This is a genomic window from Burkholderia sp. Bp9142, from assembly GCF_003853415.1.
GTDB lineage: Bacteria > Pseudomonadota > Gammaproteobacteria > Burkholderiales > Burkholderiaceae > Burkholderia.
Genome location: NZ_QTPP01000019.1, coordinates 1 through 55608, shown reverse-complemented (window position 1 = coordinate 55608; position 55608 = coordinate 1). Strand labels below are relative to the sequence as shown.

Annotated in this window: 54 protein-coding genes and 2 pseudogenes (1 of these 56 only partly in view); 23 read left to right on the top strand and 33 right to left on the bottom strand. The window is 68.4% G+C overall.

Features of this window, described 5'->3' with window-relative positions; translation table 11 throughout:
- Positions 1-1361, bottom strand: the 5' portion of a protein-coding gene (locus tag DIE22_RS21115; protein WP_124497248.1) for a serine hydrolase. The gene continues 43 nt to the left of window position 1, outside the view; the window shows 1361 of its 1404 coding nt (coding positions 1-1361); it begins with the start codon at positions 1359-1361; its stop codon lies off the left edge, out of view.
- 194 nt (positions 1362-1555) lie between these two features.
- Positions 1556-2734, bottom strand: a complete 1179-nt coding sequence (locus DIE22_RS21110) for a hypothetical protein (RefSeq protein ID WP_185640661.1) — start codon at positions 2732-2734, stop codon at positions 1556-1558.
- A gap of 288 nt (positions 2735-3022) precedes the next feature.
- Between DIE22_RS21110 and DIE22_RS21105 the strand changes: the two genes are divergently transcribed.
- From DIE22_RS21105 to DIE22_RS21085, 5 genes are all read left to right on the top strand, one after another.
- A complete protein-coding gene (locus DIE22_RS21105) occupies positions 3023-3442 on the top strand; it encodes an HIT family protein (RefSeq protein WP_124497247.1) in 420 nt (139 codons plus the stop codon).
- 255 nt (positions 3443-3697) lie between these two features.
- Complete coding sequence (locus DIE22_RS38290; protein WP_014900893.1) at positions 3698-3862, top strand: hypothetical protein; 165 nt, start codon at positions 3698-3700, stop codon at positions 3860-3862.
- A 163-nt stretch (positions 3863-4025) separates the two neighbouring features.
- Entirely contained in the window at positions 4026-4685 is a 660-nt protein-coding gene (locus DIE22_RS21100) for a methyltransferase family protein (RefSeq protein ID WP_124497246.1), read from the top strand.
- Positions 4686-5063: 378 nt separating this feature from the next.
- On the top strand, positions 5064-5504 hold the full coding sequence (locus DIE22_RS21095) for a hypothetical protein (RefSeq protein ID WP_124497245.1): 441 nt from the start codon (positions 5064-5066) through the stop codon (positions 5502-5504).
- A 741-nt stretch (positions 5505-6245) separates the two neighbouring features.
- Positions 6246-7082: a bifunctional allantoicase/(S)-ureidoglycine aminohydrolase gene (locus DIE22_RS21085; protein ID WP_124497243.1), complete on the top strand. Its 837-nt coding sequence runs from the start codon at positions 6246-6248 to the stop codon at positions 7080-7082.
- A 97-nt stretch (positions 7083-7179) separates the two neighbouring features.
- Here DIE22_RS21085 and DIE22_RS21080 read toward each other — a convergent pair whose 3' ends face one another.
- A complete protein-coding gene (locus DIE22_RS21080) occupies positions 7180-7974 on the bottom strand; it encodes an aminoglycoside phosphotransferase family protein (RefSeq protein WP_124606033.1) in 795 nt (264 codons plus the stop codon).
- Positions 7975-8211: 237 nt separating this feature from the next.
- On the opposite strand from DIE22_RS21080, the gene DIE22_RS21075 reads away from it, so the two are divergent.
- A complete protein-coding gene (locus DIE22_RS21075) occupies positions 8212-10326 on the top strand; it encodes a penicillin-binding protein 1A (protein WP_124606032.1) in 2115 nt (704 codons plus the stop codon).
- Between the two features lie 8 nt (positions 10327-10334).
- Positions 10335-10946, top strand: a complete 612-nt coding sequence (locus DIE22_RS21070; protein WP_124497240.1) for a trimeric intracellular cation channel family protein — start codon at positions 10335-10337, stop codon at positions 10944-10946.
- Positions 10947-11083: 137 nt separating this feature from the next.
- Here the strand turns inward: DIE22_RS21070 and DIE22_RS21065 are convergent, their stop codons facing one another.
- The 9 genes from DIE22_RS21065 to DIE22_RS21025 all read right to left on the bottom strand — a co-directional run bounded on the left by DIE22_RS21065 (position 11084) and on the right by DIE22_RS21025 (position 20025).
- Complete coding sequence (locus DIE22_RS21065; protein ID WP_124606031.1) at positions 11084-11914, bottom strand: heme ABC transporter ATP-binding protein; 831 nt, start codon at positions 11912-11914, stop codon at positions 11084-11086.
- Positions 11915-11932: 18 nt separating this feature from the next.
- The gene (locus DIE22_RS21060; protein WP_124606030.1) at positions 11933-13021 is read right to left on the bottom strand and encodes an iron ABC transporter permease; all 1089 of its coding nucleotides are present in this window, start codon (positions 13019-13021) and stop codon (positions 11933-11935) included.
- Between the two features lie 15 nt (positions 13022-13036).
- Positions 13037-13945 (bottom strand): hemin ABC transporter substrate-binding protein, encoded by a 909-nt coding sequence (locus DIE22_RS21055; protein ID WP_124606029.1) that lies wholly within the window; start codon positions 13943-13945, stop codon positions 13037-13039.
- On the bottom strand, positions 13942-15033 hold the full coding sequence (locus DIE22_RS21050; RefSeq protein ID WP_124606028.1) for a hemin-degrading factor: 1092 nt from the start codon (positions 15031-15033) through the stop codon (positions 13942-13944). Before DIE22_RS21050 ends, DIE22_RS21055 begins: the two co-directional genes overlap by 4 nt.
- Before the next feature lie 49 nt (positions 15034-15082).
- Positions 15083-17362: a TonB-dependent hemoglobin/transferrin/lactoferrin family receptor gene (locus tag DIE22_RS21045; RefSeq protein ID WP_124606027.1), complete on the bottom strand. Its 2280-nt coding sequence runs from the start codon at positions 17360-17362 to the stop codon at positions 15083-15085.
- 239 nt (positions 17363-17601) lie between these two features.
- Positions 17602-17829 (bottom strand): hypothetical protein, encoded by a 228-nt coding sequence (locus DIE22_RS21040; RefSeq protein ID WP_124497234.1) that lies wholly within the window; start codon positions 17827-17829, stop codon positions 17602-17604.
- Positions 17830-17900: 71 nt separating this feature from the next.
- Complete coding sequence (locus tag DIE22_RS21035) at positions 17901-18284, bottom strand: DUF6232 family protein (protein ID WP_124606026.1); 384 nt, start codon at positions 18282-18284, stop codon at positions 17901-17903.
- Between the two features lie 111 nt (positions 18285-18395).
- Positions 18396-18656, bottom strand: coding sequence for a DUF2866 domain-containing protein (locus DIE22_RS21030; protein ID WP_124497232.1), 261 nt, complete (start codon positions 18654-18656; stop codon positions 18396-18398).
- Between the two features lie 208 nt (positions 18657-18864).
- Entirely contained in the window at positions 18865-20025 is a 1161-nt protein-coding gene (locus DIE22_RS21025) for a porin (protein WP_124497231.1), read from the bottom strand.
- Between the two features lie 307 nt (positions 20026-20332).
- Between DIE22_RS21025 and DIE22_RS21020 the strand changes: the two genes are divergently transcribed.
- Positions 20333-21139, top strand: coding sequence for a MetQ/NlpA family ABC transporter substrate-binding protein (locus DIE22_RS21020; protein ID WP_124606025.1), 807 nt, complete (start codon positions 20333-20335; stop codon positions 21137-21139).
- Between the two features lie 132 nt (positions 21140-21271).
- Here the strand turns inward: DIE22_RS21020 and DIE22_RS21015 are convergent, their stop codons facing one another.
- The 4 genes from DIE22_RS21015 to DIE22_RS21000 form a co-directional block, all read right to left on the bottom strand.
- Positions 21272-22387 (bottom strand): succinylglutamate desuccinylase/aspartoacylase family protein, encoded by a 1116-nt coding sequence (locus DIE22_RS21015; protein ID WP_124497229.1) that lies wholly within the window; start codon positions 22385-22387, stop codon positions 21272-21274.
- 258 nt (positions 22388-22645) lie between these two features.
- Positions 22646-23428: an ABC transporter substrate-binding protein gene (locus DIE22_RS21010; RefSeq protein WP_124497228.1), complete on the bottom strand. Its 783-nt coding sequence runs from the start codon at positions 23426-23428 to the stop codon at positions 22646-22648.
- A 227-nt stretch (positions 23429-23655) separates the two neighbouring features.
- On the bottom strand, positions 23656-24576 hold the full coding sequence (locus DIE22_RS21005; protein WP_185640660.1) for a LysR family transcriptional regulator: 921 nt from the start codon (positions 24574-24576) through the stop codon (positions 23656-23658).
- A gap of 142 nt (positions 24577-24718) precedes the next feature.
- A complete protein-coding gene (locus tag DIE22_RS21000; RefSeq protein ID WP_124606024.1) occupies positions 24719-25666 on the bottom strand; it encodes a GlxA family transcriptional regulator in 948 nt (315 codons plus the stop codon).
- Positions 25667-25773: 107 nt separating this feature from the next.
- On the opposite strand from DIE22_RS21000, the gene DIE22_RS20995 reads away from it, so the two are divergent.
- Positions 25774-26082 (top strand): DUF3817 domain-containing protein, encoded by a 309-nt coding sequence (locus DIE22_RS20995; protein ID WP_124606023.1) that lies wholly within the window; start codon positions 25774-25776, stop codon positions 26080-26082.
- Positions 26079-26480 carry a CopD family protein gene (locus DIE22_RS20990; RefSeq protein WP_124606022.1) on the top strand — a complete coding sequence of 134 codons (402 nt, stop codon included), beginning with the start codon at positions 26079-26081 and terminating at the stop codon, positions 26478-26480. The genes DIE22_RS20995 and DIE22_RS20990 overlap by 4 nt, the downstream gene beginning before the upstream one ends.
- A gap of 30 nt (positions 26481-26510) precedes the next feature.
- Here the strand turns inward: DIE22_RS20990 and DIE22_RS20985 are convergent, their stop codons facing one another.
- The 3 genes from DIE22_RS20985 to DIE22_RS20975 form a co-directional block, all read right to left on the bottom strand.
- On the bottom strand, positions 26511-27104 hold the full coding sequence (locus DIE22_RS20985) for a hypothetical protein (protein ID WP_124497224.1): 594 nt from the start codon (positions 27102-27104) through the stop codon (positions 26511-26513).
- A gap of 248 nt (positions 27105-27352) precedes the next feature.
- A complete protein-coding gene (locus DIE22_RS20980) occupies positions 27353-28741 on the bottom strand; it encodes an NCS2 family permease (protein WP_124606021.1) in 1389 nt (462 codons plus the stop codon).
- Positions 28742-29280: 539 nt separating this feature from the next.
- Entirely contained in the window at positions 29281-29913 is a 633-nt protein-coding gene (locus DIE22_RS20975; protein ID WP_260426735.1) for a TetR family transcriptional regulator, read from the bottom strand.
- Between the two features lie 93 nt (positions 29914-30006).
- Here DIE22_RS20975 and DIE22_RS20970 point away from each other — a divergent pair, with 93 nt between their 5' ends.
- A complete protein-coding gene (locus DIE22_RS20970) occupies positions 30007-30672 on the top strand; it encodes an O-methyltransferase (RefSeq protein ID WP_124606019.1) in 666 nt (221 codons plus the stop codon).
- 106 nt (positions 30673-30778) lie between these two features.
- Here DIE22_RS20970 and DIE22_RS20965 read toward each other — a convergent pair whose 3' ends face one another.
- The 7 genes from DIE22_RS20965 to DIE22_RS20935 all read right to left on the bottom strand — a co-directional run bounded on the left by DIE22_RS20965 (position 30779) and on the right by DIE22_RS20935 (position 37186).
- Positions 30779-31315, bottom strand: coding sequence for a DUF3455 domain-containing protein (locus DIE22_RS20965; RefSeq protein WP_124606018.1), 537 nt, complete (start codon positions 31313-31315; stop codon positions 30779-30781).
- 185 nt (positions 31316-31500) lie between these two features.
- Complete coding sequence (locus tag DIE22_RS20960) at positions 31501-32505, bottom strand: aldo/keto reductase (RefSeq protein ID WP_124606017.1); 1005 nt, start codon at positions 32503-32505, stop codon at positions 31501-31503.
- 29 nt (positions 32506-32534) lie between these two features.
- Positions 32535-33650 (bottom strand): alkene reductase, encoded by a 1116-nt coding sequence (locus tag DIE22_RS20955; RefSeq protein WP_124606016.1) that lies wholly within the window; start codon positions 33648-33650, stop codon positions 32535-32537.
- Positions 33651-33715: 65 nt separating this feature from the next.
- Positions 33716-34522, bottom strand: coding sequence for a 2,5-didehydrogluconate reductase DkgB (gene dkgB, locus DIE22_RS20950; protein ID WP_124606015.1), 807 nt, complete (start codon positions 34520-34522; stop codon positions 33716-33718).
- 147 nt (positions 34523-34669) lie between these two features.
- Positions 34670-35614 carry a TIGR03571 family LLM class oxidoreductase gene (locus tag DIE22_RS20945; protein ID WP_124606014.1) on the bottom strand — a complete coding sequence of 315 codons (945 nt, stop codon included), beginning with the start codon at positions 35612-35614 and terminating at the stop codon, positions 34670-34672.
- A 16-nt stretch (positions 35615-35630) separates the two neighbouring features.
- Positions 35631-35954 carry a MoaF-related domain-containing protein gene (locus tag DIE22_RS20940; protein ID WP_124606013.1) on the bottom strand — a complete coding sequence of 108 codons (324 nt, stop codon included), beginning with the start codon at positions 35952-35954 and terminating at the stop codon, positions 35631-35633.
- A 29-nt stretch (positions 35955-35983) separates the two neighbouring features.
- Positions 35984-37186, bottom strand: a complete 1203-nt coding sequence (locus DIE22_RS20935) for an MFS transporter (RefSeq protein ID WP_124497214.1) — start codon at positions 37184-37186, stop codon at positions 35984-35986.
- Between the two features lie 109 nt (positions 37187-37295).
- On the opposite strand from DIE22_RS20935, the gene DIE22_RS20930 reads away from it, so the two are divergent.
- Positions 37296-38231, top strand: coding sequence for a LysR family transcriptional regulator (locus tag DIE22_RS20930; RefSeq protein WP_124497213.1), 936 nt, complete (start codon positions 37296-37298; stop codon positions 38229-38231).
- 100 nt (positions 38232-38331) lie between these two features.
- Here the strand turns inward: DIE22_RS20930 and zwf are convergent, their stop codons facing one another.
- Positions 38332-39807, bottom strand: a complete 1476-nt coding sequence (gene zwf / locus DIE22_RS20925) for a glucose-6-phosphate dehydrogenase (RefSeq protein ID WP_124497212.1) — start codon at positions 39805-39807, stop codon at positions 38332-38334.
- Between the two features lie 202 nt (positions 39808-40009).
- Between zwf and DIE22_RS20920 the strand changes: the two genes are divergently transcribed.
- A complete protein-coding gene (locus DIE22_RS20920) occupies positions 40010-40588 on the top strand; it encodes a TetR/AcrR family transcriptional regulator (protein ID WP_124497211.1) in 579 nt (192 codons plus the stop codon).
- Positions 40589-40774: 186 nt separating this feature from the next.
- Positions 40775-41644, top strand: coding sequence for an SDR family NAD(P)-dependent oxidoreductase (locus tag DIE22_RS20915; protein ID WP_124497210.1), 870 nt, complete (start codon positions 40775-40777; stop codon positions 41642-41644).
- A 120-nt stretch (positions 41645-41764) separates the two neighbouring features.
- Here DIE22_RS20915 and DIE22_RS20910 read toward each other — a convergent pair whose 3' ends face one another.
- A complete protein-coding gene (locus tag DIE22_RS20910) occupies positions 41765-42385 on the bottom strand; it encodes an FMN-dependent NADH-azoreductase (protein ID WP_124497209.1) in 621 nt (206 codons plus the stop codon).
- Positions 42386-42530: 145 nt separating this feature from the next.
- Between DIE22_RS20910 and DIE22_RS20905 the strand changes: the two genes are divergently transcribed.
- Positions 42531-42932, top strand: a complete 402-nt coding sequence (locus DIE22_RS20905) for a helix-turn-helix domain-containing protein (RefSeq protein ID WP_221622365.1) — start codon at positions 42531-42533, stop codon at positions 42930-42932.
- Positions 42933-42966: 34 nt separating this feature from the next.
- Here DIE22_RS20905 and DIE22_RS20900 read toward each other — a convergent pair whose 3' ends face one another.
- The 3 genes from DIE22_RS20900 to DIE22_RS20890 all read right to left on the bottom strand — a co-directional run bounded on the left by DIE22_RS20900 (position 42967) and on the right by DIE22_RS20890 (position 45298).
- Complete coding sequence (locus tag DIE22_RS20900) at positions 42967-43545, bottom strand: peroxidase-related enzyme (RefSeq protein WP_124497208.1); 579 nt, start codon at positions 43543-43545, stop codon at positions 42967-42969.
- Between the two features lie 85 nt (positions 43546-43630).
- Positions 43631-44614, bottom strand: coding sequence for an MDR family oxidoreductase (locus tag DIE22_RS20895; protein WP_124497207.1), 984 nt, complete (start codon positions 44612-44614; stop codon positions 43631-43633).
- 45 nt (positions 44615-44659) lie between these two features.
- Positions 44660-45298 carry a TetR/AcrR family transcriptional regulator gene (locus tag DIE22_RS20890; RefSeq protein ID WP_124497206.1) on the bottom strand — a complete coding sequence of 213 codons (639 nt, stop codon included), beginning with the start codon at positions 45296-45298 and terminating at the stop codon, positions 44660-44662.
- A 229-nt stretch (positions 45299-45527) separates the two neighbouring features.
- Between DIE22_RS20890 and DIE22_RS20885 the strand changes: the two genes are divergently transcribed.
- The 4 genes and pseudogenes from DIE22_RS20885 to DIE22_RS20870 all read left to right on the top strand — a co-directional run bounded on the left by DIE22_RS20885 (position 45528) and on the right by DIE22_RS20870 (position 49480).
- Entirely contained in the window at positions 45528-46718 is a 1191-nt protein-coding gene (locus tag DIE22_RS20885; protein ID WP_124606012.1) for a M20 aminoacylase family protein, read from the top strand.
- Between the two features lie 53 nt (positions 46719-46771).
- Positions 46772-48103 carry an MFS transporter gene (locus DIE22_RS20880; RefSeq protein ID WP_124606011.1) on the top strand — a complete coding sequence of 444 codons (1332 nt, stop codon included), beginning with the start codon at positions 46772-46774 and terminating at the stop codon, positions 48101-48103.
- A gap of 125 nt (positions 48104-48228) precedes the next feature.
- Positions 48229-48324: pseudogene (locus tag DIE22_RS39230) on the top strand (ABC transporter substrate-binding protein); the annotation flags it as partial.
- A gap of 40 nt (positions 48325-48364) precedes the next feature.
- Positions 48365-49480 (top strand): succinylglutamate desuccinylase/aspartoacylase family protein, encoded by a 1116-nt coding sequence (locus DIE22_RS20870; protein WP_124606010.1) that lies wholly within the window; start codon positions 48365-48367, stop codon positions 49478-49480.
- 277 nt (positions 49481-49757) lie between these two features.
- On the opposite strand, the gene DIE22_RS20865 is transcribed toward DIE22_RS20870, so the two are convergent.
- Complete coding sequence (locus tag DIE22_RS20865) at positions 49758-50546, bottom strand: IclR family transcriptional regulator (RefSeq protein WP_185640659.1); 789 nt, start codon at positions 50544-50546, stop codon at positions 49758-49760.
- A 227-nt stretch (positions 50547-50773) separates the two neighbouring features.
- On the opposite strand from DIE22_RS20865, the gene pcaF reads away from it, so the two are divergent.
- Positions 50774-51976, top strand: coding sequence for a 3-oxoadipyl-CoA thiolase (gene pcaF / locus DIE22_RS20860; protein ID WP_124606008.1), 1203 nt, complete (start codon positions 50774-50776; stop codon positions 51974-51976).
- 100 nt (positions 51977-52076) lie between these two features.
- On the opposite strand, the pseudogene DIE22_RS20855 reads toward pcaF, so the two are convergent.
- Positions 52077-52295, bottom strand: a pseudogene (locus DIE22_RS20855) (DUF523 domain-containing protein); the annotation flags it as partial.
- Positions 52296-52555: 260 nt separating this feature from the next.
- Here DIE22_RS20855 and DIE22_RS20850 point away from each other — a divergent pair.
- From DIE22_RS20850 to DIE22_RS20840, 3 genes are all read left to right on the top strand, one after another.
- Entirely contained in the window at positions 52556-52795 is a 240-nt protein-coding gene (locus DIE22_RS20850; protein ID WP_124497200.1) for a hypothetical protein, read from the top strand.
- A 75-nt stretch (positions 52796-52870) separates the two neighbouring features.
- Complete coding sequence (locus DIE22_RS20845; protein ID WP_124606007.1) at positions 52871-54415, top strand: PAS domain-containing methyl-accepting chemotaxis protein; 1545 nt, start codon at positions 52871-52873, stop codon at positions 54413-54415.
- Between the two features lie 399 nt (positions 54416-54814).
- A partial coding sequence (locus DIE22_RS20840; RefSeq protein WP_124606006.1) for a PAS domain-containing protein occupies positions 54815-55608 on the top strand: 794 nt, incomplete at its 3' end.

Below are 55608 nucleotides of genomic sequence, written 5' to 3'. Positions count from 1 at the left end.
AACGCCTCGTGATTCCACGCGGATTCCGGCCGCGACAACCCGAGCCGCACGACCACCAGTTCGCGGCTCGGCACCACGCTCACGAACTGGCCTTCATGGCCGACCGCGTGAAACGCGTCGGCCGGCATCGCGCTCGCGTGCGCATCGCGATCGTTGAACGGCTCCGGCACCTTGACCCACAGATGCGCGCCGAATTCCTGGCGCGTCGACAGCGGCGTCGCGCGCGTCAGGTAGCGCACCCAGCCTTCCGGCAGCAGCCGCTGTCCGTCCCACACCCCGTCCTGCAGCAGAAGCTGCCCGAAGCGCGCCCAGTCGCGCGCGCTCGCATACATGAACGACGCGCTGCCGAGCGTGCCGGCCGCATCGGGCTCGAACACCGCGCCGCGCATTCCGAGCGGCGCGAACAGCGCGCGGCGCGGAAACGCAAGGTAGTCGTCCTCGGTGCCGCCCATCGCGTCGCGCATCACGCGTGCGACGATCGCGCTCGTGCCGCTCGAGTAGTACCACTGCGTGCCGGGCTTTGCGGCGAGCGGCTTGGCCGACGCGAAGCGCGCGGTGTCGGGCTGTGTGAACAGCATCACGGCGACGTCGGACAGCGGGTCGTCGTAGTCTTCGTTGAATTGCAGGCCGCTCGTCATCCGCAGCAGCTCGTCGAGCGTGATCGGCGCGCGCGGGTCGCCGCGGTCGCGCCATTCGGGCAGCAGCGCCGACGCCTCCGGCGACAGCTTGTGCCGCGCGACGAGCACGCCGACCAGCGCGGCCGTCACGGTCTTCGTCATCGACCAGCCGGGCAGCGGCGTGTCGGCCGTGAAGCCGGGCGCGTAGCGTTCGGCGATCACCTGCCCGCGCCACATCACGACGACCGCACGGGTGCGCCGCGGCCGTGCCGGATCGGGTTCGTCGAACGCGCGGTCGAGCGCGGCCTGCAGCTTGCGGGAGTCGATGCCGGCGGGCGCGACGGCCGGCGCCGCTTCTTTCGCGGGCGGCGGGTCGGCGACGGGCGGCAGCGCGGCCGGCAGCACGCCGGGCGACGGCCCGAGCGCGAGCGTGCAGCCGAGCCCGGGACGGAAGTCCGCCTCGCGTCGCGCGAAGCCGGCGAAGGTCGCGACGGCGCGATGATGCTCGGGATCGATCGACGGGCGCACCAGTTTCAGCAGCGGATGCACGCCGGCCATGATGTCGACGTCGATCACCGACGCGGCCGGACGGCCCGATACGAACACGCCGGAACACAGCGCCTTCGCGGCATAGCCCGTCGCGATCGGCGCGAGCCGCGACAGCATGTAGCCGGTGTAGCCGAGCGCGGCGACGAGCGCGACCGCGGCACCGCGCAGGATCAGCGATTTGAAGGGAATCGTCATGCGCGAGCGTCCTCGGAGGCGTGCCGGCCGGCAACGATCCGGCAGTGTCGCAGGTTCGGGCAAGCGGTGGCAATCGCGGGGGCGGGCGACGCCGGGCGGCGTCGGTCAGGCGGTATCGTGCCCGGCGTGTGCGAATCGCATGTGTCGCTCGCGCAGGTTCGAACGGGCCGCATGCGGCCCGTTCATGTGGTGCGTCATGGTGCGTTGTTGCCGTCCACGCGCAGTGTCCAGACCGTCGCGGTATTCGTGTTGTCGTCGACGGCCGCGAACTGCGGCTGGCCTCTGCTGCCGTGCCCGAACGCGAGGCCGAATGCCGCGCCCGGCACGGTATCGACCTGCATCTGCGCGACGAAGCGCCCGTCCACCGTGAATTCGACGATCTCGCTCGGTTGCAGCGGGTCGGCGTTGACCGCGTCGCCGTTCGCGGTCACGAGATGGCCGTTCGGCGCGAGCGCCAGGGCGAGCGGGCCGTGCAGGTGCGCCGCGTCGAAGTAGATCATCCGTCCGACGCCACCGTTGCGATTCGTCGACGCGGCGTTCTGGATCGCGAACACCGCGTTGTCGCCGGTGGAGGCGACGTACAGGACGTCGACTTTCGGGTCGTACGCGAGGCCGGTCGGGCCGACGACGAGGGCGTTGGGATCGGTCCGGTTCACGTAGCCTGACGCGATGATGCGCGAGCCTGGCAGCATCGTGACGCCGTCGGTGCCGATCGCCAGTTCGATCCGTGCGACCGTTCCGTTCAGCACGTTCGACACGAACGCGGTCACGCGCGGACCGTGATCGATCACGGTCATGTCCCAGGGCCCGTCGAGCAGCGTGTTGCTGACCAGTTGCGTGACCAGATTGCCTTGCGGCCCGATGACGAGCAGCGAGCCCGGGGCGACCACGGTCTTGCCGTCAGGCGCGGGGACGTTGCCGACCAGCACGAAGCCGCTGCGCAGCACCGTGAGCGCGGTCGTCAGGCCGAGATTGCTGCCCTGGAAGAACGTTGCCGGCGTTTTGCCGGGCGACAGCTTCACGATTGTCGTGCCGGTGCCTTGCGCGTTCGACGCCGAGTTGAAGTTGGACACGACGACGTCGCCCGGTTTCAGCGTGCTCCAGTTCGGCACGCCGCGCGGCACGAACGCGATGCCGTACGGGTTGAGGTCGCCGTTGGCGGGCACGGTCGACGCGGTGACCGACGAGACGACCGGCAGGATGATGTCGCTGCCGCCGGCCCACGCGAAAGCCGACGACAACGCAACCAGCCCGGCACCGCAAGCCGCGCGGCATAGCGTGCGCGCCATCGTGCGACGGGCGTGGGCAAAGAGCGGCAGGTGAGTGGCAAGGACGGGCGGGGCGGGTGAACGACAGGAAGGGAGAGGGTCCATGGCATGACTCCGGTTGATGATCACGAGCAGTCATCCCGGCTGCCGGCCTGCGCAGCCGACGGGTGTCCGGCGCGAGTTCGCGTTCTTGCGGCCCGAACCTGCGCCCGGAGTAAACGCGTCGTGATGGCCGGATATTCCATTCGTCGACGGACATCGCACGCGAGCCGGCGTGCATTGTTCACCGCCATGGCGACACGGCCTGACAAGTTGAAATCCGAACCGCCGTCGGCCGATAATCGTCGGGCATCGTTCCCAGTCAAACCGCAATCGGAAAAATCGGAAAACGCCATGTCCTACGACAACAACAACCCGTTCGCCAGGATCCTGCGCGGCGAACTGCCGTGCGTGAAGGTCGCCGAAGACGACGCGACCCTCGCGATCATGGATCTCATGCCGCAGGCCGACGGTCACGTGCTCGTGATCACGAAGGAGCCGGCCGCGCAGATCTTCGAGCTGTCCGGCGATGCGGCCGCGGCCGGCATCCGCATGACGCAGCGCGTCGCGGCGGCCGTGCGCGCGGCGCTCGGGCCGGACGGCGTGTTCATCGGCCAGTTCAACGGCGCGGCGGCGGGCCAGACGGTCCCGCACGTGCATTTCCACGTGATCCCGCGCTGGGAAGGCGTCGAGTTGCGGATGCATGCGCGCGACATCGCCGACGCGGGCACGCTCGAATCGGTCGCGCAGCGCATCCGCGCACATTTCGTGTAACGCGTGCGCGGCGCGTGGTTCGGTCGGTGCCAGCGGGCGCGCACCGCGACGCCGTTCGCATCTGTTTCAGCGGTCACGCTCGGTAACACGTGTAACCGCGCGCGAAACTCGTCCCGGCTGCCCCGGCGCTAGACTCCGCGCATTGCTTCATCGAGCGACAGGAAGGGCGCGTCCCCCTTTCGTGCCGGCCGTCGCAAGTCGCGACGGCCCGGCGTTCGCAAGGTGTCATGTGTCCTCTTCGCCGGGAATCGAGCCATGTACAAAGTTCTCATCACGTTTGCGCTGATCGCCGGCCTGTCCGGCTGCTACGTCGCACCGCCTTACGGCTACGCACCCGCACCGGCCTACTACGGCTATGCGCCCGCGTATTACGCACCGCCCGTCAGTGTCGGGATCGGCGGCAACTTCCGCATCCGCTGACCACGCGGCGGGCGCGGGCGCCGCCCGCACGTCGATCGACCACGTCGTTCGACGCGCCGCCGCTTCTCGCAAGGACGATTCGCGCGCCGCATGACGGCGCGCCTGCGCATCGCTCGCCCGGGCTCCTATACTTCACAGGAAAGCCCACCCCGGCGAGGCAGCCATGGCCGTGACGCGCAAGGTCGCAATCGTGTCGGGCGTTTCCACGCTCGTCTATCTCGGGCTCGCCGTGCTCGGCATCGGCGGGTTCGCTGCCTTTTTCTCACATCCGCAACTGACCGCCATTGCCGTCGCGACGCTCGCGCTGGCCGTTGCCGCGTTGTTCACCGAAGGCAACCTGAGCGCCGGCGAACGCGAGAACCGCGACAACCGCTGGGTGCTCGCGGCCTTCGCGGTGAGCGGGTTCCTGCTCGCCTATCTGCCCGCGCTGACCGACCGGCTCGACGTGTGGACCTTCGGCGGCGACACGGTGCGCTGGATCGGCGTCGTGCTGTATGCCGCCGGCGGCGTGCTGCGCATCTGGCCCGTGTTCGTGCTCGGCAAGCGCTTCAGCGGGCTCGTCGCGATCCAGCCGGGCCACACGCTGGTGACGAGCGGCATCTATCACCGCATACGCAACCCGAGCTATCTCGGCCTGCTCGTCAATGCGATCGGCTGGGCGTTCGCGTTCCGCTCGGGCGTCGGGCTGCTGCTCGTCGCGCTGACGATGATCCCGCTCGTCGCGCGCATCCGCTCCGAGGAAGCGCTGCTGCGCGCGCAATTCGGCGCCGAATACGACGCGTACTGCGCGCACACCTGGCGGCTGGTTCCGGGCGTGTATTGACCCTCGTTCCCGTTCGGACGGGCGGGGCGGGCTGGTTCCCGCCCCACGACGCGAGCGGATGTGTTGCCACCTGTGTCCGAACCCGCGATGCCGACGCTTCCGGCCGGGTCATCCCGGCCGGTCGATCCTCGCCGGCGCCTTTGCCGGCGGGCTTCGCACGATGTTTCGGCAAGCCTTTCCGAGTCCGCTTCCGGTAAACAACTTGTTACCAGAATGGCGACGGCAAGGGGGCACGACCGGTGCTATTCTTCGCCGCAAGCTCATTGAAATGAATTGGTCCGGGATTCGGCACAATGCCGGCATCGACGCCGATCGGTTCAGATCGACGTATCGAGCGGACCTTCGATAACCAGATTGCGAACAAGGAAGAATACGGGAATGTGGAAGAAAATTGCCCCCACTCTCGTCGTCGCCGTGCTGACCGGCGCGACCGCATTGCCGGCGATGGCCGGTGACATGAACAACGCGCTTGGCGGCGCGCTCGGCGGGGTCGCCGGCGCAGCGGTCGGCGGCGCGGTCGGCGGCAGCACGGGCTCCGTGATCGGCGGCGCGATCGGCGGCGGCGCGGGCGGCGCGGTGACGGCGAACCGTCACGAGCGCACCGGCGCGATCATCGGTGGCGCACTCGGCGGCGGCGCGGGTACCGCGGCCGGCAACGCGATGGGCGGCCGCACGGGCGGCCTGCTGGGCGCGGCAGTCGGCGGTGGCGCCGGCGCGGCGCTCGGCGGCAACCTGTCGCGCAACTCGTACGACGGCGGCTATCGTGGCGATCGCGGCTATCGTCACCGCAAGCATCGCCATCACCGCGACTGGGACTGATCGCCGCGGGCGCGGCACGGTGCGCGGTATGCGCACCGGCGCGCCCGACGCGTCGGCACCCGATCCGACAGCCGGCCCGGCGGCCTCAGCCGGGCCGCCATCGCCGGCAGGACCGGCGGCCTTCATCTCCCTTCATCCCCTTCGGCAGTTCATGCCCAGCCCCGCTCGACGGGTTGGCACGCTCCCTCCCGCTTGACCTTTCCCGCTGGTAGACCACATCGCCCGTTGCACCGACACGCAGCTGGGCAGGTTTGGCAGACACCATTCGATATCGCTGATCGATGCGCACCGGGCGCGCCACCGTTCCCGCGCCCCTGAATGCCGTCCGGCCATCAGGATTTCCCTGATGCGCCGATCGTCCGCGGCACGCGTGCACCGGGCATCGCGGACGCCGGCGGGTAGTGCGAAATCGAATGGATGTCATCGCAACATTTAATTGGTCGATCAGGATCGACTTCGCTATCGTCAACGCTGCCCGCGTACGGAATCGAACCGTGCGGTCCCCCGTGCCCCGCCGCATGACCCCGAGTGTCCGCGGCCCGGCCGCCGGACCCGCAAGCATGGGTCGCCCCGCCCGCTGAACCGGACGGACCCGTCGCGAAGCCTGGCCGACCGAATGAAGGCGCCCGCGCCTTCAAGCCACCCCGGCAACGATGTCCCGCCGCCGCATGCGTGCCCCACGCGCGTGCCGCGCCTGCCGTTGCGACCCGGGGCCGGACCAACCCATTGCCTGGATGCCTTATGTCTAAGACAACGTATTACGCGCCGCATGGCGGCCACCCGCCGCAGACCGATCTGCTGACCGATCGCGCGATGTTCACCGAGGCGTACGCGGTCATTCCGAAGGGCGTGATGCGCGACATCGTCACGAGCTGGCTGCCGTTCTGGACCAGCACGCGCCTGTGGGTGATCGCGCGTCCGCTGTCGGGTTTCGCCGAAACCTTCTCGCAGTACATCGTCGAAGTGAGCCCGGGTGGCGGCAGCGACAAGCCCGAGCAGGACAAGAACGCGGAAGCCGTGCTGTTCGTCGTCGAAGGCGAGGCCGAGCTGACGCTGCAGGGCAAGACGCATGCGCTGAAGCCGGGCGGTTACGCGTTCATTCCGCCGGGCGCCGACTGGACGCTGCACAACGTCAGCGATGCCGCCGTGCGTTTCCACTGGATCCGCAAGCACTATCAGGCCGTCGACGGCATTCCGCTGCCGGAAGCGTTCGTGACCAACGAGCAGGACGTCGAGCCGATCCCGATGCCGGGCACCAACGGCGCATGGGTCACGACGCGCTTCGTCGACATGAGCGACATGCGTCACGACATGCACGTGAACATCGTGACGTTCGAGCCGGGCGGCGTGATTCCGTTCGCCGAGACGCACGTGATGGAGCACGGCCTGTACGTGCTCGAAGGCAAGGCCGTCTATCGCCTGAACCAGGATTGGGTCGAGGTGGAAGCGGGCGACTTCATGTGGCTGCGCGCGTTCTGCCCGCAGGCATGCTATTCGGGCGGCCCTGGCCGCTTCCGCTACCTGCTGTACAAGGATGTGAACCGTCACATGAACCTGACGCTGAATCCCGCGCGCTGAGCGTCGAGGAAGCAGTCGGATGTGAAAGCCCGCCGGTGCAAGCCGGCGGGTTTTTTGTTGGAGATGCGGTTCGATGCGGCCGGCGTGAGCGCGTGTGCTATTCGCCGAGTGCGGCTGCGGCGAGTGCCGCAACCTGCAGCCGCGTATCGGGCGGCAGCTCGGCTTCCATCAGCCAGACCGCGGACAAGCCTGCCCACGCGTGTATCCATTGCAGCAACCGATGCCGGTCGAGCTGCGCCGCCTCGGCGACGAGCATGACGCGACGCTCGAAGCGCGCCGGGTCGACCGCGATGTCGTGCGCGGGATTGCAGAACAGGTTCGCGTAGTCGAACGCACGCTCGCCGCGCAGCCCTTTCGGGTCGATCGCGCGCCAGCCGCGATCGCCGAAATGGAGAATGTTGTCGTGATGGATGTCGCCGTGCAGGACGACTTCGTCGACGGGCGGCACGGCCAGCAGTTGGTGGGCGCGCGTTGCCGAGCGGCGCAGCACGTCGTCGCCCGTGTCGAGCGACAGCAGCGCGTAGAACCAGTCGTGCAAAGGCACGGTTGCGGGCGGCGCCGGTGCGCGATGCGCGTGCAGCCGCGCGACGACGTCGCACGCGATGCGTATCGCATCGTCGTCGTGGCCCGATGCCGAAAAGCCGGCGAGCGTCGGCGCGGGCTGCGCACGTTCGAGCAGGATCGCGTCGCCGTCGTGCAGCCAGACCTGTGCGGCGCCATGCCCGTTCCACCAGGTCATCAGCGCATTGCCGCGCCGCTCTTCGTCGCAGGTGGCGACCTTCAGCATTGCCGGTCGCGCGTGCCAGACGACAGGCAGCAGGCCGCCGCTCGCGGTCAGGATCGGGCCGCCGTCGGGAACGAGGCCCCACAGGCCGAGGTATCGATCGAACATCAGGCGATGGTACAGGCGAAGCGCGTTGCGCGCAGTGCGCCTCGACCGGTCGCGCATCGCGAGCCCGCGCGCGGCGCGTGAACGGCGCCGGCGCGCTTTCCTTAATAAAATTCAGCCAGCCAAACTTTGGCTAAAGAATGTTCCGGTTTCGCGTCATCCCTTCGACAATGCGCGCCTTCCGTGACCGACGGGCGCCGCTCGAGCGCCCGCTGTCGCCGCATCGAAGAAGGAGCCCGCATGACCGACCACACCGCCAACCCGCCACCGTCACCAGCGCCACCTCCCGCATCACCGCGCCGCCGTGGATGGCGCACGCTCGCGGGCGCTGTGCTCGGCCTGACGCTCGCATGCGCGGGCATCGGCGCATGGACGATCGATCGCATCTGGACACAGCTGCCGTCGGTCGAGCATCTCGCCGTCTATCGTCCCGCGCTGCCGCTGCGGGTTTTCTCGCGCGACGGCGACCTTCTGGCCGAATACGGCATCGAGCGTCGCGAGTTCGTGCCGCTCGAACGCATTCCGCCGCTGATGCGCCAGGCGCTGCTCGCGGCCGAGGACGCGAAGTTCTACCAGCACGGCGCGATCGATGTCGGCGGCCTCGCGCGGGCGACGTTCGCGAACGTCGTGACCGGGCAGCCGGGGCAGGGCGGCAGCACGATCACGATGCAGGTCGCACGCAACTTCTACCTGACGCGTGACAAGGTGCTGAGCCGCAAGCTCGCCGAGATCCTGATGGCGATCAAGCTCGAACGCGAATACGGCAAGGACAAGCTGCTCGAGCTGTACATGAACGAAATCTATCTCGGCGAGCGCGCGTATGGGTTCGCGGCGGCCGCGCACGTCTATTTCGGCAAGCCGCTCGACGCGCTGAGCGCGGGCGAAGCGGCCGTGCTCGCCGGGCTGCCGAAGGCGCCGTCGGCGTTCAACCCGGTCGTCAATCCGGCGCGCGCGACCGCGCGACGCAACTACGTGCTCGGCCGCATGCATGCACTCGGCGAGCTCGACGACGCGACGTATCGTGCGGCCGCCGACGCGCCGATCGCGCTCGCGACCACGCCGCCGCCGGGAATCGTCGCCGCGCCGTACGTTGCCGAACGCGCGCGCCGGATGATGGTCGAGCGCTTTCACGACGACGCCTACACGCTCGGCCTCGACGTGACCACGACGATCTCGATGCGCGACCAGCGCGCGGCCGAAGCCGCACTCGCGCGCACGCTGCGCCGCCAGCCCGCGAAACGCGATGCGCGCAACGGGCTCGAAGGCGCGCTCGTGTCGCTGGATGCGGCGACGGGCGACATGCTCGCGCTCGTCGGCGGCGCGGATTTCAACGGCAACGTGTTCGACCACGCATTGCAGGCGTATCGCCAGCCGGGTTCGAGCTTCAAGCCGTTCGTCTATTCGGCGGCGCTCGAGAAGGGCTACTTCCCGGGCGTGCTCGTCGACGATACGCAGCGCACGCTCACGCGTGCGGAAACCGGCGCGCGGCCGTGGCGTCCGCGCAATTTCGGCAACCGCTACGAAGGCTTCATCGCGGTGCGGCGCGGGCTCGTGCGCTCGAAGAACCTTGTTGCCGTCAACCTGATGCAGGCCGCCGACGCGCGCTACGTGCAGCAGCACGCGGTGCACTTCGGCTTCGACGCGCAGCGCAATCCGGCGTCGCTGCCGCTCGCACTTGGCGCGGGCGCCGTGACACCGCTCGAACTGGCGAGTGCATACAGCGTGTTCGCGAACGGCGGGACGCGGATGGAGCCGCGCCTGATCCTGTCGGTGAAGCAGCGTCACGGCGGCGCGATGTACGAGGCCACGGCGCCGGCCGGCGAACGCGTCGTGTCGGCGCGCAACGCGTTCGTGATGGACAGCATGCTGCGCGACGTCGTGAAGGCCGGCACCGCGCGCGGCGCGCTCGCGCTGCGCCGCGACGACGCGGCCGGCAAGACCGGCACGTCGAACGGCTCGAAGGACGTGTGGTTCGCCGGCTATTCGTCGGGCATCGTCGCGGTCGCGTGGCTCGGCTACGACACGCCGCGCCCGTTGGGGCGCGCGACCGGCGCGACGCTCGCGCTGCCGGTCTGGCTCGACTACATGAAGACGGCTGTCGATGGACGTACGCAAATCGACGCGACGCCGCCGCAAGATGTCGCGCTCGTCGATGGCGACTTCGTCTACGCCGAATACACGCGCGGCACGTGCACCGCCGACGTGCCGCCGTTCATCCGCAGCCGCTTCGCGTGCGGCGGGGCGGCGGCGTCCGATGCACCGGACGCGCACGGCAAGCCCGACGAGCCGGTGCCCGCCGCCGTCGATGCGGCCGAACGCGAACGTGTGCTCGACCTGTTTCGTACCGAAGACTGAGGCGCGCGATGCATACGCTTTATCTGATCGCGATCGTCGCGGAAGCGATGTCGGGCGCGCTGATGGGCATGCGGCGCGGGATGGACCGCTTCGGGCTCGCGCTCGTCGGCGCGGTGACCGCGCTCGGCGGCGGCACCGTGCGCGATGTGCTGCTCGGTCACTATCCGCTCGGCTGGATCGCGCATCCCGGGTACCTCGTGATCACGCTGGCCGCGGCGACCGTCGCGTCGTGGGCCGCGCGGCACGTCGCGCGCATGAAGACGCTGTTCGTCACGGTCGACGCGATCGGCCTTGCGGCGTTTACGATCATCGGCTGCGACGTCGGCGCGTCGACGGGCACGGCGCCGATCATCGTCGTGCTGGCCGGTGCGATCACCGGCGTGTGCGGCGGGATGCTGCGCGACCTGCTGTGCAACGAGATGCCGCTGATCCTGCGCGAGGAGCTCTACGCGAGCGTCGCGTTCGTCACGGGCGCGCTGTATGTCGGGATCCAGCATCTCGGCATCGACGCCGGGTTCGCGACGGCAGTCGCGCTGGCGGCGGGCTTCACGATGCGGATGCTTGCCGTGCGGCTCGGATGGAAGATGCGGACCTTCGGCGCGGCGGATGTCGGGCATTGAGCGCGGCCCGCGCGCCGCGATTCAGTCCGGCTGCATCACCTGAAAGGCGTCGCCTTCCGGATCGGCCGGGGGAATCGGCGGTTATCGGCAAGGCAACGCGGGATATCGAACGATGCGACGTCCGTGGGGCGCGTGCGCTACGCGGGCACCATCACCGGCGGCGCACCGTCGCCGGTTTCGACCATCTTTACCGCGAACCCGTAGCACCGCGCGATATGGGCGGGCGTCATCACGTCGCGCGGCGCGCCATGCGCGACGATCGAGCCATCCGCGAGCATTGCGATCGTATCCGCGTGCCGCGCGGCGAGGTTCGGATCGTGGACGATCGCGAGCACGCCGAGCCGCCATTCGCGCGCGACCGTGCGCACGGTATCGAGCAGCCGGTGCTGATGCGCGAGATCGAGCGCGGCGGTCGGCTCGTCGAGCAGCAGGTAGCGCGGGAGCGTTTTTAGCGCGTCGTCGTCCGGCCACAGCTGCGCGAGCACGCGCGCGAACTGCACGCGGGCGAGCTCACCGCCCGACAATGTCGTCACATCGCGGCCGACGAGCGCGTCGGCGCCCGCGCGCTCGAGCGCCTGCCACGCGATGTCGCGATCGCGGTGCGCGATCACGTGCCGCGCGCCGCCGCGCCGCGCATGCGGATAGCGGCCGAGCAGCACGATCTCGTCGACGCTGAACGGAAACGCCGGCTGCGCGGCCTGCGGCAGCACGGCGCGCAGGCGCGCGAGCTGGGGCGCGTCGATGCGTGTGAGCGGCTCGCCGTTCAGCGTGATGTCGCCGGTCACGCGCACGCCGTTCGGCGCGACGCTGCCGGTCAGTTCGCCCGCGAAGGTCTTGAGCAGCGTGCTCTTGCCCGCGCCGTTGCGGCCGAGCAGCGCGGTCACGCGGCCGGGTTCGATCGACAGCGACAGGTTGCGAAGCACGGCGTGGTGCCGGCGGGCGACGTCGAGATGATGGGCGGTCAGCATGATGAGTGGAGTGAAGGGTCAGCCGCCGAGCGCGCCGCGGCTTTTCCACAGCAGCGCGAGAAAGAACGGCGCGCCGAGCAGCGCGGTCAGCACGCCGAGCGGAATCTCGGCGGGCGCGGCGATCGTGCGCGCGGCGAGATCGGCCGCGAGCGTCAGCAGCGCGCCGAGCAGCGCGGCGCCGGGCAGCACGACCCGCTGGTCGGGGCCGCACGCGAGGCGCACGCAGTGCGGCGCGACGAGCCCGATGAAGCCAATGATGCCCGCACACGACACGAGCGCACCGACCGCGAGCGCGACCGCGACGAGCACACGGCGCTTGAGCCGCTGCACCGGCACGCCGAGGTGCAGCGCTTCGGTTTCGCCGAGCTGCAGCGCATTCAGCGCATCGCGTTCGCGCGCGAGCAGCACGCAGCCGATCGCGACGCACGGCGCGACGGCCGCCAGCGCGGACCATTGCGCGCCGCCGAGGCTGCCGAGGCTCCAGAACGTCAGCGAGCGCAACTGCGCATCGTCGGCGACGAACGTGAGCAGCCCGATCGCCGCGCCGACCAGCGCATTGATCGCGATACCGGCGAGCAGCAGCAGCGGCAGCGCGAGGCGGCCGCGCGACGCGGCGAGCCGATAGACGAGCGCCGCGACCGCGAGTGCGCCGGCGAACGCGGCAACGGGCAACGCGGCCGCATGCACGTGCGCGGCGAACAGCGCGGGGCCGAGCACGATCGTCGTCGTCGCGCCGAGCGCCGCGCCGCTCGATACGCCGACGAGCCCCGGATCGGCGAGCGGATTGCGGAACAGCGCCTGCATCGCGGCGCCGGCCGCGCCGAAGCCGCCGCCGACCAGCAGCGCCAGCGCGACGCGCGGCGCGCGGATGTCGAACAGCACGGCGCGCGCTTGCTGTGCGGCAGTTTCCCCGGTCAGCGCGGCCCACGCCTCCGCGAGCGGAATGCGATACGCGCCGACGCACAGCGCGACGACGGACATTGCGCCGACGAGGAGCGCCAGCATCGCCAGCGCGAGCGGCGCATGGCGGCGCGACGTGCCGATGCGTGCGGCGCCGAGGCGAGCGGCGGGCGACGGGGCAGGAAAGGACGAGGCGTGAGCGGGCATCGTGACGATCCGGAATCAGGCGAGCGCATCCGACAGGCGCCGGTGCAGGGTCGTGACGGCGAGCGGCAGGCGCGGGCCGAAGCCGAGCAGGAGCAGCGCGTCGAGCGCGACGACACGCTGCGCGCGGCCGGCCGGCGTCGCGCCGAAACCGGGCGCGGCGAGCAGCGCGGCGCGTCCGCCGACGGCCGCCAGCCCTTCGTCGGAGATCAGCACGACGTCAGGCGCGGCGGCGGCGAGCGCCTCGGTCGTCAGCGGCTTGTAGTGATCGAAGCCCTGCATCGCGTTGCGCGCGCCCGCGTAGCGGATCATCGCGTCGGCGGCCGTGCGCTGGCCGGCGACGAGCGCCTGGTTGCCGGTGTGGTTCAGCACGAACAGCACGCGCGGCGGCTGCGCGCCGCCGGGTACGCGTGCGGCGACCGTATCGCGCGCGGCCTGCCAGTCGCGGTCGAAGCGCTGCAACAGCGCGGTGCCCGCATCACGCACGTCGAGCGCCTGCGCGACGCCGGTGATCTTCGCGCGCACCGAGTCGACGTCGTGGCGCTCGTCGAAGGTCGTCACCGTGACGCCGGCGCTTTTCACCTGCGCGATCGCGGTGGGCGGGCCGGCTTCCGCCGACGCGAGCACGAGGTCGGGACGCAGCGACAGCAGGCCTTCGGCCGACAGCGCGCGCTGGTAGCCGACCTTCGGCAGGCGCTTCGCGGCGTCGGGATACGTGCAGGTCGTATCGGCGCCGACGAGCCGGTAGCCGCGCGTCTCGGCGCCGCCGAGTGCGAATGCCGTTTCCGCGAGCGCGCCGCCGATCACGACGACGCGCTGGGGGGCAGCCTGCGCCAGCGCGCGGCCGGGCAGCGCGCCCGCGAGCGCACCGGCGACCGCGCTCGCCAGCACGACGCGGCGCGCCGGATCGAACGATCGCGCGCTCACCGCGCGTCTCCGTGCGCGGCCGCCGGCAGCGTCGCGACGAGCGCGCGCCAGTCGTCGCGCTCGGGCTTGCCGGGCTTGCGCTCGCCGAACAGCAGCGCGACGTGGTCGCCCTGGCGGTCGAACAGTTCGAGCGACGTGACGATGCCGTCACTCGTCGGCTTCTTCACGACCCACGCGGCGGCGATCAGGTCCTCGCGCACGTGCAGGTTGAAGCCCGGATCGAGCACGTTGATCCACGCGCCGACCTCGCGCACGTTCGCGACAGGGCCCGTGTGGATCTGGATCATCCCCGCGTTGCCGACGAACACCATGATCGGCTGGCCGCTCTGCGCGGCCCGTTCGAGCACGTGGCGCAGTGCGCGCGCCGCTTCGACCGGATACGCGTATTGCGGATCGGCGAGGCGCAGCGCCTGCATGCGGCTCACGCCGAAGCGCTGCGTGATGCCGAAGAACTGGTGCGTGTCGGTCATCGCGTCCCACGCGGCGCGAAAACCCGCGACGTCGATTTCGGTGTCGGCGCGCTCGGGCGTTTTCGGTGCGGCGGGCACGACGTCGAGCCCCGGCTCCTGCGACGCCGCGCGCCAGCGTTCGACGAACGCGTCGTACGCCGCGTGATCGCTGTGCGCGCGCAGATAGACCTTGTGGATCGCGTGGCCTTGCGCGTCGAAGAACTGCAGGCTCCTCAGCGGACCGTGCGCGGTATCGTCGCGCACCGCGAACGCGGACGCCCAGTGACGGTAGAAGATGCGCAGGTCGATGTCGCCGAGCGCGAGGCCGACCGGGCCGTCGTGGCTCATCTGCGCGTATTCGCCGTCCTTCTCGTGGACGGCCGTGTCGTTGCGCGTGAGCGCCATCACGCGGCCGAGGCGCGGCATTTCCTCGAACATCGCCGGAAAGCGCGCGTCGAGCCGCACCACGTGTTCGCCGGCGAACGCGGCGAGCGCTTCGCCTTCGCTGACGCCGAGCGCCTGCGCGACGTCGCGGTTGCGCAGCTGGCGCTCGGTCTTGAGCTTGACGAACGCGTCGCGCAATGCGGCGGGCGCGCGGGCCGGCGTGGCCGGCTGACCGGGAACGGCGGAATGCATCATGTCGGACTCCTTCAAGTAACGGTTGGGGTGGCAGCGCGGGCGGCGCGCATCAGAAATCCACTTTCATGCTGACGGCGACGGTGCGGCCGGACGACGTATACGCGTCGAGCACCTGCGCATCGGACGCGAGGCCGCGCACGTCCGACCAGTTCCAGTATTTGCGGTCGAACAGGTTGCGGATGCCGATCGTCGCGCTCACGTGCTTGTTGAAGCGGTAGCCGCCACGCAGGTCGACGACGAGCGACGACGGCGGCGCGAAGCACGACGTTTTAGCCCCTGGGCACGCGCCGGCCGGGATGTCCTTGTCGCGCTTCGCGGCCTGGAACAGCAGGTCGGTCTGCACGAACCAGCGCTCGCCGGGCTCGTAGCGCACGCCGAACACGGCCGAGAACGGGTTGACCGTGTCGAGCGGCTGGCTTGCCGCGCCATCGTTCTGCGTCGAGCCCTTCGTGAACGCCAGCGCCGTCTTCAGCGTGATGCCGTTCGGCATCGCCCATTCGGCGCGGCCTTCGAGGCCGTGGATGCGCGCGTCGGCGAAGTTCACGTACTGGAACACGAACGGGTCGGCCGGGCGGCCGCTGCCGGCGATCGTCGTGCGCGAGATGAAGTTGCGGTAGCGGCCGGTGAACGCGGCCGCGCTGTAGCGCACGACGCCGTAGCCGGTGCCGGCCTTGCCGCGCAGGCCCGCTTCGAACGTGTCGCTCGTCTCGGGCTTCAGGTTCGGATTGCCGATCGACGTGTAGCCGTACACCGGGTTCGAGAAGCTGCTGTTCACCTGATCGGGCGTCGGCGCGCGGAAGCCGTGCGCGTATTGCACGTACGGGATCACGGCGGGCGTGATCTCGTAGAGCACGGCGACGCGCGGCGACAGCTCGTTCGCGCTCGTCGACACGGCCTTGCCGGTGAACAGCGGATCGTTTTCGGTCGGGCTCAGCCGGTACGTGTCGAAGCGCAGGCCCGGCGTGACGAGCAGCCGGCCGTAGCCGATCTGGTCCTGCACGAACGCGCCGAACAGCGTGTAGTCGGTGTCGGGGAATGCCTTGTTCGGGAACGCTTCGCCGACGCCCGGCACCGTGCCGTCGCGCATGTTCGTCACGCGCGACACGCTGCCGTCGACGCCATACAGCAGCTTGTGCGCGAACGGGCCGGTCGCGAAGCCACTTTCGGCGAACGCGGAGCCGCCGAACGTGCGTTCCTTGTACTGGTTGTCGCGGGAGCGCGAAGGTTGCCTGCCGCGCGTCTCGAACGCGTACTGGTCCTGCTTCGCGTCCTGGTAGTAGAACTGCACGTGTGCGGTCTGGAACCAGCGGAATGCATCGTCGCGGAAATCGTAGTCGACGCTGAAGCGGTTGCGCTCGAGGCGGTCGTTCGTCGTGAGGCCGAGCGTGGCGGGCGGGTTGATGGCCGACAGCACGTCGGTGCTCACGCGGCGCTGCACGGTTTCGGCGGTGAACCTGATCGTGTCGCGCGCGGTGGGCGTCAGCACGAGCTTGCCGAGCAGCGATTCCGAGTAGACGTCCTGCGGGTTCGACGTCGTGCGCAGCGTGCTCGCCGAGTTGTTGCCGCCGCGCGTGTCGACCTCGTGGCCGCGCCGGCCGTCGGCGATGATCATCCCCTGCACGCGGTCGTTGCCGCCCGCGGCCGACACCGTCGCGCCGACGCTGCGGTCGGCCGAGTCGTAGCTCGGCCGGAACGAGAAGTAGGTGGGCTTGCCGTAGATCGACAGCAGGTCGCGCGGATCCTTCGTGATGAAGTTCACCGCGCCGGTCAGCCCGTCGCTGCCGTACAGCGCCGACGCCGGCCCGCGCAGGATCTCGATGCGCTTGAGCGTGTCGAGATCCGCGTAGTCGCCGCGGCCGGCTTCGAGCGGCCCGAACGAGAACGCGCTCGGCAGGCGGATGCCGTCTTCCATCAGCAGCACGCGATTACCTTCGAGGCCGCGGATGTTGATGCTCGAATCGCCGTCGCGGCCGCCGCCGAGCGCGGCGCTGCCGGGGCGGTACGCGGTGCGGCGCACCGTGACGCCCGGCTCGTAGCGCAGCGCGTCCTTGATGTGGGTGGCCTGCTGTTCCTCGAGATCGTCGTCGGTGATCACCGACACGGACGCGGCCGTGCGGCTCGCGGCGGTGGCGGTACGGGTGGCCGTGACGGTGACGGGGTCGAGCAGTGCCGCATCGCCGCGCGTGGACGCGGCGGCGGTGGTCAGGACGGCAGGTGGCGGGTTGGCGCCTTGCGGCGACGAATCGGCGTAAGCCGGGGCGGCGGACAGGCCGAACGCGCCGAACAGCGCGGCGCAGATCGGCCGCCGCGCCAGCGGATAGCAATGCACAGGTGGTCTCCCATTGACGATGACTAGCCCGAAGGCTGGCTGGGTGACGCGTTCACCTGGCTGGCCCGTTCGCGCGCGACAGGCGGCGAACGGCGAATTGAAAGGCAACTGATAACTTTACCAGTGTAAATGAGAATAATTATCAATACAAGAACGAAAGACGGCATGGGCGGACGCGCGCCGTCGGCGCGGATCGGGCGAGCCGGGCGGGGAGAAAATCGGGGGGAAGCGGGTTTGCGCTAGGCCAGCGATTCGATACGAATCAACAGGTTGCGCGCATGCACGATGAACGCGTCGTGCGTCGCGCGATCGCCGTGGCCTTCGAAGCCGGTCTGTTCGGCGAACGCGAGCTGTTCGGCGTAGAGGTCGACGAGCGCGCTGCGTGTGTCGGGAGGCAGCGCGCGGATCATCGAGACGAGCAGCAGTTCCTGCGCGCGCAGCATGCCGGACAGCGATTGGGGGTTCATGCCGACCTCCTCGAACGACGCGGCGGCGTGCCGCTCATTTCATGGTAGGCGGTCGGCGCGCGCAACGGAAATCAGCCGGCGGCCGTCGCCGTCCGTGCATCGCGCACGACCTGCGCGACGCGCTCGACGAATTCGACGTCGACGCTCGACAGCGCCTCGCGCTTGCCGTCGGGCATCTCGACCATCAGCCGGTACGTGATGTCCTGCGTGGCCCAGGCGAGATAGCCGACGACGGCGAGCATCACGCCGACGACCAGCGCGGCGCTCGATGCGCCGATGCCGCCGGCGATGGCGGTGGCCACGCCGGTCAGCGAGATCAGCCACGGCACGAGGCGATTCTTCGGGATCTTGACGACGTCGACGTTGCGGATGTCACGCAGCGGAAAGACCTGCCCGGCGGCCGACAGGCCGTTGCGCGTGACCATCACGCCGCGTTCGTTGAATGCGTTTTCCATCGTGTGTTGCGTGGACGAAAACGCGCAGCGTAGCAGACTTCGTTGCCGCGTCAAACGAGACCGAGTGCCGCACGATGCGTGCGGGCCGGCCGCGACGGGGAGCGACGGGAGTCAGAACTGCAGCCGGCCGTCGCCGTACAGGCGGCCCGGCACGTGCGACGCGACGACCTCGGCGATCTCTTCGTCGGTCGATTCGGCCGGCACGATCTGGCGCCGCGCGGGCGCGTCGAGATGCATCGTCCATTCGACGAGCCGATACGGGCGGCCCCACGGGCGCAGCATTTCCACCGACACGCGGCAGCTCTGGACCGGCAGCGAATGCCGGCGCGTCAGAATCGCGTGCAGATGGCTGAAAACGGTATCTTCGATCATCTTGGCCTCCGATCCTGTCTTGTGGGCAGTTGATGGCGGTGCCGTCGTGGTTCTCAAAAAAAAAGCCGCCGATGCTCAGGCGGCCAACAGGGGGGGTGAGAGCATCCTCTCAGCCCAGAATTAAGCGAAACTTAAAAGCCCATAAAAAAGCGCCCCGCGTGGAGCGGGGCGCTTCTTGCCGTCGTGATCCGCGTGTTAAGCGGATGCTTTAGAACTTGTGACGGATACCGACGCGAGCGGCCAACTGGTTCGACGAACCGTTGCCCGACGTGCTGAAGTAGCTCGTGCTCGAGCCGATCTGCGCCTGCACGTTGTTGCCCGATGCCTTCTGGTAGACGACCAGGCCGTACACGTCCGTACGCTTGCTGAGCGCGTAGTCGAGGCCCAGGTTGCCCTGGTTCCAGTGCGCCGAGCTGCCGCTTTGCGTTGCGTTCGTGTACGTGTAGCCCGCTGCTGCCGACAGGGCCGGCGTGATCGCGTACTTCACGCCTGCTTCGTACGCGTTGTAGAACGTGCCCGATGCACCGGCCGCGATCGGGGTGAACTGCGTGCGCGTCCAGAGCAGCCATGCCGTCGCCGGGCCGAAGACGTAGCGGCCGCCGACGCCGTACGTGCGCAGGTCGCGGATGTTGGTCAGCGCGATGTTCGCGATCGACGTCGAGAAGGCCGGCGTCGACTGGCTCGGGAAGCGGATGTCCGTGTAGGCGGCGCCGAGCGAGAACGGGCCGTTCGCGTAGTTCAGGCCGAAGCTGTATGCGCGCGACGAACCGGCCGTCGTCGTGGTGCCCGTCGTCGTCGACGGTGCGCCGGCGAAGTCGGTCGAGTTCGAGAAGCCGTACAACGCGCCGAACGTGAAGCCGGCGTAGTTCGCGCTCTGGAACTTCACCGAGTTGTTGATGCGGCTCGACGTGAGCTGGTCGATGTCGTTGACGTGGTACGCGTAGTTGCCCGCGACCGTGTTGCCGCCCGTCGAGTAGTTCGAGCCGAGGATGTCGGTCGAGAACGAATACTGGCGGCCGAACGTGACCGTGCCGTATTGCGACTGGCTCAGACCGACATAGGCTTGACGGCCGAAGATCGCGCCGCCCTGGCCGATCGTGCCGTTGCCGCTGTTGAAGCCGTTTTCGAGCACGAAGATCGCCTTCAGGCCGCCACCGAGGTCTTCGGTGCCGCGCAGGCCCCAACGGCTGCCCTGGGCCACGCCGTCGTCGTACTTGAACAGCTTGCTGCTGCCGCCGGTCGAGGTCTTGCTGTGGTTCACGTAGCTGATACCGGCATCGATGACGCCGTACAGGGTCACGCTGCTTTGGGCGTGTGCCGCGCCAGTCGTTGCTGCGAGGATGGCGATGGTCAACAGTTTCTTGTTCAAAGGATTCTCCGAGCGAATAAATGGCGTGTCCAGTTGCGGTTCCGGCGCTCTCTGCGGGCGCTTTCACGGACCGGTCGCAACTTTATCGGCGGGCCACGTAATGAATGTGACAGCCTTTGTCATATGACGAACCTGTGGCGCCGATGCGACACTGGATTTTGCCCGGTTGTATAGCAGGGAGTTATACCGATTCCGCCTGAGATTCGATCGGAGTCAGGAATATGCACATGAGATAAGCTTGGTTGGTGCCGTTCCGGCCCCGTGCCACGATGCGCGCTTCAACAACGACACGGGACAAGAGGACACCATGCGACGTTCGATCCTGACCGGCCTCGGCGCGCTTGCCGCGGCGCTGGCCCTTGCCGCGCCCGGCGCGCACGCCGATCCGCAGACGCTGAAGATCGGCACGATGAGCGGCCCCGACGCACAGATCTGGACCGAGGTGACGAAAGTCGCCGCACGCGAAGGGCTCGCGATCAAGGTCATCGAATTCAACGACTACGTGCAGCCGAACGCGGCGCTCGACGCGGGCGACCTCGATGCGAACGGCTTCCAGCACCAGCCGTTTCTCGACAGCCAGATCAAGCAGCGCGGCTACAGGATCGTCAATGTCGGGCTGACCTACACAGCGCCGATGGGCTTCTATTCGAAGCAGCTCAAGTCGCTGAAGGACTTGCCGGCCGGCGCGAAGGTCGGAATCCAGAACGATCCGTCGAACGGCAACCGCGCGCTGCTGCTGCTGCAGAAATACGGGGTGATCAAGCTGAAGGCGGGGGCCGGCACGAACGGCGTGAACGCGACGCCGCTCGACGTCGCCGAGAATCCGAAGAAGATCAGGATCGTCGAACTCGACGCCGCGCAACTGCCGCGCGCGCTGCCCGACCTCGACGCCGCGTCGATCAACACCGACTACGCGGTGAAGGCCGGGCTCACGCCGGTGAAGGATGCGATCGCGATCGAGGACCTGCGCGGGCCGTACGCGAACCTGATCGCGGTGCGCGCGCAGGACAAGGACAAGCCGTGGGTGAAGAAGCTCGTCGCGGCCTATGAATCGGACGACGTGCGCAAGTTCATCGACCGGAAGTTCGGCGGCGCGATCGTGCCGGCGTTCTGAACGCCGGCGCAAGCGCGCCGCCGCCCGGCCGCGTCGCCGGGCATCCCGCCAGGCCGGAAAGCAAATCGCCCGCGCAAGCGGGCGATTTCGTTGGCGCGCGCCGCGAGGCGGCGGGCGGGCGGCTCGGGCCGCTCAGGCCGACAGCAGCGACCCGGTGCGGATCGGCGTCGCGCCGGCAATGCGCGCGACTTCCATCCCGGCGGTCGCGAAGCGCACGATCTGGCGCGCGTACAGCACGCCCGACACGCTGCTCTTCAGCGTGATCACGCGATCGGTCAGCGGATCGACGATGTCGGCCACCTCCTGGCCGGCCTCGATCCACGCGCCGACCGGCGTGCGGAACACGATCACGCCGGACACCGGCGCGACGAGCGGATCGGTGCCCGCGAGCGGCGTGGCCGGATGCGCCAGCGGCGGCAGCGGCGCGGGCGTGCCGTCGATGACGCCGCGCTCGGTCAGGTATTCGACGATCGCTTGCGCGTCCTTCTCCGCGAATTCGTACGACACGTCGCGCTCGCTGCGCAGTTCGACCGTGACGGAAATCGCGCCGTTCGGGATCGGGAAGCGATCGCCGAACCGGCTGCGCAGATCCGACCAGCAGAAGCTGTGGATCTCGTCGAACGGATTGCCGACCGAATTCAGCGCGAGCAGCGACGCCTGCGCATCCAGGTAGCGCGACAGCGGCTCGACGTCTTCCCACAGGTCGGGGTTCGTGTAGAGGTGCATCACCGCGTCGCTGTCGCAATGCAGGTCGAGCACGATGTCGGCGTCGAACGACAGCTTCTGCAGCGCGAGGCGCTGCGATTCGAGCTCGGTGCGCGGCTTCTGCTCGTCGAGCGCCTCGCGCATCGCGGCGCGCACCGCGGCGAGGTTGCGCTGCGCGTCGTTCGCCAGGCGGCCTTCGATGCGCGGCAGCACGAGCGCCGCGAGATCGTAGAAATTGCGGTTGAAGTTCTGCATCGAGCCGAGCTCGAAGCGGCCGAGGTGATCGCCGAACACATGCTGCGACAGGCCGATCGGGTTCGGCACGGGGACGATGACCACTTCGCCGCGCAGCTTGCCGGCCGTCTCGAGCGCGGCGATCTTGCGGCGCAGCAGCGTGGCGACCAGCATGCCGGGCAGTTCGTCCGCGTGCAGCGACGACTGGATGTAGACCTTCTTGCCGCCGCGCGGGCCGTAGTGGAAGCTCGTGATCTGGCGTTCGGTGCCGACGGCGGGGGAAATCAGCGGATGGGTCTGCGTTTGCATGATGAGGGGAGCGCGGCGCAGCCGCGAGTGATCCGGTATGCGTGGAAGATCGATTGTACGTTGCCTTCCGCGAACCTATCAAACCACGCGCCCGTCGCATTATTTTCCTTTGAAAATCATCGGGTTGGCGCGTAAGAAATAACGCTCCGGCCGCCCCTCGGGCAGGCGTTGCCGACCGCTTTCGGTCGCACGCGCGCAAAAAAAACGGGCTCCTTGCGGAGCCCGTCTGCGCGGATGCGAAGCGCGCGTTGCGCGGCGTTACTTGCCGTACACGTCGAAATCGAAGTACTTCTTCGCGATCTTGTCGTACGTGCCGTCCTTGCGCATGCCGGCGATCGCGCCGTCGATCTTCGCCTTCAGGTCGGTATCTTCCTTGCGCAGGCCGATGCCCGCGCCGTTGCCGAGCGTCTTCGGATCGTCGATATCCTTGCCGGCGAAATCGAAGCCCGCGCCGCGCGGCGTCTTCAGGAAGCCGATATCGGCCTGCACCGCGTCCTGCAGCGCGGCGTCCAGACGGCCCGCGATCAGGTCGGCGTAGACCTGGTCCTGGTTCTGGTACGGCACGACCTTCACGCCCTTGGCCGCCCAGTAGGTCTTCGCGTAGGTTTCCTGGATCGTGCCCTGCTCGACGCCGACCGACTTGCCCTTCAGCGATTCGGCCGTCGGCAGCAGGCCCGCGCCCTTCTTCGCGACGAGGCGCGTCGGCGTGTTGAACAGCTTCTCCGAGAACGCGATCTGTTCCTGGCGCGCCGGCGTCATCGACATCGACGACAGGACGCCGTCGAACTTGCGGGCCTTCAGCGCCGGGATCATCCCGTCGAAGTCGTTTTCGATCCACACGCACTTCGCGTTCATGCGGCGGCAGATTTCGTTGCCGAGATCGACGTCGAAGCCGACCACCTTGCCGCTCGCATCTTTCGATTCGAAAGGCGGGTAGCTCGCGTCGACGCCGAAGCGCACGGTCGTCCAGTCCTTCGCGTATGCCGTGCCGGCCGATACGGCGAGCAGGGCCACGGTCACAGCCGCAAGAATCTTTTTCACTTCGGTGACTCCTCGTTTTGTTCGATGGGTGCGCGGTTGTGCCGCGCCGTAAGCCTTCGGCCCGGCGCGGCTTCGCGTCGGACAGTCCGTTTCGCCTGCCCGATGCGGGCGCGCGACGTGCGGAAGATTATCAAGACAAAATACCGGCAGGGCGCCTAGGACATGCCCCGATACCGGACCCGACGGCGGCGCGGCGTTCGCGCGACCGTTTCAGACGAAGGAACGATTCAACCGAGCGTTTCGTTGACAGCGCGCTGCAGGCACGTGACGAATTGCGATACGGCGGGCGTCGGCAGCAGGTCGCGGCGCGCGATGATCGACAGGTCGAAGCGCGGCATGCTTTCGTCGAGTTCGGCCGTGCGGATGCCGAGCGGCGCCACCATCGCGGCCAGCGGGCGCGTGAAGCAGCCGATCACGTCGGAGCGCGCGACCAGCCCGAGCGTCACCGCGAACGACATCGGCGAGCGCAGCAGGTGCTTCGGCAGCGGCAACCCGCGCGCCTCGAACATCCCGACCATCACGCTGTGCGGGAACTGCTCGGCGCCGACCGTGACGATCCACTCGGCGTCGAGCAATTCCTCTAACCGGCGCGCGTGCGCGAGCGGATGGCCTTCGCGCATCACGACGGTGAATTCGGTCGACAGCAGCGGCACCTGCGTGAAATCGCGGTCGAGCACGGGTACATGGTGCATCGCAGCGATGTCGAGCGTGCCGTTGCGCAGCTGTGCGAGCGCGTCGGGCACCGTCACTTCCTCGAGATGCAGGCTGACGTTCGGCATCGACCGGCGGAATGCGGTGACCGCGCGCGGCAGCGCGGTCAGCGCGATCGACGGCATCGTGCCGACCGCGACGCGCCCCGACATTTCCCCTTTCACCTGCTCGACGGCCTCGACGGTGCGGCGCATGTCGCCGAGCAACTGCTCGGCGCGCGGCAGCAGCGCATGGCCGCACGCGGTCAGCTCGACGCCGCGCACGCTGCGCACGAGCAGTTCCGCGTTCAGCGCCGTTTCGAGTTCGCGGATCGTATGCGTGATCGCGGGCTGCGTGACGCCGAGCTCGCGCGCGGCGGCGCGCAGGCTCTTGTGATGCGCGGCGGAGACGAATGCCTGGAGCTGCGCGATGTTCAGGTGATTGCGGATGCGGGTCATCGATCGAGTCCGGTTGGCGCGAATGCGGGGCCTGGGCGGGCGAGGCGGGGCGGCGGCGGTATTCGGTAGCGATCCTGACGATCGTGCGCGCATGGGTTCACGTCGCCGGGCCGACGCATCGCGTACCGGTGCGCCGCGAACGTCATGCGCCGGCGCGCGCGCGGAACGCGTGGCGATACCGCTGCGGCGACGTGCCGACGATGCGCGCGAACCGCTCGCGAAACGCGGTGACCGAACCGAATCCGGCCTCCGTCGCGACATGCTCGATCGACAGCTCCGTGACTTCCAGCAACTGCTGCGCATGCCGCACGCGCGCGGTCTGCAGCCACTGCCGCGGCGACGTGCCCGTCTGCTCCTGAAAGCGCCGCGTCAGCGTGCGCACGCTCGTCGACGCCTGGCGGGCCATCTCGTCGAGCGTGAGCGGCTTGTGCAGGTTCGCCTGCAGCCAGTCCATCAGGTCTTGCAGCCCGTCGCTGGCGGCCGGCCATTCCGGCGCGATGAACTGCGCCTGCCCGCCGTCCCGCACGCGCGGCGCGACCGCGCAGCGTGCGGCATCGACGGCGACCGCCGCGCCGTAGTCGGCCTGGATCATGTGCAGGCACAGGTCGAGGCCGGCGGCCGCGCCGGCCGACGTCAGGATCTGCCCGTTGTCGACGAACAGCACGTTCGGGTCGACCTCGACGTTCGGATAGCGGCGCGCGAGTTCGCCGGCCGCGAGCCAGTGCGTCGTCGCGCGCAGGCCGTCGAGCAGCCCGGCTTCGGCGAGCACGAACGCGCCGCTGCAGATCGACGCGATCCGGCATCCGCGCGCGGCCGCCGTGCGCAGTGCGGCGATCACGCGGCGCGGCGTGGGCGCGAGCGGCACGGACGTGCCGGGGACGACGATCGTGTCGGCACCGGCCAGCGCGTCGAGACGAAACGGGGGGCGCAGCTCGAACAGACCGCCGGCGACGCGCGGCTGCTCGCTGCACACGCGCACACGGTACGGGTGCGGGACGCCGGGCGACCGCACGCGCGCGAACGTGTCGCATGCGACGCCCAGGTCGAACGGGACGACATCGGGCAAAGCGAGAACGGCGACCGTATGCATGGTGTTCGAGGTCGTGGCCAGAATCCGTTTAAAGATGGCATTTTAGCCAATGGTTCAGGTCTGCACCACACGCGATAATCGCCGCGGACCAACCTGGAGCCCTGCCGATGGAACAAGACGATCGCAACGCGTTGCGGAACCTGCAATACCTGTCGCTGCTCGAGGCGACCACGCTCGTCGTGCTGGTGTGCGTCGCCGTGCCGCTCAAGCATCTGGCCGGGTATCCGGTCGCGGTATCGATCATGGGCCCGGTTCACGGCATCGCGTTCGCGATGTACGTGTGGGCCGTCGTCGGCACCGCGTCGAGCGGACTGTGGAGCAAGGGCGAAGTCGCGCGACTCGTGCTGTCGGCCGTCGTGCCGTTCGCCGGGCTGGCGAGCGCCGGCTGGATCGCGCGCAGGAGGCACGCGCAATGACCTACCTGTTGCTGAAGGCCGTGCATGTCGCCGCCATCGTCACGTTCGTCGGCGGGCTGCTGATGCGGTCCGTCGGCGTCCGTATCGCGAACCTGGCCGTGCATCGCGCGGTGCGGCGCTGGGATCGCACGGTGACGGTGCCCGCGCTCGTGCTGGTCTGGATCACGGGGATCGCGATCGCGCTGAGCGGACACTGGTTCGGCGCCGCGTGGCTGTCGGTGAAGCTCGCGGTCGTCGTCGCGCTGTCGGCGCTGCACGGCATCCTGGCCGGCACGCTGCGGCGCATGGAGCGCGACGCTCTCGTCGTCGTGCCGGCATCGTGGCTCGGGCAGGCGGCGGGCGCGGTCGTGGTCGCGACGGCGATCGTCGTCGGGCTGGTCGTGATCAAGCCGTTCTGACGCGCACGACCGGCGCGGGCCCTGGGCCCGCTAAGCCAGCGCCGTCTCGACCGCTGCAAGCGTGCGGCGCCGGATCCATCCGCTCGCGAGCCGGATCGCGAGCCAGTACGGCGTGAACAGCAGCCGCGTGCGGGCCGTCGGGCAATGCACGAAGGTTTCGGTGCGCAGCAGCTGCAGGCCGGACGGCCGCCCGATGACCTCGAAGCGGAGCACGAGCTTCGCGTCGCGCGCGTCGTCGTGCCGGATGAAGGCTGCTGCGTCGGCCACCGTGCGCACGCCGAGGTCCGGGCGCCAGAAGCGGCCGACGAGGCCGAGCGACAGCGACGTGTCGTCGCGATGCAGCAGCGTGAACGTGTGGAGGCCGAAGCGCGCGCGCTCGCGCCGGGCGGCGCCGTTGCGCAGCGTATCGGCGACGCTCGCCGGCAATTCGCGTACCGTGAGCAGCGCATCGACGATCGGATCCGTGCGCATGTCGATCGTGGCGACCGCGTCGATGATGCGCGCCGGGGCGGCATCGATCGGCTTCGATTCGTGCACTTCGTGGAAGCCGAACGACGGAATGAACGGCGGCTTGCGCACCGAGGTCCTGCTGAATGATTCGGAGACGATGCCGAGTGCGTTCATGGCGGCTCCCGCGGGGAAAGCGAGATCGTAGCATCGGCGCGCCATGCGTGCGCCGCCTGCGTGCCCGCGCCGCAGGCCCGCGCACGGCCGGGCGGAGCCTGTCGCTCCCCGTGCGCCGCCGCGCCGCAAAAAAAGCCTGGAAACATGCGTTTCCAGGCCTGGAGACCATCAACGACGATGGTGGAGGAGACGTTGCCGTCCCGATGCGCGCCGCCCTTTTCGCGGGCGACGTCGCGCAGGATCCGCGGTCAGATCGCCCAGCCGCCGAGATAGAACGTGACGAGCACGGCCGCGATGAGCACGGTGCCGACGTTGAGCTTGCGGAACTCGCCGCTGGCGACGCGGCCGATCACGAGCGTCGAGAAGCCGAGCATGATGCCGGTCACGATGTTCGCGGTCAGCACGATGAACACCGCGCACACGAGGCCCGACATCGCATCGACCATGTCGTCCATGTGCAGCTTGCTCACGCTGCCGAGCATCAGCAGGCCGACGTACATCAGCGCGGGGGCGGTTGCGTAAGACGGCACGAGGCCCGCGAGCGGCGAGAAGAACATCACGACCAGGAACAGCAGGCCGACCACCGCGGCCGCGAGGCCCGTCTTCGCGCCGGCGGCCACGCCGACGCTCGACTCGATGTAGGCCGCCGCCGGCGCGCCGCCGAGGAAGCCGGAGAAGATCGAGCTGATCGAATCGGCGGTCAGCGCACGGCCGCCGTTGATGATGCGGCCGTTCTCGTCGAGCTGGCCCGCCTGGCCCGCGACCGCGCGGATCGTGCCGGTCGCGTCGAACACGGCAGTCATCACGAGCGCCAGCACGCTCGGCAGCACGGCCATCGACAGCGCGCCCTTGAGGTCCATCGCGCCGATCAGCGAGGCGTGGCCCGGCGCGCTCAGCGACGGCAGCGCGAAGATGCCGCGGTATTTCACGGCCGGATCGAACACGAGGCCGATCAGCGAGATCGCGACCACGACGAGCAGGATGCCGCCCGGCACGCGCCGCTTCTCGAGCCCGAAGATCGCGGCGAGGCCGACGACCGACATGATGACCGGGAACGCGGTGATCTGGCCGAGCGACACCGGCAGGCCGGCGCCCGGGTTCTTGATCACGAGCCCGACGTCGTTCGATGCGATCAGCAGCAGGAACAGGCCGATGCCGATCCCGGTGCCGTGCGCGACGCCGGCGGGCAGGTTTCGCAGGATCCACGAACGCACGCCGGTGACCGAGATGCCCGTGAACACGAGACCCATCAGGAACACGGCGCCGAGCGCGACGGTCGGATGCAGGCCCTTGCCGAGCACGAGGCCGAACGCGGTGAACGCGGTCAGCGAGATCGCGCAGCCGATCGCGATCGGCAGTTTCGCCCACAGGCCCATCAGCAGCGAGCCGAAGGCGGTGGTGAGGCAGACCGCGACGAATACCGCGCTCGTGTCGAAGCCGGCCTTGCCGAACATGCCGGGCACGACGAACACGGAATAGACCATCGCGAGGAAGGTGGTCACGCCCGCGACGATCTCGCGACGCTGCGTGCTGCCGCGCGACGAAATGTCGAAATACCGGTCGAGGACTCCCTTGGTGCCGAGGTCCGTTTCTTCCGCGCCGACGCCGACCGTCGGCTGCACCGGGGTATCACTCATGAGCTTGCTCCTTTATCAGCATGCTGAAACGGCCTGTAGCGGACCGTCGTCAGGGTGTCTCGTATCTGGTTGAAATAATCGGCAACGTCGCGGGGACGCACGACGCGTGATTCGTGTCGCCGTACGCGCGCCGAAGGGCGCGAGGGTGTCGCGTCGTATGACGCGTGGTGGGTCGATCCCGTCACGTGTGCTTTGCCGTAGCGAAGGTTAGGCGAACGGCCCATCACGTCCCATTGGGGGAAGAGCATGCAGCGCATGTCGCAGCGCTTATATCGGCGTGCAACGGGGCTTCGTCGTCGCGGAACGCGTGTATACGCCTAGTTCGAATCCGTTAAGGCGATTATTTGAATGCGGGGGCGGCGGGCAGGGCGGGGGCGGGTGATGCATTGAATCTTACTAATGTCTTTCGTCTTTCGTCGCGGCTGGCCAGGTGCGCGAAAACGCGCCGTGCGCAACCTGCAGCCGGATGATACCGGGGCCGCGCGCATGCTGCGCTCGGGTGCGTCGCTGCCGTCGCTGCCGTTGTTGCCGTCGTTGCATCAGCCGCGCGCGAGATGCGCGAGATACGCGCAGAACATGTCGGCCATCGCGCTCGAGTACGCGTCGATTTCCGCCGCCGTTCGCTCGGTTTCCGAAAACGCCTTGCCGCCCGTGGTGAGCGTGGTCGTGATCAGTTCGCACGCCAGCGCGCGCGTGGCGTCCGGCACGTCGGGCAGCGCGTCGAGCATGAACGCGCTGAAGATCCGGTGGCCGGCCGCCTTCGCCTCCCGTGCCTCGGGCGCGTCGCGATAGAGCGGCGCGGCGTCGTCGAGCGCGATGCGCATCCGCGCTTCGTCGCATTCCGAGCGGATGAATGCATGGACGGCCGTGCGCAGCCGCTCGGGCGGCGTCTTGTGCGGATCTTCCAGCATCCCGCGCAGCAGGTCGGAAGTCTGCCGCCATTCGTCGTGCTGGAGCCGGAACAGCACGGCTGCCTTGTTCGGGAAGTACTGGTACAGCGAGCCGACACTCACGCCGGCGCGCTCGGCGACGCGCGCCATCGTGAAGCGCTGCGCGCCTTCGGTCGCCAAAACCTGAACAGCGGCTTGCAGCACGTCGTCGACGAGACGGGTCGAGCGGGCCTGCCGAGGCTGTTTGCGCGAGGCGATCGGGGCGTTGCGGCGGTCGGTCATGACGGGTCTGCCAATGCGAATAGTAAAACCTGAATAGTTCGTCATATTCTAGTCGGGCGTACTGACGCACTCAACCTGACACCGGAGATTTGCATGTCCACCTTGATTCACGACCCGCTGGCGTCGCTGCTCGCGCGCCTGTTCGACGAAGCCGATGCGTCGTCGCCCGCGTCCAGCCTGGACTTCGCCGACCTGTCGCACGACGAGCACGCGCGGCTGATGCGCAGCAGGACCGACTACGCCGATTTCTATGCACGCCTGAAGGACTATCCGCTCGCGGTGTCGCGCGAGACGGGCACGTTGCTGTACATGCTCGCGCGCGGCTGCGGTGCGCGCGCGATCGTCGAGTTCGGCACGTCGTTCGGCATCTCGACGCTGCACCTCGCGGCCGCGCTGCGCGACAACGGCGGCGGCCGGGTGATCACGAGCGAATTCGAAGCGTCGAAGGTGGCGCGGGCGCGTGAAAACCTCGCGGCCGGCGGGCTCGCCGATCTCGTGGAGATCCGCGAAGGCGATGCGCTGCGCACGCTGGCCGCCGATCTGCCCGACCCGGTCGACCTGCTGCTGCTCGACGGCGCGAAGGCGTTGTATCCGGACGTGCTCGCGCTGGTCGAGCGCCGGCTGCGGCCCGGCGCATTCGTCGTTGCCGACAATGCCGATTACAGCCCGGACTACCTCGCTTACGTGCGCGCGCCGGAAAACGGTTATCTGTCGGTTCCGTTCGGCGGCGATGTCGAGCTGTCGATGCGGATTCGCTGAGGCCGGTTCGGCGTGTCGCGGGCGGAACGATATCGCGTGAACATAGGATAACTGATCAAGCGGATGTGGCGACGGCGCCCTGGATTCGGGCAGCCGTCGCCACGCGCTACTTCAGGAACACGTAGCGCGCGAAATACGGAAAGCGGCCGACCGCATGTTCGGTCGAGCACGTGGTTTCCGGCGGCGTGCCGCCCGCGGTGTCGAGCCGCTGCACGAAGCGCACGCCGGCGAGCGTGCCGGTCGTGACCTTCGCGTCCGTTGCGGCCGGTGTCGCCGCGAGCAGCAGTTGCGCAATGCTGCCGGGGCGTGCACTTGGCGCTTCCGCGACCTTCTTGCCGGTGATGCGGCTGCCGTCGATCGCTTCCCACGACGGCCCCGCGCCGTGCCGGACCACGAGCGTGCCGTCGGCGTCGAACAGCATCGCTTCCGGGTGCTGGAACACCCACGCGAGCTTGTGTCCGGCATCGTAGTCGCACGTGTAGACCTGTATGCCCGCCGCGGTCGTCGACAGCACGGGCGTGGCCGGCTGGGGCGGTGCAAGGCCGGCGTCGTCGGCAGCGCGGGCGGATACCGCGCAAACGGCTAATGCAACGCAGGCCGCGACGGCCTGCAGCTCGGGGTGTTTCGGGGCGCGGCTTCGCATGGCGGGGCATCCTTTCCGGTCAGGTGACGGGCATACGTCGACGAATCCGTAAACGCTAGACGCCAATCGCATCGGTTGCAATGCGCAAATGGCAATCGCGGCGACAGTCGCCGCGATTGCCGGGGATGCGGTATCCGCGGCGGCGGGTTGCAGCGGCCGTGCGTACCCGATTCAAACCTCAAACCTCAAACCGCGCCAGCCGGCGTCGGCGCATGCCCGGCGATCAGGCGCCCGGCCTTCAACGCGTCCCACAGTGCCGCCGGGATCGGCGCCGCCGCGAGACGCAGGTTCTCGTCGATGCGATCGGGCCGGCTCGCGCCGGGAATCGCGGCCGCGACGGCCGGGTGCGCGAGCGCGAACTGCAGCGCCACCGCGCGCACGTCGACGCCGAACCGCTCGCAGAGCCGGCGGATCTGCGCGACGCGCTCGAGCATCGCCTGCGTCGCCGGCTGATACTCGAAATGCGTGCCGCCCGCGAGCACCCCCGAGTTGTACGGGCCGCCGACGATGATCCCGAGCCCGCGCGCGGCGCTCTCCGGCATCAGTCGTTCGAGCGCGCCCGCATGATCGAGCAGCGTATAGCGCCCGGCGAGCAGGAAGCCGTCCGGATCCGAACGTTCGAGCGCGAGTTCGCACGGCTCGACGCGGTTCACGCCGAGCCCCCAGCCCTGGATGACCCGCTCGTCGCGCAGCCGCGTCAGCGCCTTGGCCGCGCCCGACATCGCGACGTCGAACACGTCGCGCCACGCGTCGCCATGAAAATCGACGGCCGGATCGTGAATCCATACCGTGTCGAGCCGGTCGGTGCGCAGCCGCTTCAGGCTGGCCTCGATCGAACGCAGCGTGCCATCCTCCGTGTAGTCGTAGACGATCCTGTTCGGCAGGCCGTGGCGGAACAGGCCGCCCTTTTCGCCGAGATCGCGTTGCGACGCGTCCTCGTGCTCGTCGAGGACGAGCCGGCCGACCTTGGTGCCGAGCGAATACGCGTCGCGCGGGCGGCCCGCGAGCGCTTCGCCGAGGCGCAGCTCGGCCAGGCCGGCGCCATACAGCGGCGCGGCATCGAAGTAGCGGATACCGGCGTTCCAGGCCGCGTCGACCGTGGCGAGCGCTTCGTCGTTCGGGATGTCGCGGTACATGTTGCCCAGCGGCGCGGTGCCGAAACCCAGGCGGGAAGGGAGCGTGATTCTCATGGGCAGTCTCGGGGTGAGCAGGCCGCCGCTCAGGCCGCGGCCTGCGCGAGCGTCGGATAGTCGGTCAGGCCGTGCTCGCCGCCGCCGAACAGCGTGTTGCGGTCGTGCGTCGCGAGCGGTGCGCCGGTGCGCAGGCGTGCGGGCAGGTCGGGGTTCGCGACGAACGGGCGGCCGAACGCGACGAGGTCGGCCCAGCCCGCCGCGATCGCTTCGCGTGCACGCTCGGCGGTGTACGCGCCGGCGTAGATCAGCACGCCGGGGTATGCGGCGCGCAGCCGTTGCTTGAAGTCGACCGGCATCAGCGGCGCGTCGTCCCAGTCGGCTTCCGCGATGTGCAGGTATCCGACGCCGAGTTCGCCGAGCAGCGTCGCGGCGGCGAGGTAGGTCGTTTCCGGATCGGCGTCGACACAGCCGTTCAGCGTGGTCAGCGGCGCGAGGCGGATGCCGACGCGCGACGCGTCGCCCGTGCCTTCGATCAGCGCCTGCGCGACTTCGCGCAGGAAGCGCAGCCGATTGTCGAGCGAGCCGCCGTACGCGTCGGTGCGCGTGTTCGCGTTCGAGTCGATGAACTGGTTCACGAGGTAGCCGTTCGCGCCGTGCAGCTCGACGCCGTCGAAGCCGGCCTCGATCGCGTGGCGGGCGGCGGCGCGGTATTGATCGACGATCTCGCGGATCTCGTCGACGGACAGCGCGCGCGGCTCGGACGCCTGCACGAAGCCCGGCGTGCTGCCGTCTTCGCCGGCGATGAACACGTTCACGCCCTTCGCCTGGAGCGGCGACGACGACACGGGTTGCCGGCCGCCGAGCAGGCTCGTGTGGCTCAGCCGGCCGACGTGCCAGAGCTGCGCGAAGATGCGGCCGTGCGCGGCGTGGACGGCGTCCGTCACCTTGCGCCAGCCGGCGACCTGCGACGGCGTGTGGATGCCGGGCGTCCATGCGTAGCCCTTGCCGAGCGGCGCGATGTAGGTGCCTTCGCTGACGATCAGGCCCGCGCTCGCGCGCTGCGCGTAATACGCGGCCATCAGTTCGTTGGCTTCGTCGCCGGGCTGGCTCGCGCGCGAACGCGTCATCGGCGGCATCACGATGCGGTTCGGCAGCGTCAGCGCGCCGAATTGCAGCGGTTGGAAAAGCGGGTCCTGGGTCATGGTGGTGTCCTGTCGGTGCCGCGGCCGGCGGGCCGCGGCGGATCAAAGGGAGAAGGGCGGCGCGCTTAGTCCCACTTCGGCGCGAGGCCGGCCGGGTCGACTTCACGGCCGTTGCGCTCGAGCGCGGCGATCTGCGCCATGTCTTCGTCGCTCAGGCGCAGCGTCTGCGCGAGCAGGTTGCTTGCGAGGTTCTCGCGCTTCGTCGACGACGGAATCACCGAGTAGCCGAGCTGCAGCGCCCACGCGAGCGCGACTTGCGCCGGCGTCGCGTGGTGACGTTGCGCGATCGCGCCGATGACCGGGTCGCCGAGCACCTTGCCGTACGCGAGCGTCATGTACGACGTCACGTGGATGCCTTCGCTGTTCAGGAACCCGGCCAGCTTGCGGTTCTGCAGGTACGGGCTCAGTTCGATCTGGTTCGTCGCGATCGCATCCTTGCCGACGGCCGCGATCGCTTCCTGCGTCAGTTCGATGTTGAAGTTCGAGATGCCGATCCGGCGCGTGAGGCCCTTCTCCTTCGCGTCGGCGAGTGCCGTCATGAACGCCTGGATCGACACGCCGTTGCCCGGGGCCGGCCAGTGGATCAGCGTCAGGTCGACGTCGTCGGTACGCAGCTTGCGCAGGCTTTCCTCGAGGCTCGCGACCAGTTTTTCGGGGGCGTAGTTGTCGACCCAGATCTTCGTCGTGAGGAACAGGTCTTCGCGGCGCACGCCCGACGCGGCGATCGCTTCGCCGACTTCGGCTTCGTTGCCGTAGATCTGCGCGGTGTCGATCGCGCGGTAGCCGGCTTCGAGGCCATTGCGGACCGAGTCGATGACGACCTGGCCTTGCAGGCGGAACGTACCGAGGCCGAATGCGGGAATGTTGCTCATGATGGCTCCTGAAGGGGGAACGATTGCGGTATGGAAGTCATTCTGGCGCTCGAGACTGATGAGATAAACGCCTTTAGCGGTCAAAAATATTTGATTTGAAGTCAAATATTGGCTGGTGATTCGCCCGTTTGACGGCGACCGCCGGCCCTATGCAACGCGGGCTTGCGGGTTCGCATGGAACACCGGCAACACGTCTGCTGCGATCTCGGACATCGTCTCGTCGAGCGGCCGGCGGTTGCGGCGCAAATGCAGGCCGATGTGCTGCACGCCCGCGTCGCGCATCGCCGCGAGTTCTTCCGTCAGCGCGATGCGCCCGGCGCGTGCGCCGAAGCGGTGCCGCTGCAGCGGTTCGTGCGGGTCTTCCGCGAGGTCGAGGTGGATGAAGCTCACGTACGGCTTGCTGCCGGCCACCGCGCGCCAGTTCGCGGCGCGCTGCAGGTGATCGGCCGGCGTGCCGGGATAGGCGAGGCAGCCGTCCATGTGTTCGCCGATCCATGCGGGCGTCTGCTGCGCGAGGCCCGCGACGAGCAGCGGCACCGGCGAACGGGCGGCGGGCAGGACTTCCAGGCCCGGCGGCAGGTGCCCGCGCGCGCCGTCGCGCAGCAGCGCGATCTGGTCGCGGAAATTCGCGCCGCGCGATGCGAAGTCGCGGCCGAACAGCGGATATTCGACCGGCCGGTCGCCGCTCGCGACGCCGAGCAGCAGGCGTGAGCGGCTCAGTTCCTGGATCGTCGCGGCCGATTTCAGCGTCAGCAGCGGTTCGCGCAGCGGCAGCACGACGGCCGCCGTGCCGAGCAGGATGTCGCGCGTGATGCCGGCGAGATAGCCGAGATACGAGAACGTCTCGAACACTTGCGCGGCATCGCCGAACGACGGGTCGTACACCGGCACGTCGCGCACCCAGAGCGCGCGGAAGCCGAGCGTGTCGGCCAGTTGCGCGAGCTCCGCGTGGATTTCCAGGTCGGGCACGCCGGGGCGGCGGCCGTCATGCTGGCGCTTCGCGTCGCCGGCCGGCGACCAGTCGTTGTCGAGCGGCAGTTCGATGCCGATGCTGAAGCCGCCGTCGGCGAGCTTGTCGAGTGAAGCGGACATGGTCGGGTATCTCCGTTCAGCGCGCGCGCAGGCTGCCTTCGAGCCGGTGGAAGTCGAGCGACGCCGCGGTGAAGAACGCGTGCGACGTGCCGGCGGCGAAATCGTCGATGTGCACGACGGTTGCGCGATCGGCTTCCTGCCACGCGATCGCGTAGGTTTCGCCGGCGACGTGCTGCCACGTGTACGCGACTTCGCCCTTCGCGCCGGCGTACGCGCCTTCGGTGATCTCGTAGCGCATGTGGAGGCCGTCCTCGTCATACGCGTTGAGGGCGGTGAGGCCGTCGTAACGGACTTCGAAAGTCTTGCCGGCGAACGGCGGACGTCGGGTCGATGCGTTCATGCTGATGCGCTCCTGCAGGAAAGTGACGATCAATGTGCGAGTTCGACGGGTTCGGCCGTGCGTTCGGGCAGGCCCTGGCCGCGGTCGAGGCGGCCGCTCAGCGCGGTCAGCGCGAACGCGCCGAGCGTGACGGCGGCGGCGATCCACGGCGTATGGCCGAGGCCGACGTTCGCGACGATCAGGCCGCCGAGCGACGAGCCGCCCGCGACGCCGAGGTTGAACGCGGCGATGTTGAAGCCCGCCGCGACGTCGGTGGCGTCCGGCGCGAAGTGGCGCGCCTGCTTGACGACGTACACCTGCAGGCCCGGCACGTTGCCGAACGCGACGGCGCCCCATGCGAGCATCGTCAGCACCGCGAGCCACTTCACGTGCACCGTGAAGGTCAGCGCGAGCAGCACGATCGCGAGCAGCAGGAAGATCCGCTTGAGCGCCTTGACCGGGCCGACGGCGTCGGCGAGCTTGCCGCCCCACACGTTGCCGAACGCGACCGACACGCCGTAGCCGACGAGCACGAGGCTGACCTGCGACGGCGTGAAGCCGGCGATCTGTTCGAGCAGCGGCGCCATGTAGGTGAACGCGATCAGCGAGCCGCCGTAGCCGACCGCCGTCATCGCGTAGACCAGCAGCAGGCGCGGCTCTCCGAGCACGCGGAACTGGCGGGCGAGCGGCGCGGGCGGTGTCCGCGGGAGGCCGCGCGGCACGAACGCCACCGCGCCGAGGAAGGCGACGAGGCCGAACAGCGCGACGACGAGGAACGTCGCGCGCCAGCCGAAGTGCTGGCCGATGAAGGTGCCGAGCGGAATGCCGGCGACGAATGCGACGGTCATGCCGCTGAACATCGTCGCGATCGCGCTGGCGGCCTTGTCCTTCGGCACGAGCGTCGTCGCGATGATCGAGCCGACCGAGAAGAACACGCCGTGCGCGAGGCCGGTGAGGACGCGCGCGACGATCAGCGATTCGTAGCTCGGCGCCTGCCAGGCCACGAGGTTGCCGACGGTGAACAGCGCCATCAGCGCGGCGAGCAGCGTCTTGCGCGGCACGCGGCCGGTGAGCGCGGTGAGGAGCGGCGCGCCGATGGCGACGCTCAGCGCGTAGAGGCTGACGAGCAGGCCGGCCGACGGCAGGCTGACGCCGAGATCCGCGCCGATCGTCGGGATCAGCCCGACGATCACGAATTCGGTCGTGCCGATGGCAAAGGCGCTGATGGTCAGCGCAAGCAGGGCGAGTGGCATGATGGGATCCTGGTTCCAGTAAGGATGGATCGCAGTGTGCCGACTTTACTTTTGCGGAAAAACGGGTCTATAAATCAAAGTGTTTTGATTTCAAGTCAAGAATGCAGCGATGAAGATCACGCTCGACGAACTCCAGGCCTTTGCCGCCGTGGTCGACTCCGGTTCGATCACCGCTGCCGCGCAGCAGCTCGACCTCACCGTGTCGGCCACGAGCCGCACGCTCGCGCGGCTCGAGGAGAAGCTGAAGACCACGCTGCTGCGCCGGACCACGCGCCGGCTCGAACTGACCGAGGAAGGGCGCGCGTTCCTGCAGGATGCGCGCGCGATCATCGAGTCGGTCGAGAACGCCGAGGAGCAGATGCTCGCGCGGCGCGAGATGCCGTCGGGGCGGCTGCGCGTCGACGCCGCGACGCCGTTCATGCTGCACGTGATCGTGCCGCTCGTGCGCGGCTATCGCGAACGCTTCCCGAAAGTCGAGCTGGAGCTGAACAGCAACGAGGGGATCATCGACCTGCTCGAGCGGCGCACGGACGTCGCGATCCGCATCGGCCGGCTCAAGGATTCGACGCTGCACAGCCGGCGGATCGGCAACAGCCGGATGCGCATCCTCGCGAGCCCCGCGTACCTCGACGCGCACGGCCAGCCGCGCAAGGTCGAGGATCTCGCCAGGCACACGCTGCTCGGCTTCACGCAGCCCGAATCGCTGAACGTCTGGCCGATCCTCGGCGCGGACGGCGAGCCGTACCGCATCGAGCCCGGCATCTGGTCGTCGAGCGGCGAGACGCTGCGGCAGCTCGCGCTGGAGGGCGCGGGTGTCGTGTGCCTGTCCGATTTCATGACCGCGCAGGATCGCGACGCCGGGCGGCTCGTGCAGGTGCTCGCGCGGCAGACGCTCGACGTCGAACAGCCGATCAACGCGGTGTATTACCGGAACACCGCGATCTCGTCGCGGATCGCGTCGTTCGTCGATTACATGATCGAGGTGCTGGGCGGCGGCAGCGGTGCGCCGGCGCGGCGCAAGGCTGCGTGGATGGGGCCGCTGTGACGGCGGAAAGCGGGACGGGACGCGGGCGGGGCGCCTGCTCCCCGGTTCGACCCGGCGTGCCGCACGGCGCTTGCGCCGCGGGCACGCCGTCGTGCCGCGCTTACGCCTCTTCGGACCAGGACATGTTGTCGCGCGCGAGCAGCGCCGACGATGCCGCCGGCCCGAACGTGCCGGCCGTGTAGAGGCGCGGGCGGTCGCCGAGCTGCTTCCAGCCGTCGAGGATCGGCTCGACCCACGACCATGCGGCTTCGAGCTCGTCGCGGCGCATGAAGTGCGTGAGACGCCCGCGGATCACGTCGATCAGCAATCGCTCGTACGCTTCCGCGCGCCGTTCCGGAATCGCCTGCTGCAGGTCGAGGTTCAGGCTCACGGGCACCATCTTCATCCCGCTGCCCGGCTCCTTCGCAAGCATCTGCAGCTGGATCGACTCTTCCGGCTGGAGCTGGATCACGAGGCGGTTGCTGTAGTGGCGCGGGCCGCTCGGGATGATCGAGAACGGCATGTCCGCGAACTCGATCACGATTTCCGACTGGCGGCGCTGCAGCCGCTTGCCGGTGCGCAGGAAGAACGGCACGTTCGCCCAGCGCCAGTTGTTGAGGTGCGCGCGCAGCGCGACGAAGGTCTCCGCGTGGCTGTCCGCGGGCACGTTGTCTTCCTCGAGATAGCCCTTGACCGGCTGGCCGTCGACCGCGCCGGCCGTGTACTGGCCGCGCACTGTATCGCGCGCGACGTCCGACAGCGCCATCGGCCGCAGCGAGCGCAGCACCTTCAGCTTCTCGTCGCGCACCGCGTCCGGGTCGAGCGACACCGGCGGCTCCATCGCGACGATGCACAGCAGCTGCAGCAGGTGGTTCTGCACCATGTCGCGCAGCGCGCCGGTATGGTCGTAGAAGCCCGCGCGGCTGCCGACGCCGACCGTCTCCGCCACCGTGATCTGCACGCTGCGGATGCTCGGCGCCTGCCACAGCGGCCCGAAGATCGGGTTGCCGAAGCGCAGCACCATCAGGTTCTGCACGGTCTCCTTGCCGAGGTAATGGTCGATCCGGTAGATCTGCGATTCCTCGAAGTGCCTGCCGACCGCATTGTTGATCGCCTTCGCCGACGCGAGATCGTGGCCGAGCGGCTTTTCGAGGACGACGCGCGAGCGCGCATCGACGAGGTGCGCGGCCGACAGGTTGTCGCAGATCGTCGTGAACAGCTCCGGCGACGTCGACAGGTAGAACACGCGGATCGCGTCGCCGCGCGCCGCTTCGGCGAGCCGCGCGTAGTCTTCCGGCGCGCTCACGTCGATCAGCACGTACTTGAACAGGTCGAGGAAGCGGGCCCACGCGCCGGCGTCGAACGCCTTCTCGTCGATGAACGGGCGCGACTGCTCGTCCATGAACTTGCGGTAGCCGTCGATGCCCCAGTCGCGCCGGCCGACCGCGATGATGCGCGTCTCCGGCGGCAGGTTGCAGTGCAGGTGCGCCATGTACAGCGCGGGCAACAGCTTGCGGGCGGCCAGGTCGCCGCCGCCGCCGAAGATGATCATGTCGACGGGCTGTTCGGCTTCGGTCTGGTTGGGCTGATTCGTCATGAGTGGTTCGCGGTCTGAAACGGGTGAGCGTGGAACGAACGTCGAAGCGCCGGCCGCCGGTGCGTTGGCGGGCCAGTACGTGGAAACGCTAATAGTGCACGGTTTTGATCGATTGCGGATGGGTTCCCCCGTATGTATCAGGGCTTGCATTGCCTACGTTGCGTGATTATGATTGAGTACTCGCTCATTAAAGGAATCGACCGTGGCCCGACCGCGCAGTCCCGACAAGCACGACGCCATCCTCGCCGCCGCCGCCCGCGCGCTCGCGGAGGACGGTGCGAGTGCGACCACCGCGCGCATCGCGCGGCTCGCCGGCGTCGCGGAGGGCACGGTGTTCACCTATTTCGAGACCAAGGATGCGTTGCTGAACGCGCTGTACCTGAGCCTGAAGGCCGGGATGCGCGACGCGATGATGACCGGGTTTCCTGAGCACGCGCCGGCCGAGCAGGCGATGCGGCATGCGTGGCGCGGCTATGTGTCGTGGGGCGTCGCGAATCCGGACGGGCGGCGCGCGCTGCGGCAGCTCGGCGTGAGCGGCCGCATCGACGACGCGCATCGCGCGGCCGGGGCCGAAGGGTTCGGCGCGGTGCATGTGCTGCTGCGGGAGCAGATCGCCGCGTCGGGTGGGCTGAAGGCCGACGATGCACAGGCGTTTCGCGCGGCGCTGTTCACGTCGATCGCGGAAACGGCGATGGAGTTGATCGCGCGCGATCCGGCGCAGGCCGATGCGTACCGGGAAGCCGGGTTTCGCGCGCTGTGGGCCGTGTTGCACGCGGTATGAGCGGCCGGCCGGCGTAGCGGAAAGTTGTAGACGTGATCGGAGGCGCGTCCGGTTCGGACGTCGCCTCGGCGATGGAAGGCGGTTTCAGGCAGGGCGACGCACGGTGAAAACGATCGTTTCGGCGCCCATATTAATGAGTGAGTAATCATTCATTTTTGTGGTTTCAACTTTATCGAGGAGTGGAAAATGTCGAAGATCTGGTTGGTGACGGGGGCCGCACGCGGCCTGGGCCGCGCGATTTCGGAGGCCGTGCTGGCGGCGGGCGACATGCTGGTGGCCGGTGCGCGGGATCCCGCGCGGCTCGCGGATCTGCAGGAACGGTACGGCGACCGCCTGCTGCCGGTCGCGCTCGACGTGACCGACGAGGCGGCGGCCGTGCACGCGGTGGCGGCCGCCCGCGACGCGTTCGGCCGCATCGACGTGCTGGTGAACAACGCGGGCTACGGCCATACGGCGCCGTTCGAGCAGATGGGCGCCGACGACTTCCGCGACCAGATCGAAACGAACCTGTTCGGGGTGATCAACCTGACGCGCGCGGTGCTGCCGACGATGCGCGCGCAGCGCGCGGGTCATATCTTCCAGGTGTCGTCGGTCGGCGGGCGTACGTCGACGCCCGGCCTGTCCGCGTACCAGACCGCGAAATGGGCGGTCGGCGGATTCAGCGACGTGCTGTCGAAGGAAGTCGCGCCGTTCGGCGTGCGCGTCTGCACGCTCGAGCCGGGCGGGATGCGTACCGAATGGGCCGCGCAGGCGAAGCGCGACGTCGACGGCCTGCTGCCCGACTATCAGCCGTCGGTCGGGAAGATTCTCGAATTGCTCGGCGCGTATGGCGGCCACGAGGTCGGCGATCCCGCACGGATCGCGGCGCTGATCGTCGAGCTGTCGCGTCGCGACGACCTGCCGATGCGCCTGCTGCTCGGCGGCGATGCGCTGTTCGTGTGCGAGCAGGCCGAATCGCAGCGCGCGGACGAGGCGGCGCGGTGGCGCGATACGACACTGTCCACGATGTTCCCGGACGCGAAGCTGCCGGACGGGCTGCAGGCGTTGAAGGCGTGAAGTAAGCGCTGACCTTCACCTGCATCGCCGGCGATGCAGGTGAAGCGGCACACCGGTGCGCCGTGTGGTTGCGGGTAGCGGCAGGCAGCGCCCGTACGATCGACGGGCGCTGTTCTTGCCCTAGGCGGCTTGTTCCACGAGTGCCTGCAATGCCTGCCCGGCCTTCGCCATCGCCGCTTGAGCCGCATCGGCGCCCTGTGCGACGCCTTCCACGCGCAACTCGCTGATGTCGGTCAAGCCGATGAACCCGAGCAGATGCTTCAGATAGCCGGACTGATAGTCGAACGGCGCGTATGGACCTTCGGAGAAGATGCCGCCGCTGGCGGTGACCAGATAGACCTTCTTGCGTTCCAGCAATCCGGCGATGCCGCTTTCGCCATACTGGAACGTGACCTGCGGCCAGATCACACGATCGAACCATGCGCGCAACTGCGTGGACGGCCCGAAATTGGTCATCGCGGAACCGATCACGACGATGTCGGCGGCACGCAGTTCGTCGACCAGCGTTTGTGCAAGTGCGACGGCCCGGGCCTGTTCCGCGCTGCGCGCATCCGGCGCCAGCGTGCGGCCCCTGATGTACGCGTCGTCGATATGCGGCAGCGGATCGGCGGACAGATCGCGCAGGGTGACCGTGCCGGTAGTGTTGCGCTGCGCGAGCTGCCGCGCGAGGTCGTGCGCGAAGCGCGTGGACAGGCTGTCGATGCTGCGGGGGCTCGACGTGATCAGCAGGATGCGGCTCATGAGCGTTCCTTCCAGGATAAGATGAGAACCAGGTAACTTTTGATAACTTGGTTACCGAAAAGCATGTGGAATGCTAGGGTTCGCGCCCGTCCGCTACAAGAACGCACATGGTTGTGCCCCAGTCACATCGATGTAACCCGACACCATGCCCCGACCCAGCGACAACGACTGCCAGGCGACGCGCCAGATCCTCGACCGGATCGGCGACAAGTGGAGCCTTTACCTCATCGCGACGCTGAACGACGGCGCGCGGCGTTTCAACGAACTGAAACGTGAGATCGACGGGATTTCGCAGCGGATGCTGACGCTGACGTTGCGTGGGCTGGAGCGCGACGGGCTGGTCACGCGGACGGTGTTCCCGACGATTCCGCCGCGCGTCGACTACGCGCTCACGCCGCTCGGCGAAACGCTGCTGGAGCCCGTGATGGCGCTCGTTCTGTGGGCGGAGAAAAACAAGCAGCCGATCGCGCAAGCGCGCGAGCGTTTCGACGTCGCGGCCGCCGCGGCGCCGGAGCCGGGTGAGGGTGTCGTGTATCGGCGCCGGTAGGCTGCCACGTGTCGCCCGCGTGACCGCGCGGCGCTCAACGCCCCAGTGCGTAGAACTCCGCGTTCGGCCGCATGTTCGTCACGTTCGCGATCCGATTGGACATCCCGAAGAAGGCCGAGATCGCCGCGATGTCCCAGACGTCCTCTTCGGTGAAGCCGTGCGACTTCAGCGTGTCGAAATCCGCTTCGCCCACCTGGTGCGCGGTCTGCGAAACCTTCATCGCGAAGTCGAGCATCGCCTTCTGCCGGACGGTGATGTCGGCCTTGCGGTAGTTGGTCGCGACCTGGTCGGCGATCAGCGGATCCTTCGCGCGAATGCGCAGGATCGCGCCATGCGCGATGACGCAGTACTGACACTGGTTCACGGCGCTGGTGGCCACGACGATCATTTCCCGTTCGGCCTTGGTGAGGTTGCCGGGCTTGTCCATCAGCGCGTCGTGGTACGCCATGAACGCGCGAAACTCGTCCGGGCGATGCGCGAGCGTGAGGAATACGTTCGGGATGAAGCCCGATTTCTCCTGGACGGCCGCGATCCGTTCGCGAATGTCGTCGGGCAGGTCGTCGAGCGCCGGTACCGGAAAGCGGCTGACGGGCGCGTTGTCTGCAGCGGTCATGGAGTCTCCTGAATAAAGCGGCACGGGCGAACGCGATGCGCGAGCCGCCGGCCGGAAATGAAACGACGGGTTGCCGTTGCCGGCGTCATGCATTGACGTCCACGACGATGCGGCCGCGCACCCTGCCGCCGATCAGTTCCTCGGCAAGCGGGATGGCGTTGCCCAGGCCGACCTGGTGACTGATCGCGCCCAGCTTCCCGACGTCGAGATCGGATGCGAGCCGGCGCCATGCCTCCAGCCGCTCGGCGCGCGGGCACATCACGCTGTCGATGCCGACGAGCGTCACGCCGCGCAGGATGAACGGCGCGACGGTGGCGGGGAAGTCCATGCCGGCGGCCAGGCCGCAGGCCGTCACCACGCCACGATAGCGCGTGGTCGCACACACGTTGGCGAGGACGTGGCTGCCTGCGACGTCGACCGCGCCGGCCCAGCGTTCCTTGCCGAGCGGCTTGCCGGGCGCGCTGAATTGCGACCGGTCGAGGATCTCCGCCGCGCCGAGCTGCCGCAGGTAGTCGGCATCGGCCGGGCGGCCGGTCACGGCGACAACGCGATAGCCGAGCCGCGCGAGGAGGGCGGTGGCGACACTGCCGACGCCGCCTGCCGCGCCCGTCACCACGATCTCGCCGTCGTCCGGGCGCACGCCATGCCGTTCCAGTGCCATCACGCACAGCATCGCGGTATAGCCGGCCGTGCCGATGGCCATCGCCTGTTGCGGCGAAAACGCTGGCGGCAGCGGCACCAGCCAGTCGCCGTCGACGCGCGCCTTCTGGGCCAGGCCGCCCCAGTGCGTTTCGCCGACGCCCCAGCCGTTGAGGACGACGCGATCGCCGGTGCGGTAATCCGGATGCGTGCTGTGCTCGACTTCGCCGACGAGATCGATGCCCGGCACCATCGGAAACTGGCGGACCACCGGGCTCTTGCCGGTGATCGCCAGCCCGTCCTTGTAGTTCAACGTCGAATAGCCGACCCGGATCGTCACGTCGCCCGCGGGCAACTGCGCGTCGTCCAGCGTGTGCAGCCGCGCGTGCTGGCCGGTTTCGTCCTTGTCGATCACGATGCCCTGGAACATCCGTCCTCCTTTTTAGACCGATCGTCTAGTCAATGGCAAAAAAATTCAGCGGCGAGGCAATCCATTGAAGAAAAACCGCGCGAACAGCGCGAGCGGCACGTCGCTGCGTTCGAGCTTCGCGCGCAGCACGGCGCCTTCCCAGCCGATCCAGAAGAACGCGGCCAGCTCGGCCGGGTCTGCCGAATCCGCCAGCTCGCCGGCTTGCTGCGCGGCGGCCAGGCACTCGGCCAGCCGGCGTTGCCAGTCCTCGAACGTCGTGCGCAGACGCGCACGGAAACGCTCCGGGAGCGCGCCCATTTCCTGGCCGAGGTTGCCGATCAGGCAGCCGCGGCCGTATTCGTAACGCGCCATGCCGTCGCGCGCATCGTCGACGAACGCGCGCACGCGCTGCAGCGGCGAGCGCTCCGTCTGGCTGAAATGACGGTCCAGCTTGCGCGCGAAGAAGTCCGCGTAGCGATCGATCAGCTCGAGGCCGAACGCCTCCTTGCTGTCGAAGTAGTGATAGAACGAGCCCTTGGGCACGCCGGCGCGCCCGAGGATCTCGTCGAGCCCGGCGGCCGAAAAGCCCTTCTCGGTGAGCACTTCCAGCCCGGTGCGCAACAGCATGTCGCGCGTCGCGACGAGCGCTTCGTGCTGCTTCGGAGGCCTGCCGCGGCGGCGAGGCGGATCAGTTCGAACGTCCATGCGCGAATAATAGACCGTTCGTCTCAAAAATCAATGGCTCGCGTGTCGAGCGCGTCGGGTGAACGCGTGTCGACGACCTTTGCCCGTATTAACCCTGATTAAAAAACCTTATCACGGTGAAAAATTCCGCATCTTATTGAACCGATATCGGCTCGCTATAGTGGCTCGCTTTCCCGCACGCAACCGTTCGCGTGCGGCTGACACGCTGACGATCAGCAGGAGCCGCTTGATGACCACCGACGTCCGATTCACCGAAATCGAGGATCTGATGCCCGCCGCCGGCGGGCTGCGCGAGATCCGCCACCACATTCATCACCATCCGGAACTCGCGTACGAAGAGCACGACACGGCCGCGCTCGTCGCCGGGAAGCTCGAGCAATGGGGCTGGCAGGTGACGCGCGGGGTGGGCAAGACGGGGGTCGTCGGCACGCTGCGCGCGGGCGACGGCACGCGCAGCATCGGCATCCGCGCGGACATGGACGCGCTGCCGATCGTCGAGGCGACCGGCCTGCCGTATGCGAGCGGCACGCACGGCAAGATGCACGCATGCGGCCACGACGGCCACACGACGATGCTGCTCGGCGCCGCGCACCATCTCGCGAAGACGCGCCGCTTCTCCGGCACCGTGCATCTGTATTTCCAGCCGGCCGAAGAGCACGGCGTCGACAGCGGCGCGAAGAAGATGATCGACGACGGCCTGTTCGAGCGCTTTCCGTGCGATGCGGTATTCGGCATGCACAACCATCCGGGCGCGGCGCCCGGCGTGTTCCTCACGCGGCGCGGCCCGTTCATGTCGGCCGGCGACAAGGCGATCATCTCGATCGAGGGTGTCGGCGGCCACGCGGCGCGGCCGCACCTGACGGTCGACCCGGTGGTCGTCGCGGCGAGCATCGTGATGGCGCTGCAGACGATCGTCGCGCGCAACGTCGACCCGTCGCAGCCGGCGGTCGTCACGGTCGGCTCGATGCACGCGGGCACCGCGAACAACGTGATCCCGAACGGCGCGCGCCTCGAACTCAGCGTGCGCTCGTTCAGCCCCGACGTGCGCGCGCTGCTCAAGCGCCGCATCGTCGAGCTCGCCGAATCACAGGCCGCGAGCTATGGCGCGACCGCGCACGTCGAGTACATCGAAGGCTATCCGGTCGTCGTCAATACGGATGCCGAAACGGATTTCGCCGCGCAGGTCGCGCGCGAGCTGGTCGGCGACGCGCACGTCGTCGAGCAGGCCGACCTGCTGATGGGCAGCGAGGATTTCGCGTTCATGCTGCAGCAGCGGCCCGGCTCGTTCGTGCGGCTCGGCAACGGCGACGGCGAGGACGGCTGCATGGTGCACAACCCGAAATACGACTTCAACGATCGCAACCTGCCGATCGGCGCGGCGTTCTGGTCGCGCCTCGTGGAGCGTTACCTGGGGCAGTGAGCACGGCGACGGGCGGCCGGCGCTTCCGGCCGCATTGAGAGGAGAGAAGAACGATGCAGAAAGACCATCTCGCGCTGCACCCCGCGTCGGCGGGGGCCGCCCAGACCGATACACACGGCGCACCGGCCGTCACGAAGCGCGGCGCGATCGCGGCGGCCGTGATCGGCAACTGGCTGGAGTTCTTCGATTTCACCGTGTACGGCTTTTTCGCGGTGCTGATCGGCAAGCTGTTCTTCCCGTCGAGCGACCCGACCACGTCGCTGCTGCTGTCGGTCGCGACGTTCGCCGCCGGCTTCTTCACGCGGCCGCTCGGCAGCGTCGTGCTCGGCGTGTACGCGGACCGCAAGGGCCGCAAGGCCGCGCTGAACCTGACGATCATGCTGATGGCGCTCGGCACCGGCCTCATCGCGATCGCGCCGACCTACGCGCAGGCCGGCGTGGCCGCGCCGCTGCTGGTCGTCTGCGCGCGGCTGATGCAGGGCTTCTCGCAGGGCGGCGAGTTCGGCGCGGCGACTTCCACGCTGATCGAGCAGGGCGGCACGTCGCGCCGCGCGTTTCGCGCGAGCTGGCAGCTCGCGACGCAGGGCGGTGCCGCGCTGATGGGCTCGGGCTTCGCGGCGCTGCTGTCGAACACGCTGACGAAGGATGCGCTCGAGGGCTGGGGCTGGCGCCTGCCGTTCTTCGTGGGCGTGCTGATCGCGCCGGTCGGCATGATTCTGCGCCGCCGGCTCGCGGACGATGCGCCCGGCGACAACCATCACGGCATCGAACGCGGCGTGCTGCGCGAGCTGTTCTCGCGGCACACGCGCACGGTGCTGCTGTTGATGCTGACCGTGATGGGCGGCACGGTGTCGACCTACATCCTGACCTTCTACATGCCGACCTATGCGATCCATACGCTCGGGTTGCCGATGAAGCTGTCGATGTTCGTCGGCGTCGCGTCGGGCTGCGTGATGCTCGTGACGTGTCCGCTGTTCGGCTGGCTGTCGGACCGTCTCGGCAGTCGGCGCGTGCCGATCTTCGTCGGGCGCGGCGTGCTCGTCCTGCTGTTGTTCCCCGCGTTCTGGCTGATGAACCATCATCCGACGCTGTCGGTGATCCTGCCGCTGACCGCGCTGATGCTGCTGTTCTATTCGCTCGGGTCGGCGTCCGAAATGGCGCTGATGTGCGAATCGCTGCCGCGCCACGTGCGTGCGACGGGCATCTCGATCGCGTATGCGCTGGCGGTGACGATCTTCGGCGGGACCGCGCAGCTGATCGCGACCTGGCTCGTGAAGACGACGGGCAGCAAGCTCGCGCCGGCCGGTTACGTGGCCGCGTGTGTGGTGCTGTCGCTGATCGCGGTCGCGATGCTGCGCGAGACGGCGCGTGAGTCGATGGACTGACGGGCGGTGCCGCGGGCGGTGATCCGTGCCCGGATTACCGCCCGCGCATGGTCCGCAGGTACGACGCGCGCATCGTCGCCAGTTCCCGCGCGGCCTGCGTCAACGGCACGGACGCGCGCTGCAGCGCGTCGATCGACGGCGCGATCGCGTCGATGCTGAAGGACGGCACGTACGACCGGATCGCGAAGCCGTACTTCGATTTCGACCCGTCCGGCGACTGAGCCGCGCGCTCCGTTTTCCCGCTTTTTTTCGAGACCATCGATGCAGATTCGCAACACGCCGCTCCTCTCGCCGTCGATCGGCACGCAGCGCACGCTGACGAGCTTCCATTTCGGGCCGGCCGACGCCGGCCGCAAGTTCTACCTGCAGGCCGCGCTGCATGCGGACGAGACGCCCGCGATGCTCGCCGCCGTCGTGCTCAAGCAGCGTCTCGCGCAGCTCGACGCGGACGGCCGGCTCGCGGCCGAGGTCGTGCTGGTGCCGGTCGCGAACCCGGTCGGGCTCAATCACCATCTGCTCGGGCAATTCATCGGCCGGTTCGATCTCGCGAGCGGACGCAACTTCAATCGCGGCTTCCTGCCGCTTGCGGACATCGCCGCGCGGGCGCGCGACCGGCTCGGCGCGGATCCCGAACGCAATCGCGCGATCGTGCGCGAATGTGTCGGCGCCGCGCTCGACGAGATCGCGCCGCGCACCGAATTCGACGCGTTGCAGCGGGCGCTGCTGAAGCTGTCGCATGACGCCGACGTCGTGATCGACCTGCATTGCTCGCTCGAGGCGGTGATGCACGTATACACGAGCGACACCGCGTGGCCGCAGGTCGAGCCGCTCGCGCGCTATCTCGGCGCCGAGGTGTCGCTGCTTGCCGAGGATTCCGGCGGTCATGCGTTCGACGACGCGCATCACCTGCTGTGGTCGCAGTTGCGGCAGCACCTGCCGGAACGCACGCCGATGGCGGCGGGCACGGTGGCGGTGACGGTCGAATGCCGCGGCCAGCGCGACGTGACCCATGAATACGCGGCGCGTGACGCCGACGCGCTCGTCGCCTATCTGGTGTGGTGCGGCGCGGTGCGCGGCGAGCGCACGCCGCTGCCGCCGCTCGTCGCACCGGCCACGCCGCTCGCGGGCAGCGAGCAGTTCCACGCGCCGGTGAGCGGGATCCTCGTGCACCGCGCGGCGATCGGCGCGACGATCCGCGCCGGCGACCCGCTGTTCGACATCGTCGATCCGCTGACCGACGCGATCACGACCGTGTCGAGCGGCACCGACGGCGTGTTCTACATGCGCCGCGCGATCCGCTTCGTGACGGCCGGCGCGCCGCTCGGCCGCGTGACGGGCACGGTGCCGGTGCGAAAGGGGATTCTGCTCGGCGCGTGAATGGCGGGTACGGTGTCCGAGAAGCGCCGTGCAATTTCGTTCATGTCAAATTGACCGGGCTTTGCCGCATCACTAGATTGAGCGGCGCGGAGTTCGCTCCGTGTTCCGTTGGAAGTGTTGCAGCAGAGTCAGAGCGTTGAGCGGGCGGCCAGGTGCCGCCCGTCTTTTTATGCGTGAATGCGGTATCGCCGGCACGACAATTGAAGCGGACGCCGCGGCGCCCCCGGCTTCGGGTGGAATGCCTTGCCGCAGGCGCCTGCCGGTCCGCCAGGCCCGCTCATCCGCGCCGCGCCACCAGCTCCGACACCGTCTGCGCGGCCTGCTGCAGCGGCCCGAGAAACTCCTTCACCATCTGCTTCGCGGTGTGCCGCTGCGCGTTGCCGCTGATGTTCATCGCGGCGATCACCTGCCCGCGCCGGTTGCGGATCGGCGCCGAGATCGACATCAATCCCACTTCGAGTTCCTGGTCGACCACGGCCCAGCCTTGCTGGCGCACTTGCGCGATCGTCGCCTTCAGCTCGCCGATGTCGGTGATCGTGCGCGGCGTGTGCGCGCGAATGCCGCTTTGCGCGAGCGTTTCGTCGAGCGCCGCGTCGTCGAGCGCCGACAGCAGCACACGGCCCATCGACGTGCAGTACGCGGGCAGGCGGCTGCCGATCGACAAATTGATCGTCATGATCTTGTGGGTCGGCATGCGCAGCACGTAGACGATCTCGGTGCGATCGAGCACGGCGGCCGAGCAGCTTTCGTGGATCTGCGCGGACAGCTGCTCCATCACGGGTTCGGCGAGATTCCAGAACGGCATCGACGTGAGATACGCGAAGCCGAGCTCGAGAATCTTGGGCGTGAGCCGGAACAGCCGGCCGTCGGCCTCGACGTAGCCGAGCGTCTGCAGCGTCAGCAGGATCCGGCGCGCGCCCGCGCGCGTGAGCCCGGTGGCCGAGGCGACCTCGGTGAGCGTCTGCTCCGGGCGTTGGGCGTCGAACGCGCGGATCACCGCGAGGCCGCGCGCGAACGACTGCACATAGGAGTCGCCCGGTTTCGTCTGGATGTCTTCGGTTGTCATGAACGGTCGGATTGTCGTGCAGCCGAGAAGATAGCGCATGGGGCCCGACACGCCAACCGCACCGCGGACCGGGCGCTTGACAGGTCGTCCCCGCACTCCCTATGATGCGTTGAACGTTCGATACACGATCTTATGTTCGTATATAGAACATTTAAGCGCATCCCGGCGGGCAATGCAAGGGGCGCGTTTCATTCACTTCCCAGCCTTGCATGAGACCGGAGACACTGATGACCGAAGCTTTTCTGTGTGATGCGATTCGTACCCCGATCGGCCGTTACGGCGGCGCGCTGTCCGGCGTGCGCGCCGACGACCTCGGCGCGGTGCCGCTGAAGGCGCTCGTCGAGCGCAACCGCGACGTCGACTGGACGGCGATCGACGACGTGATCTACGGCTGCGCGAACCAGGCCGGCGAGGACAACCGCAACGTCGCGCGCATGTCCGCGCTGCTCGCGGGTTTGCCGGAGGGTGTGCCGGGTTCGACGATCAACCGCCTGTGCGGTTCCGGGATGGACGCGGTGGGCGTGGCCGCGCGCGCGATCAAGTCGGGCGAGGCCGCGCTGATGGTGGCTGGCGGCGTCGAAAGCATGACGCGCGCGCCGTTCGTGATGGGCAAGGCCGCCAGCGCGTTCGCGCGCCAGGCCGACATCCACGACACGACGATCGGCTGGCGCTTCGTCAATCCGCTGATGAAACAGCTGCACGGCGTCGATTCGATGCCCGAGACGGCCGAGAACGTCGCGGTCGATTACAACGTCAGCCGCGCCGACCAGGACCTGTTCGCGCTGCGCAGCCAGCAGAAGGCCGCGCGTGCGCAGCAGGACGGCACGCTCGCCGAGGAGATCGTGCCGGTCACGATCCCGCAGAAGAAAGGCGATCCGGTCGTCTTTTCGCGTGACGAGCATCCGCGCGAAACGTCGCTCGAGACGCTCGCGAAGCTGAAGGGCGTCGTGCGTCCGGACGGCTCGGTGACGGCCGGCAACGCATCGGGCGTCAACGACGGCGCCGCCGCGCTGCTGCTCGCGAACGAGGCCAGCGCGAAGCGCTTCGGCCTGACGCCGCGCGCACGCGTGCTCGGCATCGCGACGGCCGGCGTCGCGCCGCGCGTGATGGGCATCGGTCCGGCGCCGGCCACGCAGAAGCTGCTCGCGCGGCTCGGGATGACGATTGACCAGTTCGACGTGATCGAGCTGAACGAAGCGTTCGCGTCGCAGGGCCTCGCGGTGCTGCGCATGCTCGGCGTCGCCGACGACGATCCTCGCGTGAACCCGAACGGCGGCGCGATCGCGCTGGGTCACCCGCTCGGCGCGTCGGGCGCCCGCCTCGTGACGACCGCGATGTACCAGCTGCATCGCACCAACGGCCGCTTTGCGCTGTGCACGATGTGCATCGGCGTCGGCCAGGGCATCGCGATCGCGATCGAACGCGTCTGACGCGCGTCATGCGGCGAAGCGTGCGCGGGATGCGCACCGCTTCGCCGTGCTCCCTTCCGGACGATGTGGCCGGCACGTGATCGTCGTGCCGGCCACATCGTCATTCAGCCTGAGAATGTCGCGCGAGGCGCGCGGCGAGCGCGTCGATCCCGGTGTCCGCGAATACCTCGACGCCATGCCGGCGCAGCAGCGCCGCCGTCACCCCGGCGCCCGCATGCCGTCTGCCGGCAAGACGCCCGTCGTAAATGAAGCTGCGTCCGCACGACGGACTGCCGTCCGCCAGGATCGCGTAGCGGCAGTCGTGCGCGCGCGAGCAGGCGCGCTGAACGTTCGGTGGTGGTGCGGCGTGTCATGCGGTTGTCTGCTTTGGGGCGCATTACGTGCGGCGCGGCATTGGCGGCCATGCGCTTGCCACGCCGCTGCGAATGTCGCGCGTTTCCGTAAAACGCATCGACTCGCGATCGTGGAAAAGGGGGGGCGGCCTGGCGGTGTCGATCGCCGCGATGCGTAACCGCCGCCGGATGCCGGCGCGACCGGTTCAATGAATGCCGGGATTTTTTCATTGCGTTCGAATGCCGGTTGAATGAAGCCGATCAGGTTGAATCGTTTCGCCGTGTGCAACGGCTTCCGGAATTGGTGCGTCTGGTGAATTTATCCAATCACGCATCGGGCCGCATCCGCAAAGCGCCGGACGCGATTATCACGGGATTATTTGATCGAAATCATCCCGGTGACGGAATTCGACATTTTGTGCGCTTCCGGATTAAGGTTTTTCCGGAAATTGCCGACAGCAGGGACGAGACCGTCGTAAAGCGATAAACCGTTTTTCGGCTACTGAGCGTGATTTCCGCGCCGCGCGGATCCCGCATCCGGATCCGCCTTTCGGAGCCCTGCATGCGCAACAACCAGCCTGTCACCCAACAAGAATTCGAATTTCCCGATGACGTCACGCTGATGTCGACCACGGATGCCGACAGCATCATCACGTACGCGAACACGACGTTCGCGTACGTGAGCGGCTACTCGAACGACGAACTCGTCGGCCAGCCGCACAACGTCGTGCGGCATCCGGACATGCCGAAGGAGGCGTTCGCCGACATGTGGGCGACGCTGAAGAGCGGCGAACCGTGGACGGCGCTCGTGAAGAACCGCCGCAAGACCGGCGACCACTACTGGGTGCGCGCGAACGCGATACCCGTGACGCGCAACGGCGCGCCGCACGGCTACATGTCGGTGCGCACCAAGGCGCCGCCCGACGAGATCGCGGCCGCCGACGCGCTGTATCGTGCGTTCCGCGAAGGCAAGGCCGGCAACCGCCGGTTCCACAAGGGGCTGGTCGTGCGGACCGGGCTGCTGCGCATCGCGTCGCTGCCGCAGACGATGTCGGTGCGCGCCCGCGTGCATGCGGCGCTGTGCGTGCTGGCGCCCTCCGTCGCCGGCGCGGGCTGGGCATGCGGGCTGAGCGGCGGCGGGCTGGCGGCGTTCGCGGCCGCGACGGCCGGCGTGTCGGTGGCGGCCGGGCTGTGGCTCGATGCGCAGATCGTGCGTCCGCTGAAGCGGTTGCACGACCAGGCGCTGAACGTCGCGACCGGCGAGAGCCGGCGCGGTGTGCGGATGAACCGGGTCGACGAGATCGGCATGACGCTGCGCACGATCAACCAGCTCGGTCTGATGTTCCGCTGGCTCGTTGACGACGTCAGCGAGCAGGTGCACAACGTGCAGCGCGCGAGCAACGAGATCGCGCAAGGCAACAACGACCTGAGCGCGCGCACCGAACAGGCCGCGTCGAGTGTGCAGGAGACCGCTGCATCGATGGCCGAGATGACGGCGACCGTGTCGAGCAATGCGGAAACGGCGCTGCAGGCGAACCAGTTGTCGGTGTCCGCGAGCGAGGCGGCCGAGCGCGGCGGACAGGCGGTGAGCGAGGTCGTCACGACGATGCGCGACATCACGGACAGCTCGCGCAGGATCGCCGACATCATCGGCGTGATCGACGGGATCGCATTCCAGACCAACATCCTTGCGCTGAACGCGGCGGTCGAGGCGGCGCGCGCGGGCGAACAGGGGCGCGGTTTCGCGGTGGTTGCCGGCGAGGTACGGGCGCTCGCGCAGCGCAGCGCGAACGCGGCGAAGGAAATCAAGACGCTGATCGGCGCGAGTGTCGAGCGGGTCGAGTCGGGCGCACGGCGGGTCGACGATGCAGGCAGGACGATGGAGGACATCGTCGCGCAGGTGAAGCGCGTGTCGGACCTGATCGCGGAGATCAGCTCGTCGACGGCCGAGCAGAGCACCGGGGTCGCGCAGGTCGACCAGGCGGTCGTGCATCTGGACAACATCACGCAGCAGAACGCCGCGCTGGTCGAGCAGAGCGCGGCGGCGTCGGAAAGCCTGAAGCATCAGGCGACGCGGCTCGTCGATGCGGTAAACGTGTTTCGGTAATCGTCGGGGCGTGTGCTTGCGCGCCCCGTCGCGACGCGGCGGCGAATCTCCGGTTTTCCGATTTGACTGGATTCGAACCTCGCTCGAACGAGAGGGATTCACATTCGAGATTCCGGATCGACTTGCCAATCCGGTCAAAAAGGCGTGTCTCGAGTAACCAGAAGATTGACGTCCAGATACTTGATAAAACTCGATTTTTATTCATCCATAAACAAAGTTTTCAGCTAAATCAAGATGATGCAAAATTAATGCATATTTACCCGCGGGCGGCATAATGTTTTCGTCAGAATTGCCGAAAGCGCAGGAGTGTGATCGAACGCATGCGGGCCGACCGCGATGCGTACGGTCTCGGTCCAATCCACAAGCGGACGCAAGATCCGCAACCCGGAACTCCACACCATGCGCAATAACCAGCCTGTCACGCAACGCGAATTCGAATTTCCCGACGACGCGACGCTGATGTCGACCACCGACGCGGACAGTTACATCAAGTACGCGAATGCCGCGTTCATCCAGGTCAGCGGATTTTCTCCCGAGGAGATCGAAGGCCAGCCGCACAACGTCGTGCGGCATCCGGACATGCCGAAGGAGGCGTTCGCCGACATGTGGGCGACGCTGAAGAACGGCGAACCGTGGACGGCGCTCGTGAAGAACCGCCGCAAGAATGGCGATCACTACTGGGTGCGTTCGAATACGGTGCCCGTGATGCGCAACGGGCAGCCGACGGGTTACATGTCGGTGCGCACCAAGGCATCGCGCGACGAGATCGCGGCCGCCGACGCGCTGTATCGTGCGTTCCGCGAAGGCAAGGCCGGCAACCGCCGTTTCCACAAGGGACTGATCGTGCGGACCGGCCTGATGCGCGTCGCGTCGCTGTTCCAGACGATGTCGGTGCGCGCGCGGCTGCATTCGACGCTGTGCGTGCTGGCGCCGGCCGTCGCCGGCGCGGGCTGGGCATGCGGGCTGAGCGGTGGCGGGCTGGCGGCGTTCGCGGCCGCGACGGCCGGCGTGGCGGTGGCGGCCGGGTTGTGGCTCGATGCGCAGATCGCGCGTCCGCTGATGCAGTTGCGCGACCAGGCGTTGCGTGTCGCGACCGGCGAGAGCCGCACCGGCGTCGCGATGAACCGGGTCGACGAGATCGGCATGACGCTGCGCACGATCAACCAGCTCGGTCTGATGTTCCGCTGGCTCGT

Coding starts and splice junctions, on each gene's coding strand:
- DIE22_RS21060 (WP_124606030.1), bottom strand. CDS start 13,021: ATGCCCGCTCACGCCTCGTCCTTTCCTGCCCCGTCGCCCGCCGCTCGC.
- DIE22_RS21100 (WP_124497246.1), top strand. CDS start 4,026: ATGGCCGTGACGCGCAAGGTCGCAATCGTGTCGGGCGTTTCCACGCTC.
- dkgB (WP_124606015.1), bottom strand. CDS start 34,522: ATGAGCAACATTCCCGCATTCGGCCTCGGTACGTTCCGCCTGCAAGGC.
- DIE22_RS21080 (WP_124606033.1), bottom strand. CDS start 7,974: ATGTTCGATCGATACCTCGGCCTGTGGGGCCTCGTTCCCGACGGCGGC.
- DIE22_RS38290 (WP_014900893.1), top strand. CDS start 3,698: ATGTACAAAGTTCTCATCACGTTTGCGCTGATCGCCGGCCTGTCCGGC.
- DIE22_RS21035 (WP_124606026.1), bottom strand. CDS start 18,284: ATGGAAAACGCATTCAACGAACGCGGCGTGATGGTCACGCGCAACGGC.
- DIE22_RS21020 (WP_124606025.1), top strand. CDS start 20,333: ATGCGACGTTCGATCCTGACCGGCCTCGGCGCGCTTGCCGCGGCGCTG.
- DIE22_RS20915 (WP_124497210.1), top strand. CDS start 40,775: ATGTCGAAGATCTGGTTGGTGACGGGGGCCGCACGCGGCCTGGGCCGC.
- DIE22_RS20905 (WP_221622365.1), top strand. CDS start 42,531: ATGCCCCGACCCAGCGACAACGACTGCCAGGCGACGCGCCAGATCCTC.
- DIE22_RS21000 (WP_124606024.1), bottom strand. CDS start 25,666: ATGCATACGGTCGCCGTTCTCGCTTTGCCCGATGTCGTCCCGTTCGAC.
- DIE22_RS20965 (WP_124606018.1), bottom strand. CDS start 31,315: ATGCGAAGCCGCGCCCCGAAACACCCCGAGCTGCAGGCCGTCGCGGCC.
- DIE22_RS20930 (WP_124497213.1), top strand. CDS start 37,296: ATGAAGATCACGCTCGACGAACTCCAGGCCTTTGCCGCCGTGGTCGAC.
- DIE22_RS21085 (WP_124497243.1), top strand. CDS start 6,246: ATGTCTAAGACAACGTATTACGCGCCGCATGGCGGCCACCCGCCGCAG.
- DIE22_RS20985 (WP_124497224.1), bottom strand. CDS start 27,104: ATGAACGCACTCGGCATCGTCTCCGAATCATTCAGCAGGACCTCGGTG.
- DIE22_RS20935 (WP_124497214.1), bottom strand. CDS start 37,186: ATGCCACTCGCCCTGCTTGCGCTGACCATCAGCGCCTTTGCCATCGGC.
- DIE22_RS20870 (WP_124606010.1), top strand. CDS start 48,365: ATGCAGATTCGCAACACGCCGCTCCTCTCGCCGTCGATCGGCACGCAG.
- DIE22_RS20885 (WP_124606012.1), top strand. CDS start 45,528: ATGACCACCGACGTCCGATTCACCGAAATCGAGGATCTGATGCCCGCC.
- DIE22_RS21110 (WP_185640661.1), bottom strand. CDS start 2,734: ATGGACCCTCTCCCTTCCTGTCGTTCACCCGCCCCGCCCGTCCTTGCC.
- DIE22_RS20945 (WP_124606014.1), bottom strand. CDS start 35,614: ATGTCCGCTTCACTCGACAAGCTCGCCGACGGCGGCTTCAGCATCGGC.
- DIE22_RS21050 (WP_124606028.1), bottom strand. CDS start 15,033: ATGATGCATTCCGCCGTTCCCGGTCAGCCGGCCACGCCGGCCCGCGCG.
- DIE22_RS20940 (WP_124606013.1), bottom strand. CDS start 35,954: ATGAACGCATCGACCCGACGTCCGCCGTTCGCCGGCAAGACTTTCGAA.
- DIE22_RS20890 (WP_124497206.1), bottom strand. CDS start 45,298: ATGGACGTTCGAACTGATCCGCCTCGCCGCCGCGGCAGGCCTCCGAAG.
- DIE22_RS21005 (WP_185640660.1), bottom strand. CDS start 24,576: ATGACCCGCATCCGCAATCACCTGAACATCGCGCAGCTCCAGGCATTC.
- DIE22_RS21095 (WP_124497245.1), top strand. CDS start 5,064: ATGTGGAAGAAAATTGCCCCCACTCTCGTCGTCGCCGTGCTGACCGGC.
- DIE22_RS20970 (WP_124606019.1), top strand. CDS start 30,007: ATGTCCACCTTGATTCACGACCCGCTGGCGTCGCTGCTCGCGCGCCTG.
- DIE22_RS20975 (WP_260426735.1), bottom strand. CDS start 29,913: ATGACCGACCGCCGCAACGCCCCGATCGCCTCGCGCAAACAGCCTCGG.
- DIE22_RS21040 (WP_124497234.1), bottom strand. CDS start 17,829: ATGAACCCCCAATCGCTGTCCGGCATGCTGCGCGCGCAGGAACTGCTG.
- DIE22_RS20990 (WP_124606022.1), top strand. CDS start 26,079: ATGACCTACCTGTTGCTGAAGGCCGTGCATGTCGCCGCCATCGTCACG.
- DIE22_RS21075 (WP_124606032.1), top strand. CDS start 8,212: ATGACCGACCACACCGCCAACCCGCCACCGTCACCAGCGCCACCTCCC.
- DIE22_RS20845 (WP_124606007.1), top strand. CDS start 52,871: ATGCGCAACAACCAGCCTGTCACCCAACAAGAATTCGAATTTCCCGAT.
- DIE22_RS20955 (WP_124606016.1), bottom strand. CDS start 33,650: ATGACCCAGGACCCGCTTTTCCAACCGCTGCAATTCGGCGCGCTGACG.
- DIE22_RS20980 (WP_124606021.1), bottom strand. CDS start 28,741: ATGAGTGATACCCCGGTGCAGCCGACGGTCGGCGTCGGCGCGGAAGAA.
- DIE22_RS20910 (WP_124497209.1), bottom strand. CDS start 42,385: ATGAGCCGCATCCTGCTGATCACGTCGAGCCCCCGCAGCATCGACAGC.
- DIE22_RS21105 (WP_124497247.1), top strand. CDS start 3,023: ATGTCCTACGACAACAACAACCCGTTCGCCAGGATCCTGCGCGGCGAA.
- DIE22_RS21015 (WP_124497229.1), bottom strand. CDS start 22,387: ATGCAAACGCAGACCCATCCGCTGATTTCCCCCGCCGTCGGCACCGAA.
- DIE22_RS20880 (WP_124606011.1), top strand. CDS start 46,772: ATGCAGAAAGACCATCTCGCGCTGCACCCCGCGTCGGCGGGGGCCGCC.
- DIE22_RS21070 (WP_124497240.1), top strand. CDS start 10,335: ATGCATACGCTTTATCTGATCGCGATCGTCGCGGAAGCGATGTCGGGC.
- DIE22_RS20865 (WP_185640659.1), bottom strand. CDS start 50,546: ATGACAACCGAAGACATCCAGACGAAACCGGGCGACTCCTATGTGCAG.
- DIE22_RS21030 (WP_124497232.1), bottom strand. CDS start 18,656: ATGATCGAAGATACCGTTTTCAGCCATCTGCACGCGATTCTGACGCGC.
- DIE22_RS21065 (WP_124606031.1), bottom strand. CDS start 11,914: ATGCTGACCGCCCATCATCTCGACGTCGCCCGCCGGCACCACGCCGTG.
- DIE22_RS20995 (WP_124606023.1), top strand. CDS start 25,774: ATGGAACAAGACGATCGCAACGCGTTGCGGAACCTGCAATACCTGTCG.
- pcaF (WP_124606008.1), top strand. CDS start 50,774: ATGACCGAAGCTTTTCTGTGTGATGCGATTCGTACCCCGATCGGCCGT.
- zwf (WP_124497212.1), bottom strand. CDS start 39,807: ATGACGAATCAGCCCAACCAGACCGAAGCCGAACAGCCCGTCGACATG.
- DIE22_RS20900 (WP_124497208.1), bottom strand. CDS start 43,545: ATGACCGCTGCAGACAACGCGCCCGTCAGCCGCTTTCCGGTACCGGCG.
- DIE22_RS20895 (WP_124497207.1), bottom strand. CDS start 44,614: ATGTTCCAGGGCATCGTGATCGACAAGGACGAAACCGGCCAGCACGCG.
- DIE22_RS20960 (WP_124606017.1), bottom strand. CDS start 32,505: ATGAGAATCACGCTCCCTTCCCGCCTGGGTTTCGGCACCGCGCCGCTG.